Source organism: Thioclava sp. GXIMD2076 (assembly GCF_037949795.1).
Taxonomy (GTDB): domain Bacteria; phylum Pseudomonadota; class Alphaproteobacteria; order Rhodobacterales; family Rhodobacteraceae; genus Thioclava; species Thioclava kandeliae.
The window spans coordinates 2036357-2091604 of record NZ_CP149932.1 but is presented as its reverse complement, the minus strand read 5'-3'; the positions used below and the strand labels follow the sequence as shown (position 1 = coordinate 2091604).

59 protein-coding genes and 1 tRNA gene (2 of these 60 only partly in view) are annotated in these 55248 nt (G+C 62.1%); 11 read left to right on the top strand and 49 right to left on the bottom strand.

The window, feature by feature from the left end:
- The 23 genes from WDB91_RS10315 to fabD all read right to left on the bottom strand — a co-directional run.
- Nucleotides 1-35: the beginning of an NlpC/P60 family protein gene (locus tag WDB91_RS10315; protein WP_339112477.1), read on the bottom strand. The gene continues 406 nt to the left of window position 1, outside the view; only the first 35 of its 441 coding nucleotides appear in the window; the start codon lies at nt 33-35; its stop codon lies beyond the left edge, outside the window.
- The gene (locus WDB91_RS10310) at nt 32-922 is read right to left on the bottom strand and encodes a DUF2163 domain-containing protein (protein ID WP_339112476.1); all 891 of its coding nucleotides are present in this window, start codon (nt 920-922) and stop codon (nt 32-34) included. The genes WDB91_RS10315 and WDB91_RS10310 overlap by 4 nt, the downstream gene beginning before the upstream one ends.
- Nucleotides 919-1551: a DUF2460 domain-containing protein gene (locus WDB91_RS10305; protein ID WP_339112475.1), complete on the bottom strand. Its 633-nt coding sequence runs from the start codon at nt 1549-1551 to the stop codon at nt 919-921. The genes WDB91_RS10310 and WDB91_RS10305 overlap by 4 nt, the downstream gene beginning before the upstream one ends.
- Before the next feature lie 30 nt (nt 1552-1581).
- Complete coding sequence (locus tag WDB91_RS10300) at nt 1582-2238, bottom strand: phage tail tape measure protein (protein WP_339112474.1); 657 nt, start codon at nt 2236-2238, stop codon at nt 1582-1584.
- Nucleotides 2231-2446: a rcc01693 family protein gene (locus WDB91_RS10295; protein WP_339112473.1), complete on the bottom strand. Its 216-nt coding sequence runs from the start codon at nt 2444-2446 to the stop codon at nt 2231-2233. Before WDB91_RS10295 ends, WDB91_RS10300 begins: the two co-directional genes overlap by 8 nt.
- The gene (locus tag WDB91_RS10290; RefSeq protein ID WP_339112472.1) at nt 2443-2769 is read right to left on the bottom strand and encodes a gene transfer agent family protein; all 327 of its coding nucleotides are present in this window, start codon (nt 2767-2769) and stop codon (nt 2443-2445) included. The genes WDB91_RS10295 and WDB91_RS10290 overlap by 4 nt, the downstream gene beginning before the upstream one ends.
- Nucleotide 2770: 1 nt before the next feature.
- Nucleotides 2771-3193 carry a phage major tail protein, TP901-1 family gene (locus WDB91_RS10285; RefSeq protein WP_339112471.1) on the bottom strand — a complete coding sequence of 141 codons (423 nt, stop codon included), beginning with the start codon at nt 3191-3193 and terminating at the stop codon, nt 2771-2773.
- 48 nt (nt 3194-3241) lie between these two features.
- Nucleotides 3242-3652, bottom strand: coding sequence for a DUF3168 domain-containing protein (locus tag WDB91_RS10280; RefSeq protein WP_339112470.1), 411 nt, complete (start codon nt 3650-3652; stop codon nt 3242-3244).
- A complete protein-coding gene (locus WDB91_RS10275; RefSeq protein WP_339112469.1) occupies nt 3649-3981 on the bottom strand; it encodes a head-tail adaptor protein in 333 nt (110 codons plus the stop codon). Before WDB91_RS10275 ends, WDB91_RS10280 begins: the two co-directional genes overlap by 4 nt.
- Nucleotides 3978-4577, bottom strand: coding sequence for a head-tail connector protein (locus WDB91_RS10270; protein WP_339112468.1), 600 nt, complete (start codon nt 4575-4577; stop codon nt 3978-3980). Before WDB91_RS10270 ends, WDB91_RS10275 begins: the two co-directional genes overlap by 4 nt.
- Before the next feature lie 187 nt (nt 4578-4764).
- Nucleotides 4765-5964: a phage major capsid protein gene (locus WDB91_RS10265; protein ID WP_339112467.1), complete on the bottom strand. Its 1200-nt coding sequence runs from the start codon at nt 5962-5964 to the stop codon at nt 4765-4767.
- 40 nt (nt 5965-6004) lie between these two features.
- Nucleotides 6005-6562: an HK97 family phage prohead protease gene (locus WDB91_RS10260; protein ID WP_339112466.1), complete on the bottom strand. Its 558-nt coding sequence runs from the start codon at nt 6560-6562 to the stop codon at nt 6005-6007.
- Nucleotides 6563-6571: 9 nt separating this feature from the next.
- On the bottom strand, nt 6572-6805 hold the full coding sequence (locus WDB91_RS10255) for a hypothetical protein (RefSeq protein ID WP_339112465.1): 234 nt from the start codon (nt 6803-6805) through the stop codon (nt 6572-6574).
- 3 nt (nt 6806-6808) lie between these two features.
- A complete protein-coding gene (locus WDB91_RS10250) occupies nt 6809-7993 on the bottom strand; it encodes a phage portal protein (RefSeq protein WP_339112464.1) in 1185 nt (394 codons plus the stop codon).
- A gap of 78 nt (nt 7994-8071) precedes the next feature.
- A complete protein-coding gene (locus WDB91_RS10245; RefSeq protein ID WP_339112463.1) occupies nt 8072-9430 on the bottom strand; it encodes a terminase family protein in 1359 nt (452 codons plus the stop codon).
- Nucleotides 9369-9695 carry a hypothetical protein gene (locus tag WDB91_RS10240; RefSeq protein WP_339112462.1) on the bottom strand — a complete coding sequence of 109 codons (327 nt, stop codon included), beginning with the start codon at nt 9693-9695 and terminating at the stop codon, nt 9369-9371. The genes WDB91_RS10245 and WDB91_RS10240 overlap by 62 nt, the downstream gene beginning before the upstream one ends.
- A gap of 228 nt (nt 9696-9923) precedes the next feature.
- Complete coding sequence (gene mltG, locus WDB91_RS10235; RefSeq protein WP_339112461.1) at nt 9924-11093, bottom strand: endolytic transglycosylase MltG; 1170 nt, start codon at nt 11091-11093, stop codon at nt 9924-9926.
- Entirely contained in the window at nt 11093-12352 is a 1260-nt protein-coding gene (gene fabF / locus WDB91_RS10230; protein ID WP_339112460.1) for a beta-ketoacyl-ACP synthase II, read from the bottom strand. Before fabF ends, mltG begins: the two co-directional genes overlap by 1 nt.
- A gap of 154 nt (nt 12353-12506) precedes the next feature.
- On the bottom strand, nt 12507-14042 hold the full coding sequence (locus WDB91_RS10225) for a GGDEF domain-containing protein (RefSeq protein ID WP_339112459.1): 1536 nt from the start codon (nt 14040-14042) through the stop codon (nt 12507-12509).
- Nucleotides 14043-14132: 90 nt separating this feature from the next.
- Nucleotides 14133-15542 (bottom strand): diguanylate cyclase, encoded by a 1410-nt coding sequence (locus tag WDB91_RS10220; RefSeq protein WP_339112458.1) that lies wholly within the window; start codon nt 15540-15542, stop codon nt 14133-14135.
- A gap of 275 nt (nt 15543-15817) precedes the next feature.
- Nucleotides 15818-16051 carry an acyl carrier protein gene (locus tag WDB91_RS10215; protein WP_066009325.1) on the bottom strand — a complete coding sequence of 78 codons (234 nt, stop codon included), beginning with the start codon at nt 16049-16051 and terminating at the stop codon, nt 15818-15820.
- 227 nt (nt 16052-16278) lie between these two features.
- A complete protein-coding gene (gene fabG, locus WDB91_RS10210; RefSeq protein WP_339112457.1) occupies nt 16279-17016 on the bottom strand; it encodes a 3-oxoacyl-[acyl-carrier-protein] reductase in 738 nt (245 codons plus the stop codon).
- Nucleotides 17017-17150: 134 nt separating this feature from the next.
- Nucleotides 17151-18083 (bottom strand): ACP S-malonyltransferase, encoded by a 933-nt coding sequence (fabD, locus tag WDB91_RS10205; protein WP_339112456.1) that lies wholly within the window; start codon nt 18081-18083, stop codon nt 17151-17153.
- A 180-nt stretch (nt 18084-18263) separates the two neighbouring features.
- Here fabD and WDB91_RS10200 point away from each other — a divergent pair, with 180 nt between their 5' ends.
- Together WDB91_RS10200 and WDB91_RS10195 are read left to right on the top strand one after the other, a co-directional pair.
- Nucleotides 18264-19472, top strand: coding sequence for a cytochrome b/b6 domain-containing protein (locus WDB91_RS10200; protein WP_339112455.1), 1209 nt, complete (start codon nt 18264-18266; stop codon nt 19470-19472).
- A gap of 108 nt (nt 19473-19580) precedes the next feature.
- Complete coding sequence (locus WDB91_RS10195) at nt 19581-20204, top strand: DNA-3-methyladenine glycosylase I (protein ID WP_339112454.1); 624 nt, start codon at nt 19581-19583, stop codon at nt 20202-20204.
- Between the two features lie 82 nt (nt 20205-20286).
- Here WDB91_RS10195 and WDB91_RS10190 read toward each other — a convergent pair whose 3' ends face one another.
- The 4 genes from WDB91_RS10190 to WDB91_RS10175 form a co-directional block, all read right to left on the bottom strand.
- A complete protein-coding gene (locus WDB91_RS10190; protein ID WP_339112453.1) occupies nt 20287-20868 on the bottom strand; it encodes a YceI family protein in 582 nt (193 codons plus the stop codon).
- Between the two features lie 115 nt (nt 20869-20983).
- Nucleotides 20984-22678, bottom strand: coding sequence for a ferrous iron transporter B (locus tag WDB91_RS10185; protein ID WP_339112452.1), 1695 nt, complete (start codon nt 22676-22678; stop codon nt 20984-20986).
- Nucleotides 22678-22860, bottom strand: a complete 183-nt coding sequence (locus WDB91_RS10180) for a FeoB small GTPase domain-containing protein (RefSeq protein ID WP_339112451.1) — start codon at nt 22858-22860, stop codon at nt 22678-22680. Before WDB91_RS10180 ends, WDB91_RS10185 begins: the two co-directional genes overlap by 1 nt.
- A 21-nt stretch (nt 22861-22881) precedes the next feature.
- Nucleotides 22882-23163: a FeoA family protein gene (locus WDB91_RS10175; RefSeq protein ID WP_339112450.1), complete on the bottom strand. Its 282-nt coding sequence runs from the start codon at nt 23161-23163 to the stop codon at nt 22882-22884.
- Between the two features lie 370 nt (nt 23164-23533).
- On the opposite strand from WDB91_RS10175, the gene WDB91_RS10170 reads away from it, so the two are divergent.
- The gene (locus WDB91_RS10170; protein ID WP_339114503.1) at nt 23534-24901 is read left to right on the top strand and encodes an NCS1 family nucleobase:cation symporter-1; all 1368 of its coding nucleotides are present in this window, start codon (nt 23534-23536) and stop codon (nt 24899-24901) included.
- 39 nt (nt 24902-24940) lie between these two features.
- On the opposite strand, the gene WDB91_RS10165 is transcribed toward WDB91_RS10170, so the two are convergent.
- The 3 genes from WDB91_RS10165 to WDB91_RS10155 form a co-directional block, all read right to left on the bottom strand.
- Complete coding sequence (locus WDB91_RS10165; protein WP_339112449.1) at nt 24941-25708, bottom strand: DeoR family transcriptional regulator; 768 nt, start codon at nt 25706-25708, stop codon at nt 24941-24943.
- A 198-nt stretch (nt 25709-25906) separates the two neighbouring features.
- Nucleotides 25907-27520 (bottom strand): FAD-dependent oxidoreductase, encoded by a 1614-nt coding sequence (locus WDB91_RS10160; RefSeq protein ID WP_339112448.1) that lies wholly within the window; start codon nt 27518-27520, stop codon nt 25907-25909.
- A gap of 176 nt (nt 27521-27696) precedes the next feature.
- Complete coding sequence (locus WDB91_RS10155) at nt 27697-27846, bottom strand: hypothetical protein (RefSeq protein WP_339112447.1); 150 nt, start codon at nt 27844-27846, stop codon at nt 27697-27699.
- Between the two features lie 208 nt (nt 27847-28054).
- On the opposite strand from WDB91_RS10155, the gene WDB91_RS10150 reads away from it, so the two are divergent.
- Both WDB91_RS10150 and glpK read left to right on the top strand, forming a co-directional pair.
- Nucleotides 28055-28774: an MIP/aquaporin family protein gene (locus tag WDB91_RS10150; protein WP_339112446.1), complete on the top strand. Its 720-nt coding sequence runs from the start codon at nt 28055-28057 to the stop codon at nt 28772-28774.
- Between the two features lie 61 nt (nt 28775-28835).
- A complete protein-coding gene (glpK, locus tag WDB91_RS10145) occupies nt 28836-30329 on the top strand; it encodes a glycerol kinase GlpK (RefSeq protein WP_339112445.1) in 1494 nt (497 codons plus the stop codon).
- A 241-nt stretch (nt 30330-30570) separates the two neighbouring features.
- On the opposite strand, the gene glnA is transcribed toward glpK, so the two are convergent.
- Complete coding sequence (gene glnA / locus WDB91_RS10140; protein ID WP_339112444.1) at nt 30571-31980, bottom strand: type I glutamate--ammonia ligase; 1410 nt, start codon at nt 31978-31980, stop codon at nt 30571-30573.
- A 71-nt stretch (nt 31981-32051) separates the two neighbouring features.
- Nucleotides 32052-32390, bottom strand: coding sequence for a P-II family nitrogen regulator (locus WDB91_RS10135; RefSeq protein ID WP_339112443.1), 339 nt, complete (start codon nt 32388-32390; stop codon nt 32052-32054).
- A gap of 255 nt (nt 32391-32645) precedes the next feature.
- Between WDB91_RS10135 and WDB91_RS10130 the strand changes: the two genes are divergently transcribed.
- Complete coding sequence (locus tag WDB91_RS10130) at nt 32646-34241, top strand: NAD(P)H-hydrate dehydratase (protein ID WP_339112442.1); 1596 nt, start codon at nt 32646-32648, stop codon at nt 34239-34241.
- Between the two features lie 67 nt (nt 34242-34308).
- Here WDB91_RS10130 and WDB91_RS10125 read toward each other — a convergent pair whose 3' ends face one another.
- A complete protein-coding gene (locus tag WDB91_RS10125; RefSeq protein ID WP_339112441.1) occupies nt 34309-34752 on the bottom strand; it encodes a Hint domain-containing protein in 444 nt (147 codons plus the stop codon).
- A gap of 219 nt (nt 34753-34971) precedes the next feature.
- Between WDB91_RS10125 and WDB91_RS10120 the strand changes: the two genes are divergently transcribed.
- The 3 genes from WDB91_RS10120 to WDB91_RS10110 all read left to right on the top strand — a co-directional run bounded on the left by WDB91_RS10120 (nt 34972) and on the right by WDB91_RS10110 (nt 37513).
- Nucleotides 34972-35056 (top strand) — tRNA-Leu (locus tag WDB91_RS10120).
- Between the two features lie 258 nt (nt 35057-35314).
- Entirely contained in the window at nt 35315-36649 is a 1335-nt protein-coding gene (gene tig, locus WDB91_RS10115; RefSeq protein WP_339112440.1) for a trigger factor, read from the top strand.
- 156 nt (nt 36650-36805) lie between these two features.
- Nucleotides 36806-37513: a heparan-alpha-glucosaminide N-acetyltransferase gene (locus WDB91_RS10110; RefSeq protein ID WP_339112439.1), complete on the top strand. Its 708-nt coding sequence runs from the start codon at nt 36806-36808 to the stop codon at nt 37511-37513.
- On the opposite strand, the gene WDB91_RS10105 is transcribed toward WDB91_RS10110, so the two are convergent.
- The 16 genes from WDB91_RS10105 to WDB91_RS10030 form a co-directional block, all read right to left on the bottom strand.
- Nucleotides 37510-37821, bottom strand: a complete 312-nt coding sequence (locus WDB91_RS10105) for a hypothetical protein (protein ID WP_339112438.1) — start codon at nt 37819-37821, stop codon at nt 37510-37512. The genes WDB91_RS10110 and WDB91_RS10105 overlap by 4 nt on opposite strands.
- Before the next feature lie 147 nt (nt 37822-37968).
- Complete coding sequence (locus WDB91_RS10100; RefSeq protein ID WP_339112437.1) at nt 37969-39126, bottom strand: YihY/virulence factor BrkB family protein; 1158 nt, start codon at nt 39124-39126, stop codon at nt 37969-37971.
- 134 nt (nt 39127-39260) lie between these two features.
- Nucleotides 39261-39866: a 50S ribosomal protein L9 gene (gene rplI / locus WDB91_RS10095; protein WP_339112436.1), complete on the bottom strand. Its 606-nt coding sequence runs from the start codon at nt 39864-39866 to the stop codon at nt 39261-39263.
- 13 nt (nt 39867-39879) lie between these two features.
- Nucleotides 39880-40104, bottom strand: coding sequence for a 30S ribosomal protein S18 (gene rpsR / locus WDB91_RS10090; RefSeq protein WP_038073027.1), 225 nt, complete (start codon nt 40102-40104; stop codon nt 39880-39882).
- 21 nt (nt 40105-40125) lie between these two features.
- Complete coding sequence (rpsF, locus tag WDB91_RS10085) at nt 40126-40479, bottom strand: 30S ribosomal protein S6 (RefSeq protein ID WP_339112435.1); 354 nt, start codon at nt 40477-40479, stop codon at nt 40126-40128.
- A 267-nt stretch (nt 40480-40746) separates the two neighbouring features.
- Nucleotides 40747-41742, bottom strand: a complete 996-nt coding sequence (locus WDB91_RS10080) for an LLM class flavin-dependent oxidoreductase (RefSeq protein WP_339112434.1) — start codon at nt 41740-41742, stop codon at nt 40747-40749.
- Nucleotides 41743-41846: 104 nt separating this feature from the next.
- Entirely contained in the window at nt 41847-43175 is a 1329-nt protein-coding gene (locus tag WDB91_RS10075; RefSeq protein ID WP_339112433.1) for a hypothetical protein, read from the bottom strand.
- A 154-nt stretch (nt 43176-43329) separates the two neighbouring features.
- Complete coding sequence (locus WDB91_RS10070; protein WP_339112432.1) at nt 43330-44247, bottom strand: DMT family transporter; 918 nt, start codon at nt 44245-44247, stop codon at nt 43330-43332.
- Between the two features lie 102 nt (nt 44248-44349).
- Nucleotides 44350-44946 carry a GNAT family N-acetyltransferase gene (locus WDB91_RS10065; RefSeq protein WP_339112431.1) on the bottom strand — a complete coding sequence of 199 codons (597 nt, stop codon included), beginning with the start codon at nt 44944-44946 and terminating at the stop codon, nt 44350-44352.
- A gap of 1 nt (nt 44947) precedes the next feature.
- Nucleotides 44948-45790, bottom strand: a complete 843-nt coding sequence (locus WDB91_RS10060) for a fumarylacetoacetate hydrolase family protein (protein ID WP_339112430.1) — start codon at nt 45788-45790, stop codon at nt 44948-44950.
- A gap of 128 nt (nt 45791-45918) precedes the next feature.
- A complete protein-coding gene (locus tag WDB91_RS10055) occupies nt 45919-46452 on the bottom strand; it encodes an SMI1/KNR4 family protein (protein ID WP_339112429.1) in 534 nt (177 codons plus the stop codon).
- A gap of 97 nt (nt 46453-46549) precedes the next feature.
- The gene (locus WDB91_RS10050; RefSeq protein WP_339112428.1) at nt 46550-47242 is read right to left on the bottom strand and encodes a GntR family transcriptional regulator; all 693 of its coding nucleotides are present in this window, start codon (nt 47240-47242) and stop codon (nt 46550-46552) included.
- 138 nt (nt 47243-47380) lie between these two features.
- A complete protein-coding gene (locus WDB91_RS10045; protein ID WP_339112427.1) occupies nt 47381-48136 on the bottom strand; it encodes an ATP-binding cassette domain-containing protein in 756 nt (251 codons plus the stop codon).
- A complete protein-coding gene (locus WDB91_RS10040; protein ID WP_339112426.1) occupies nt 48133-49140 on the bottom strand; it encodes an iron chelate uptake ABC transporter family permease subunit in 1008 nt (335 codons plus the stop codon). The genes WDB91_RS10045 and WDB91_RS10040 overlap by 4 nt, the downstream gene beginning before the upstream one ends.
- A complete protein-coding gene (locus WDB91_RS10035; RefSeq protein WP_339112425.1) occupies nt 49133-50104 on the bottom strand; it encodes an iron chelate uptake ABC transporter family permease subunit in 972 nt (323 codons plus the stop codon). Before WDB91_RS10035 ends, WDB91_RS10040 begins: the two co-directional genes overlap by 8 nt.
- A gap of 16 nt (nt 50105-50120) precedes the next feature.
- On the bottom strand, nt 50121-51038 hold the full coding sequence (locus tag WDB91_RS10030; RefSeq protein WP_339112424.1) for a siderophore ABC transporter substrate-binding protein: 918 nt from the start codon (nt 51036-51038) through the stop codon (nt 50121-50123).
- Nucleotides 51039-51420: 382 nt separating this feature from the next.
- Here WDB91_RS10030 and WDB91_RS10025 point away from each other — a divergent pair, with 382 nt between their 5' ends.
- A complete protein-coding gene (locus WDB91_RS10025) occupies nt 51421-52653 on the top strand; it encodes an efflux RND transporter periplasmic adaptor subunit (protein WP_339112423.1) in 1233 nt (410 codons plus the stop codon).
- Nucleotides 52654-52659: 6 nt separating this feature from the next.
- Nucleotides 52660-55248, top strand: the 5' portion of a protein-coding gene (locus WDB91_RS10020) for an efflux RND transporter permease subunit (RefSeq protein WP_339112422.1). It continues 519 nt past the right edge of the window; the window shows 2589 of its 3108 coding nt (coding positions 1-2589); the start codon lies at nt 52660-52662; its stop codon lies off the right edge, out of view.

The following is a 55248-nucleotide window of genomic DNA, read 5'->3' as shown; positions in this document are numbered from 1 at the left end:
CGCGCAAGCAGGACCACCTCTTCGCGCTCCGTCATTTGAAAAGGCTCCCGCCATCGTAATTGCCTCCTGTAACGGGATAGGACACCAGCCAGTCGTCACCCGGGATATGCGGGAAGCCTCGAAAATTAACGAAATTATTGAATTTCAAACGGCAGGTCTCGGCGCGCCGGTCGCAGCCTGCAGTGATGCGCACGGTATCGCCGCGCGCGACCTCGGCGCGCAGCGATTGCCACAACTCTACCACACGCGATCCATCAGCCGCGAACCTATCGAACTTGACGGCGCCGGAGAGCCCCTGCGCTGCGCCGTCCAAGACGCTCAACACTCCGCGCTCGAACCAGCGATCCTCGAACCCGGCAAGTGACGCCCATGTAAACCTCGTGGCTTCCTCGCAGATCTCGACCGTGGTCTCGACGACATACCCGATCTGGGCGGTATCAAACCGGCACTGGGCATCGCCCAGCACCGCCGCGCAAGCCGGATGGTAGACACGCCCGATCTGGTTGTTCAACCGGTCCGACAGCCCTCGCAGTTCAGCCTGAAACGCGCCCTCGCTTCGCGTCAGTTCGCCCAGATGGCCACGAAAGATCAGCGCGTTCTCGGCAGGCTCGGCCCAGTTGACGAGCCAGCTGCGTAGCTCGGCCCCGTCAAACCGGCCCGCGCGGATATCGGCCTCGGCGATCGCATCGGAGCGCAGCGCCGCAACGACATCGAAGTTATCGACCGAAAGCCCCGAGGTTTGCGCAAGTGCACTGGCCTCCATCCCCGTCTCGGGCTGAAAGGTGAGACCGCCAAATGTCAGTGGCCGGTCATGGTCGGTAAAGCCCAGCTCCACCCCGTCACGGCGGGTCAGCGCCCATGCGCGCGCGATGGTGGTGGCCTTGGTCTCCAGATGGGACTGGAACGCGGTGGAATAGCTCATAGCCGCACCTCCACCACCGGCACCTGCGGCACCTCGCCCGCCTGGAAAGACTGCACCGAGACCTGGATACGGTCGGTGTCGAACCGGACCGGCACATCGAACTCGAACCCCGCCGTCACCCGCGCGCCCTTGGCAGGCGGTTGGGCAAACGTGACCACGCCAGTTGCACTATCCACCGACCAGTCGATACTTTCGGATTGATAGCCGCCCTGCACGCCCACCATAACAGTCCCGCCGACAGGTTTGGTGATCGGGCGGGAATAAGTGATCTCGCCCGAGCGATAGGTCTTGGCCAGCGGGAATGTCGTGGTCGCGCCATCGCCCAGACCGATCAGCTGATCCTCGTAGCTCAGCGCGCGGCTTGCAGGCGCCGACCGGTAATCCGCCCAATCCTTCCAGCGGAACCCGTGCAACTGTCCCGCGCGTGCCTCGAAAAATGCGAGCAACGCCTCGACATCATCAAGCGAGCGCAGCCCGACGCCCGCATCATAATGGCGCCGAGAATGCGCCCAAGGTGAATTGCGCTCCTCATAGCCGCTGGCAAGGGTAACGATCTCGGTGCGACGCTCCGGCCCGCCGACCGAGCCAAAGCTCAGACTGGCGGGAAAGCGGATCTCGTGAAAGGCCATGCTATCCTCCGTAAACTGCCTCGAAACGGCTCACATCGTTCTCGATCCGCGCGAGAGCGCGCGGCTCATCTGTGCGGCCATCTGCGCACGCGAGCGGCTGAAGCCCGACACGTCGGGAGTGGTCACATTCATCGTGACATTCACCGCCCGCCCGCCCTGCGCCTGTACGCCAAGCCGGCCATCGGCCCCGCGGGTCAGCGGCATGATCGCCTCCGGCCCCGCCTCGCCCATCAGCCCCAAGCCGCCCCGCATGGCAAACCCCGTCGTCTCGGACACAACCCCGCCCTTGGCGAAAGCCCGCACCTTGCCCGAGGAAAACGCCCCGCCATTGGCAAAGGGCATCAGCCCGCCCGCCAGATTGGCCACGCCGCTCGCCAGAGTGCTGCCCAGCGTGTCGCTCACCGGTTTGACGGCCGCCGAATAGACCGCATCCGACATGCTCTCCGCGACCGAGCGCAACGCGCTCGACAGGCTCGCGCCATCAAGGATCACATCCTCGAAAGCGCTACTGATGCTCGTGGAGAATTTCCGCGACAGCGTCCCCATCTCGCGGGTCGTCAGGCCCATACTCTCGCGCAGTCCGGTCAGCTCGCTCGTAAAGACGCCAGTCAGGCTGCCGACATTGCCCAGCACCGTCTCGAGCGTCTCGGCGCTCTCGCTCAGCGCATCGAAATCCGTCTCATCCATTGGTCTCTCCTTTATCCGGCCTGTGGTCGGGGAAGGCGCGTGCCAGCTCCTCGAGCCGCGACCGCGTCAACGGGCGCATGCTCGGCACATCCCCCAGCATCAAAGCCAGTTCTGCCGGCGTCAGGGCCCAGAACTCCTGCGGGCGCAAACCGAGCCCCTTGATCCCTGCCCGCATCAGCCCCGGCCAATCCAGCTGCCTGTCTGTCATGCGCTTTGGTCTTCGGGGCTGCCGAAGGCACGCGCAAGTAGCCGCGCGGCCAGCTGGGCGGCTTCCACCGGCCCCGACCCGATCTCGACCGCACGCAGATCCTCGGCACGGCCCCGCCAGCCGCCGCCGCGCAATCCCGCCACCACAAGCGCCAGCACATCGCGGCTCGAGAAGCGGCCCGCCTCGAACCGCGTCACCAGATCGAGCATCGTCTCGGCGCCCATCTGCGCCTCGAGTTCCGCCAATACCCCAAGCGTCAGCTTGGCCACATGCGGCACTCCGTCGAGCGTGATCTCGACCTCACCGGCCCAAGGATTTGCCATGTCATTCATCGCTCAGCTCGACAAAGCTCAACGCCCCCGCCGAGGCCATCGCCATCTCGTAGGTCGCCTCGCCATCATGCGCACCGGCATATTCGATCGACGAGATCAGGAACGGCCCCTGCACGATCCCGAAACTCGGGATAATCACCTGAAATTCGGGAATCTCGCCGTCGAAGAAAATCTGCCGCGCCCGCGCATCGGTATCGGCATCGCGGAACACGCCCGACCCCGAAATCGCAGCCGAGCGCACGCCCGCTCCGCCCAAGAGTTCACGCCAGCGCCCCTCGCTTTCAAGCGATGTCACATCGACCGTTTCCGCGTTGAAGCTGATCCGCGTGGCGCGCAGGCCCGCGATGGTCTGGAACTGCCCGTCTCCGCTGAGATCGAGTTTCACCAGAAGGTCTTTCCCGTTCTGAACTGCCATTTTTCACTCCTAGAAATGTATGAAGGGCCCTGCAAAGAGCCGATGAGGTCACTCGGATGCCAGATGGGCGCGGAAGGTCAGATCGATCCGGCGGGTGGCATTGGTGCCGACGCGCCGCGCCTTGGCCTTGCGGAACCACAGCCCCGAAACACGCCCTGTCTCCAGTGTCAGGCCGGTGCCGGTCAGACAGGCTGTCACCGCCTCCGCCAGACGCTTCGCGGCCTGAAATCCTGCCGCATCGGTCACGACCGAAACGATGAAATCATGGCGCGCAATGGCCCCGCTCCGATCCGAGATATCGAGCACATCCTCCGGGCCGAGGCTCACATAGGTGCCCTCTGCCACGCCCACAGGCTGTGCATCATAGATCACGCCACCGCTCAGCTGCGCCACCAGCTCATCGGTCGCCAGCGCCTGATAAAGGGCCATCTGCAACGAGGACGCCATAAGATAGCTCATGTCACGACCTCCTCGCGGCTGAAGCAGCGCAGATAGCCCGGCTGGTCATCCGCAACCGCCAGAATACGGAACACTCTGGCCCCCAACCGGAAGCGCTGATTGGCCACCGGCCTGCGCGGCGAGGTTGGGAGGGCCGAACGCACCGTAATGCTGACCGAAACGGCGGCGATCACGCGCAACTGGTCGGCCCGTTCGGTGCCCGTGCCGAAATCGAGCGCGGCCCAGATCTCGCCCAGCTCGACCCATGTCTCGATCAGACCACCCGCACCATCGGGCACGCTCCGGGGCTCTTCCAGCACCAGACAGGTAGACAGGTTCGGCACGCTCATGACCTGCGCCCCTTCCCGCCAAAGAGGCGCACCACGCGCCATGGCTCGATCAAGCTGCTGATACCAAAGGGCAAGGCTCCGCTCTGCTCGCTCTCGTGGCGATGCTCGAAATAATGCGCCGCAAGCAGCATCACCGCCTGACGCAGATCGGGCGGCACCTCGGCCCATGACACGCCGAAGCCCGCCTCGACGGTGATCTCGATCATCCCGCCATGCTCGACCTGCGGAAACGCCGCCCCCAGCGCCAGAAGCACCGGACGCACGCCATCGGGCATCAGCCGGTAGGACGCTTCCTCCAGCACCGTCAGCCCGTCATCCACCCCGCGCAAGGCCACCTGCGTGACCGAGGAAAGCGGTGCCAAAGGCAAAGGCTGCGCCTCGGGATTGGCCCAATGGCGCAGATGGAACAGGAAAGCGCGCGACAACAAAGCCTTGGAGATCCGCTGCTCGATCAATGCGATCGCCGCGCGCAAATAGGCCTCGAGCGCCACATCCTCGGCACCTACATCGGAAAACCCGCGCCCCAGCCGCAGATGATCGCGCAACTCCGTAATGGGAAGCCGGTCGCTGGCGACCGGCGCAACTTCAGTCAACATCAAAGCACCTCCGGAAATCTGGTGGATGACGCCCGCATCCGCGCGGGCGCCATCTCGGACAGACGCCGCATTCCACCATCCGCTCGGACGGAGGGAGCAGCTAGGCGGACGGCAGAACACCGCGCCTGCCCTTACCCGGACCGAAATCCGGATCGGGAAAGCGCCGCCTCAGCGCCGCCTATGCGCCTCAGGAAACCGCAAATTTCAGAAGCTTGATGGCCGCGAAATCGCTGACATCGCCGCCCACACGCTTGGAGGCGTAGAACAGCACATGCGGTTTGGCCGAGAAGGGATCACGCAGCACGCGCAGATCGGGGCGCTCGGCGATGGTATAGCCCTGATTGAAATCCCCGAAGGCAATCGCATAGGCATCCGCCGCGATATCGGGCATATCCTCGGCGATCAGCACCGGATAGCCCATCAGACGCGCAGGCTCGCCCGCCGCCAGACCGTCGGACCACAGGAAGCGCCCATCGGCATCCTTCATCTTGCGCACAGCGCCTGCGGTCTTCGAATTCATCACGAAGCTGCCATTGGCGCGGTATTCCGCCTCGAGCGCATAGACCAGATCGACCACCGCATCCGCCGCAGCCGTTGCCGAGAAATCGCCCACCACGCCGGTCGCAATATAGCCAAGGCTCCCCCAGGCCCAGTCGTCATTGGCGATCGCCGGATGCGCAAGGAAACCCTTGGGCTTGTCCGCCCCGTCGCCATTCACGAAGGCCGCAGCCTCCGCGCGGGCGAACCGGTCAGCGATCCGGCCCGCAAGCCAGCCCTCGATATCGAACGCCGCATCGTCGAGCAGGCGCTGGCTGGCCTTGGGCATGGCCGAGAGCTCGTAGAGCGGGATCGAGATCCGGTCGATCTGCGGCGTGGTCGTCTCGGTAAGGTTCGCGGTCTCCGACGCCCAGCCCGAGCCCATCTCACCATGATCGACCAGCACGTCGAAACTCGTGGCCTCGACCTGCACCACATTGGCGATCATCCGGATCGAGGCGGTCGAGCGCAGGATCGAGCGGATGGTCTCGCTTGTCTGCGGATCAACCAAATAGCCGCCCTCGGCCGCCACAGCGGTGTTCAGGCCCTTGGTCTCGATGACCAGACCGCGCAGCCCGTCATCATCACCCGAGCGCAGATAGGCATCAAACGCCTTCTGATGGGGGGCGGTCTCTTGCGCTGCATGTGACAGGGCCGGACGGAGAGTGGTGGATTTCGTTTGCAACATGGTCAGACGCTCTTCCTGTTTTTGAATGCGTGAAGTCATTTCGTTCTGGAAGCCCTTTGCTTCCTTGACGAATTCGTTAAGGGCCGAGTGCACCTCGGCCACGATCGGGGCCCCGTCGGACATGGCTGTCCGCTCCCCAAAGACGTTTTTGTCGGGGGTCATTGTCTCTCCTCAATTTTTCACGAAGATCGAAAGCGCGGGGTCAGTGTCCCGCCAGTTGCGACGCGGCCGCACGCAGCGCCCGTGCCAGATGTGAAAGCTCCGCCCCGAGGGGCATGGCCTTGGCGGCGACCCGCGCCTCCTTCAACATCGGGAAGGTCACCAGCGACACTTCCCAAAGATCGAGTTCTGTGAGTATGCGCTGGCCCTGCGCATCACGATGCGCGCGCACCACGCGATAGCCGATGGACAGCCCGTCCATCGCCCCCGCCTCCAGAAGCGCGCGCGCCTCACGCGCACGAGCCACATCCTCCAGAAGATAGCCGCGCACAAAGAGGCCCGTGCCATCCTCGAAGATCTCTTCCCAGACACCGATCGGCTGGGTCTGGTCATGCTGCCAGAGCATTGCCACACGGCGCCCCTCCTGCGCGAGCCGCGCAAGACAATCGGTATAGGCGCCGGGGCTGACGACATCGCCGCCCTGATCGGGCAGGCCGTAGAGGCTGGCATAGCCCTCGATCCGACCCTCGCTTATCCGTAGCCGCGCGGGCGCCTCGCCCATCAGCGATTTGAACTCCAACCCCATGATCCTTTGCTCCATCCGGCCCTCCTATTGCGGCACCATATCCAGAAGCCCGTAGACCGCCTGCGACAGCACCACGGCGACCACGCCATAGACCGCCATCCACAGCCGCCGCTCGAGCCCCTCGATCATTGCTTCGATGCGCTGCAACCGGCGTTCGACCTGATCGAATTGCAGCTCCATGATCTTCTCCGTCGCGTTGAACCGTTCCTCATGCAGATCGAACGGCTCCTTCAGATAGCGCGAGCCTCCTGTCGGCATGGCTTACTCCTCCGGCATCGGCGGCAGGCCCAACAGAACCCGTTTCTCGCTATCGGTCAGGAAGGTCGCCTCACCCACACGCGTCCATTGCGCGTCGCGCTCCGAAGCCAGCGCCGGCACCTGATCGAGATCGGGGCGCAGCTCGATCCGTGCGCCCAGAAACCCCGAGAGCCACCATGCCAGAGCCGCCGTCACCCGCGTGGCCAGAGGCAGCACGGTCAGCCGGAAGAAGGCCCGATTGGCCTCGGCATAATTGGCATAGGTCGCATCCCCCGGAATGCCCAGAAGCATTGGCGGCACCCCGAAGGCCACGGCAATCTCGCGTGCGGCAGCGATCTTGGTCTCGTGGAACTCCATATCCGAGGGGGAGAACCCCATCGGCTTCCAGTCGAGCCCACCCTCCAGAAGCATCGGACGCCCCGCATTGCGCGCGCCCTGATGATGCGTCTCCAGCTCAAATGTCAGCCGGTCATACTGATCGGGGCTCAGCACCCCCTGACCATCCGCGCCCTTGTAGATGATCGCCCCCGAGGGCCGCGCGGCATTGTCCAGAAGCGCCTTCGACCAGTGGCTCGCGCTATTATGGACATCCACCGCCACCGCCGCCGCCTGCATCGGCGAGAGCCCGTAATGGTCATCCTGCGGATGGAAGGTGCGGATATGGCAGATCGGATCGGGATGGCCCGTGAGATCGAACCGGTGCTTGCGACCGCCGACCGTATAATCATAAGCCACAGGCCAGCCATCCGCCCCCGGCACCACGCTCATCCGGTCGGCGCGCAGCACATGCAGCTCCATCGGCACATCAATGCCCTCACCCACCGCCTCGACATAGGTATCACCCGTCAGCAGCATCTGCCCGAAGAGCGCTTCGAGAAACTCGGCCTGTCCCTGTGCCCCGTTCGGGCGGCGCAGCAGATCGATCACCGGATGGGTCTCGTAGCGGCGCTCCCTGTCCTGACAGATCAGCGGCAGGGCGCTTGCTGCCTCGGCAATCAGTTTCACACAGCGAAACCCGATGGGATTTCCGACAAAACCCTGCCGCGTCATCGATGTGCTGTCGCGCGGGCTCCAGACCACCCGTCCCGCCGATCCCGACAGGGAGACAGGGCGCCCGCGCACCGCCTTCGTCTCGGGCGCGGCACCTTGTGCGGATGTCGCGGTTTTCCGAAAGATATTCAGCCCCATGCAGATCTCCTCATGTCCTTCTCCACCCGCAATCGCGGGCCAAAAGCAAAGGGGCCGGAACCCCGACCCCTTCTCGCATCACAACCGTCTCACCTGTGGCCTGCGCCAATGCGCGGCAGGTTCGATCATCACCTCCGTCAGCGCCCAGACCAGCGCATCCAGCCGGTCAGGCGAGCCCTTGGCCTGATAGCCCTGCACCGTCATCTGGCACATCTGGTCCTCGAGCTTGCCGAGCGTCGCCGAACGCGCATGATAGACACGGCCCTGCTCATACAAAGCCGCGACCGGCTCCGCCCGCAGCCCCTTGCCGCGGCCTGCCCGCAATGCACGAAACGGGACCATCGGATCGACCTGCCGCAAAACACCCTCGATCAGATCGCCGCCCTGATTGACCTCCGCCACGAGCCGCTCGGCCCCGAACCGCTCCATTGCGGCAATCGCGGCCTTCGCCCAGTCGGTGGGCTTGCCGCCAATACTCAGATCGGCCAGCACATAGGCACGCCAGTCCTGCGGCGGACCGCGGGTGACAGCGCCCGCAACGATGATCCCGCATTCATCCGATCCAGCCCCACCCGTCACCGCCGGATCGAGCGCGACCACGATCCGGTCGAGATCAGGCACCTTGTCCACCCGTAACGCCTCGAGCATCCTCGTCGACCAGAGCGCCCCTTCCATGTCCTCCAGCAAAACACCCTCCAGCTCCTGACGCCCGAGCCGCGTGCCGGCATAGCGCGCCTGCACCTCGGCCAGAAAGCTCTCGGCCAAATAGGCGCGATTGGCCTCGGTCGGCGCATGGGTCACCACGGTCGAGGGGTTCTTCATGATCGCCCGCAACACCGCTACATCGCGCGGCGTCGTGGTAACCACCTGCTGCGGATGCCGCCCCAGACGCAGGGAGAATTGCAGCATGTCCCATGTCTCCTCGGCGCGCTTCCACTTGGCCAGTTCATCCACCCAGGCCGCATCGAATTGCGGCCCCCGCAGCGCCTCCGGATCATGCGCCGAAAAGGCCATCGCCACCGCACCATTGGGCCAGACCAGCCTGCGCCGCGAGGCCTCCCATGTCGGGCGCCGGTCGGGCGGCGAGCAGGCGATGATGCCGCTATCGCCCAGCACCATCACATCGCGCACCTGATCATAGGTCTCCCCCACCAATGCCACCCGCGAGGCTTTGCCCGCATCGAGCGGCGTCGAGGATTCAACCTGCGAGCGCACCCATTCGGCACCGGCGCGGGTTTTCCCCGCACCGCGCCCCCCCATGATCACCCAGCTCTTCCAGTCGCCCATCGGTGGCAACTGGTGTGGCAGGGCCCAGAACTCGAACAACCACGGCAGGGCCAGAAGAGAATTCTCATCCAGCCCGTCCAGAAACGCATCAACGTCCCGCGGCGTCGCGGAGGCAAGCCAAGCGGCGCCCGATCTCAGTTCTGGCTGCATCAAAGTCGAGGTGCTGTCCTTCGACGACCCCGGCAGCCTCTCTGCGGAGTTTCTCAACGCGATTCCTTTCCTCAAGCAAAAGTTGCAACGCCGCGCGCAGATCGCGCACGGCGGCCCGTGCTGTCTTGGCCTCGGCAAGCTCCCCCTGCCGCAACCCCTCCATCGCTACGGCCAGCTCCTCGGCCACATCGCGATACATCGCTCCGGCCATCTCCAGCGCCTCGACCGAAGATGCCCCTTCCAAATCAACGGAAGTCACTTTCATTCCTGTAATCCGCCTCTCATGTGGTGACTCCGCACGAGCAAAATGAAAAAGACGCCAAACGGGTCATCCCGCGGCGTCTTGCCCACTTCTCCTAGCATGCCATAAGTGATGCCATGCAACGCCCTGACTGTCAAAGGAAATCGCGCTCAGGTTGCACGAACCCTACGCACGTTGCGCAAAGAAAAACCGGGCACAAGGCCCGGTTTTCTCAATTTCTCTTGGGTGGATTTAGTTACCGCCCGCATCCTTCGCCTGTTGCGCCTCGATCTCGCGCCACTTGGCAACATTGGCGTTATGCTCTTCCAGAGTGGTTGCAAATGCATGCCCACCGGAGCCATCGGCCACGAAATAGAGGTAATCGGTGGAATCAGGGTTCAGCGCGGCCTCGATGGCAGCCTTACCCGGATTTGCGATCGGTGTCGGCGGCAGCCCTTCGATGACATAGGTGTTGTAGGGATTGTTCGCACGCAGCTCGGACTGACGAAGCCCACGGCCCAGCGAGCCCTTGCCATCGGTCACCCCGTAGATCACCGTCGGGTCCGTCTGCAGGCGCATGCCTTTTTCCAGCCGGTTGACGAAGACACTTGCAACTTCCGGACGCTCGGAAGCCACACCGGTCTCCTTCTCGACGATGGAGGCCATGGTCAGCGCCTCTTCCGGCGTTTTATAGGGAAGTCCCTCGGCACGGTTGGCCCATGCCTCGTTGAGGATCGCCGTTTGCGCATCCTGCATCTGGCCGATCAGCGTCTCCCGGGTCTCGCCCTTGCTCACCACATAGCTCTGCGGTGCAAGGCTGCCTTCGGCCGGGATATCCTTCACATCGCCCGACAGGAAATCATAGGATTTCAGTGCCTGCACGATATGCCAGCTGGTAGCGCCTTCGGCGAGGATTACCCGGTGGTTGGTGATGTTCTTCTCTTCGACCAGCTCCTTGAACCCGTCGGGCTCGGGATCGGCCACGGGATCGTATTTGGCCAGTTCCTCATACATGCCGGTCGCCGGATCCAGCTCGCGCAGCGCCAGCGTTTGTGCATTCACGCCCACACGGTAAACCAGTTCAGAGCCGCAGGTCGACGGACCACCACGGGTGATCTGGTCCACAATCTGTTCCATCGTCGCGCCCGGCTCGATCAGATAGGAACCGAATTTCAGCTTGCCGCCCTTTTCTGTATAATCCGCGCCGGTCCGGAAGATATAGCCGGAGGAGATCGCGCCCTTTGACTTCAGATCGGCCGAGACCTTGACGAAGCTGTCGCCCTGATCGACCCGCAGACACATCGCCTGTGTCAGCGGACCGGTCACCGTATATTCCCGCTTGGCCCATGCCACCATCCCCGCGACAAGCACGAGGATGACGATCATGGCAGTCAGGAAATTGGACGTGATGTTACGCCACATCAGTCCACCACCCTGCGCAGCACGAGGCTGGCATTTGTGCCGCCGAAGCCGAAGCTATTGGACAGCGCCACGTTGATCTCGCGCTTGACCGGCGCGTTGGGCGCGAGATCGAGCGGTGTCTCGACCGCCGGATTATCGAGGTTCAACGTCGGCGGCGCGATCTGGTCGCGGATCGCGAGGATACAGAAGATCGCTTCCACCGAACCGGCCGCGCCAAGAAGGTGACCGATCGAGGATTTGGTCGAGGACATGGTGGCTTTAGAAGCCGCATCGCCCATCAGACGCTCCACCGCTTTCAGCTCGATCGTATCGGCCATGGTCGAAGTTCCATGCGCGTTGATATAATCGATCTCTGAAGCCTCGATACCTGCGCGTTTCAGCGCCATGCTCATCGAACGGAAGCCACCATCGCCATCCTCGGAGGGCGCGGTGATGTGGTAGGCATCGCCCGACAGACCATAGCCGATCACTTCGGCATAGATCTTCGCACCGCGCGCCTTGGCATGTTCGTATTCTTCCAGAACCACGACACCGGCCCCCTCGCCCATCACGAACCCGTCGCGATCGGCATCATAGGGGCGCGAGGCCTTGGTCGGATCCTCGGCCTTGGTCGAGAGCGCCTTGCAGGCGTTGAAGCCCGCGATCCCGATCTCGCAGATCGGGCTTTCGGCACCACCGGCCACCATCACATCCGCATCGCCCCACTGGATCAGACGTGCGGCATCGCCGATGGCATGTGCACCGGTCGAGCAGGCGGTCACGACCGCGTGGTTCGGCCCCTTGAAACCGTGCTTGATCGAGACCTGACCGGAGACGAGGTTGATCAGCGCCGAGGGAATGAAGAAGGGCGAGACACGCTTGGGGCCGCGCTCCTTGATCAGGATGGCCGTATCGGCAATCGCCTTCAGACCGCCGATACCTGCGCCGATCATTACACCGGTGCGCTCGCGCTCCTCGTCTGTCTCGGGCGCCCAGCCGGAATCCTTGACCGCCTGATCAGCCGCTGCCATCCCGTAAAGGATGAACTCGTCGACCTTGCGGGCCTCTTTCGGCGCCATCCAGTCATCGGGGTTGAACGTGCCGTTGGTGCCATCACCGCGCGGGATCTCGCAGGCATATTTCGTTACGACGTCCGAGGCATCAAAGCGCGTAATCGGGCCGGCGCCCGATTGGCCCTCCAGCAAACGCGACCAAGTTTCCTCGACACCGCAAGCCAGCGGAGAAACCATTCCAAGACCTGTGACGACGACCCGACGCATATGCCATACCTCTTGTGGCTAATTAACCTTCGGGCATCACATACACGCGCATTCCCTCGCGCGCAATTCAAAGCAACAGCCAAATACAGGCTTTCCCGACGCAAAGACGGCAGTTTTACGCCAGATCACGCGCAGAGCGTCGCTGGAATGCAGCCTACTCGCCAGGCTTCGCACTGGCCAGACGGACCTGTGAAAGATCGGAGAACTCGGGCAGCTGCCACTGGTCGAGCGTGCTCTTGCCCTGCTCGGGCATTGGCGCGCCATCTTCCGCTCCGCTTCCCGGGCTTGGGGTCACCGGCGTCCATCCCGCAACCGGTGCGTCCTCCACGGTGCGCCAGACGGCATTTGTCCCGTCAGGACCCGGGGCAACGCATGCCTGATCGCCCCCACGGATACGGGCGACCTCCAACGCGGCGAGTGCACGTTCATAGAGCTGTTTGGAGGTCTCTGAAAAATGCCAGCGCGCAACCCCCGCCGAGGCAGTCAACGGACCGTCTTCCGTCTGGTGTCCCAACATCCGGACCGCCTTGCATAGCCGTCGGGCAATCACGGCAACCTCGGCTGCCCGTAACCCCGGCAAGAAAATCAGGAATTCGTCAGCATGCGCCCGCCCGATAAAATCGTCATCGCGCATCAAAGGCAGTATCGCCTGCGCCACATCGCGCAAGACCTTGTCGCCATGTTCGAATCCCGACAGGGCATTCACACGGTCGAACCCGTCAAGATCGAGCACCACGATACTGAGCGCGGCACGGGTCTCGCGCGCCTCATCGGCCATTTCCGAAAATCTCTGGCGCAAGGCGCCACGATTGTAGAGCCCCGTGACCTCGTCGGTCACGATATCCCAGAGCCTCTGCTCCTCCAGCTCGCGTCTGCGCCGCTCGATCGCGGAAGACCGGTGCATTCCCACGATCTGGATCAGCACATTCAACGCCACCGTATGCGCGATGACCACCGCAACAATCTGCCGATAGGGGCCATATCCCATGAAATATACCAGCCCGAGCCCCACGAAGACCGGTGCGATCACGCCAAGCGCCAGATCGACGCGGAACATATCCATCAGAAATAACGAGGCCACGAGTCCCGTTGTCGCGCGGCGGCACAAAAGCCCCAGAATAAGCCCGCCCGCCATCAATGCCGTGGCAAGCGACATATAGCCATACAGCCCGTCATCGCCGAAAATATAGCCGATTAGGGCAGGAAACAAGATCACCGGCGCGGTAAAGGTCGCGAATTGACCGAGGCTGGGGCGCTCCCCCTCGAGCCCGATCCGCGCAAGCGACAGGATCAAGAAGACCATAGCCGAGTTATAGCCGGTTTTCACATTATGCTGGGATAGTTCGTAGACCGACGACAACTGTGGCACAAACCGCCCCGCCGCCAGCAGAAGGCAGAGCCCTGCCAGCAAACGGGCAACATGACCCGTCCAGCGCCCCTCCAATGGCAGCAACAGCGAGACCGACAGGAGAATCGCCATGATCGAAGTCATGGGATGCGTGCCTTTGACCAACGGAATAGCGGAGAAAATGCCCGATTGCGGGAGCCAATGCCCGAAGAGGGGGACCATCGCCAGCAGCAACACCGCCAATGCCGGAAAGATCGAGACCACGAAAAACCAGTCCGCCATGGAGGTCCGCTCCGAATTGATCGAACGGCTCGACGCGCGTGTCTGCTCGTCAGAAAGCATGATCCCCTCCATGACATATCGCAGCTCCGCCGCGGCACCCAGAAGGAAAGCCTGTTTAGTCTAACGCTACGTTAAACGCAGATCGGAAATTCACTTAAAAGTTGCACGAGCCAGCTGCAACATCGCCACATTACGCTCGGCATCAGAGGCCGGCACATCAGTGACCTCCATCGTATCGAGCGGGTCATAGCTGATCGGTGCGATCCCCACACGGTTACGCCCCTGCGCCTTGGCCTGATACAGCGCGGCATCGGCACGGGCATAGCACTGGTCGAAACTCTCGTCCGCCATCCATTGCGCGACGCCGATGGAGGTCGTCAGATACTGCCAGCGCCCGTTGCGCATGCGCACCTGAAGGGCCGCAATCGCCTGCCGGAACTGCTCGGCGCGCAACTCGGCCTGCACCAGATCGGTATTGCGCAAGATGACCGCAAATTCCTCGCCCCCCAGCCGCGCGGCGGTATCCTCGCGCTCCAGACAGTCCGAGATCACATGCGCCACCCGCACCAAAGCCTGGTCGCCGATCTCATGCCCGCCCATATCATTGATCTTTTTGAAGTAATCTAGATCGAAAATCAGCATGCAGAAGAATTCGTGATCCGTTTGGGCGCGCTGCACCGCCCGCTCGAACCGGCGGCGCAACATCACACGGTTGAAAAGCCCCGTCAGGCTGTCGCGCAACGCCTGACGCGCAAGGCTGCGCTCGACACGGCGACGGCTAATATCGCTGCGCTCGGAATAGACCGCGTTCAGCACGATCACGACCATATTGAACGCAATCATATTGGAGACGATCAGCCCGCCATAGATCTGCACCACCGGCACATTCACCGCCCCGACCGTCAGCATTCCCACAAGTGCAGGCCCCGCGACCCCGAGACAGAGCTGCAGCCGCGCCACACCGCTGGCGCGATGGGATGCCAGAAAGATCCGCACCGCCCCGCGATGGGGTTGATAGAGCAGCACCGACAGCGTCAGCATCAGTCCCGCCAACAGGAATTGCGGATCGGCCAGACCGAGAAACGCCTCCGAGCGGTCGAGATTGCCGGAAACCGCGCTCAGCAGGAAGGCGATCCCAACCAGCACCAACAACTGTCCCGAGATGTAATAGCGCATCGCCTGTAACACCAGCGAGGCCGCAAGCAGGACAAACAGGATCTCGCCGCTCAGGAATAACTGCAACGGCACCCAGCCCACCGTCTCGAAGCTAACCGCCATATCCCTGAGGCTGAGTGCAACCGTTGCGCAGACCGCAAGAATGACCGCCCCACCGATCCCGGTCTGGATCCGGCGTCCTGCAGCATTCCGCGGCAGGAACGTCATCAGCGAGATCAGAAGACCGATGATGGAGAAAAATGCGCGCGGCGTCAGCGGCGCCATCATAACGGACGGAATGACCGGCATCGGCATGATCTCGGCCACGAGCACCACAACAGACACGAGCGCCGCGATGACAGCCGCCCCCCGTCTGATCCAATGTGCCGCTCGGATAGTCGTCATTGCCTTGGTCCCGACTCCACTAGTGATCCCAACTTCCAAATTGGCCTTAAACATACAAGCGGGATCGGTCTAATACATAATCACAAAAGCTTCTGTCTGCGGGGGAAAGCCCCCGCGACCCATCACAATCTCTAATTGGTTCTGGCAGATTCTCGCAAGCTTCCAGATTTCCGCTACGGCAATCTTCCGCCTGCCGCAAGCAGAACATAGATGCAAAAATAAAAACGGCGCCCTTCTTGCAAAGAGCGCCGTCTATATAAGCTATCGCCGAAGGATTAGGAGGCTTCGGTGATGAATTTGACCGCGTCGCCGAAGGTCTGGATGGTTTCGGCTGCGTCATCGGGGATCTCGATGCCGAACTCTTCTTCGAAAGCCATCACGAGCTCGACGGTGTCAAGCGAGTCTGCGCCCAGATCGTCGATGAAGGAAGCATTCTCGGTGACCTTGTCTTCTTCGACACCCAGGTGCTCAACGACGATTTTCTTAACGCGATCTGCGATATCGCTCATAACTGTTTCTCCAGTTTCGTGGGCTGCGCCCATCTGAATTGCTCAAAAGAGCGGCTTCAAGACTCCGTCCGCCTCATGACCAAACGAAGCGGCCGATCGCATTCCTGCCACCGACCCGACTGCACGCTGAATAGCCAGTGTGAAAGCCTATGGCAAGCGGTTAAACGCACCCGCCCAAAATCGGCCGGAAATTCGCCCCGAGTTCAACAAAACAAGGGGCAAACCGGTCAGATCATGGCCATGCCACCGTTGACATGCAGCGTAGCGCCCGTGACGTAACCGGCCTCCGGTGCCGCCAGATACAGCACGGCTGCCGCGATTTCCTCGGGGCTGCCCATACGGGCTGCGGGAATCTGTGCGAGGATCTTGGCCTTCTGCTCGTCATTGAGTTTGTCGGTCATCGCGGTCTGGATGAAGCCCGGTGCCACACAGTTCACGGTGATCCCGCGCGAGGCAACCTCGTAGGCCAGCGATTTCGACGCGCCCACAAGCCCCGCCTTGGCCGCCGCATAATTCACCTGCCCCGGATTGCCGGTGGCCCCCACGATGGAGGTGATGTTGATGATCCGGCCCCAGCGTGCCTTCATCATCCCCCGCATGGAACCGCGCATCAGGCGCATGGCCGAGGTCAGGTTCACGTCCAGAACCGAATTCCACTCGTCATCCGACATGCGCATGAAGAGATTGTCACGGGTGATGCCCGCGTTATTGACCAGAATATCGAGCGAGCCCATCGCCTCGACCGCCGCCTTCGGCAGCGCCTCGACAGAGGCCGCATCACCCAGATTCGCAGGGCAGACAAACGCGCCCTCGCCCAGCTCCTCGGCCAGCTCTTTCAGCGGCGCCTCGCGTGTGCCAGACAGCGCGACTTTCGCGCCCGCCTTATGCAGCGCGCGGGCGATCTCGCCACCGATGCCACCCGATGCGCCGGTCACCAGCGCCGACTTGCCCGTCAGATCGAACATGCCTCTTCCTTCCTCTCGATGCCCGCGCAAGCGGGTCGTGTTACAGTGCGAAAGCGGCTCCACGGCCCCTTCCAGCGTCTCTAAATATCCCGGGGTGAATGGAGCCCCGAAGGGCTCCAGAGGGGCAGCGCCCCTTACGCCTCTTTCAACTTGGCGATATCGGCAGGGGTGCCGAAGGCCTGCGTGTCCATGCCCTTGACGATCCGTTTGACCATCCCCGACAGCGCCTTGCCCGCACCGATCTCCCAGAAGCTGTCCACGCCCTGCGCGGCCATCCACTCGACACTCTCGCGCCAGCGGACAGAGCCCGTCACCTGCTCGACAAGAAGCGCGCGGATCAATTCGGGATCGGTCACGGCCTCGGCGCGCACATTGGCCACCAGCGGCACTTTGGGCGCGCGGATCGCAACGCTTGCCAGAGCCTCGGCCATCGCATCGGCGGCAGGCTGCATCAGCGCACAGTGGAACGGTGCGGAGACCGGCAGCAACAGCGCGCGCTTGGCACCCTTGACCTTGGCGATCTCGCAGGCACGTTCCACGGCGGCCTTCGCCCCCGACACCACGACCTGGCTCGGATCGTTATCATTGGCCGCCTGACAGACCTCGCCTTGCGCGGCCTCCTCGGCCACGGCCTGAACTGCGGCCAGATCCAGCCCCAGAATGGCGGCCATCGCGCCTTGCCCCACCGGCACGGCCGATTGCATTGCCGCACCACGCTTGCGCAAGAGCACGGCCGCATCGGCCACCGACAGGCTGCCCGCCGCACACAGGGCCGAATATTCGCCAAGGCTGTGGCCTGCCACAAAAGCGGCATCCGTAACCGCAACGCCTTCCGCCTCGAGCGCGCGCAGAGCGGCAATCGAGGTCGCCATCAGCGCGGGTTGCGCATTGGCGGTCAGGGTCAGGGTCTCGATATCGCCCTCCCAGATCAGGGCCGAGAGGTTCTCGCCCAGAGCCGCATCGACCTCGTCGAAGACGGCCCGGGCGTCAGGATAGGCCTCGGCCAGATCCCGCCCCATACCAATGGTCTGCGCGCCCTGGCCCGGAAATACGAATGCTTTGCTCATGCGTCCTTGTCCTTTTCAGACTATCCTTTGCTGGCCCTCCCTTAACGCGGCTTTGCCTTTCAGGCAAGCAACTGGCGTATTTCGGGGCCTTGCACAGGCGCTGTGCGCAGATCCCGCTGGTCCGGCGACGATTTCCCCGTATCAAGGGAACTGACAGGTGACACCCAGCCGGAGAAACAGATGCTGACCAACACCCCGCTAAGCTATGGCATGATCGCGCGGAGCCTGCATTGGGCAATCGCCCTTCTGATCCTGAGCGCGATCGGGCTCGGGCTCTATGGCGAGAGCCTGCCGCGCAATGCCGAGACGACAGCCACGCTGCAAACGGTCTACAGCGCGCATAAGACGATCGGGGTCGCGACCTTCTTCCTCGCCATTCTGCGGGTAATCTGGGCGATGACCCAGACCCGCCCCGCGCCGCTCCATCCCGAACGGCGGCTGGAGACATGGGCCGCCGAGGTCGTGCATTTCGCGCTTTACGGCGCGATGTTCGCAATGCCGCTTTCGGGCTGGATCACCCATGCCGCCGAACAGGGCTTCGCACCGATCTGGTGGCCCTTCGGCCAGAGCCTGCCCTTCGTGCCAAAATCCGAAAGCCTCGCCCATGTGGCCGAGCATGTGCACAAGACCGCAGTCTGGGTGCTCTATGTCTCGCTGGCGCTCCATATCCTCGGTGTGCTCAAACATGTGGTGATCGACCGCGATGGCACGCTGGCGCGGATGACGCATGGCCGCTGGTCGGGGCGCGAGGACGCGGCCAAAGCCCATGGCTGTGCCGCTCTCGCCGCGCTGGTAATCTGGGTCGCCGTGATCCTCTTCGCGCTTCTGGGCGCGGCAGAGCGCATGGCGCAAGCGCCCAGGGACGCGCCTGCCGAACAACAAGCCACGCAAGCTCCCGCGCAACCTGCGGCGGGCAACTGGACCGTGACGCAGGGCAGCCTCGGCTTCAGCGTCGTACAGATGGGCAGCCCCGTGGAGGGCCATTTCGGGACCTGGACCGCCGATATCGATTATGACGAGAGCACCGGCACCGGCCATGTGAAGGTGATGATCGACACAACCAGCCTCGATCTGGGCTCGGTCACCGATCAGGCCAAAGGCACGGAATTCTTCGATACCTCGAAATTCAGCACCGCCACCTATGAGGCCGATATCACGCGCGAGGGCGCAGGCCCCGCCCATACCGCCAAAGGGACACTCACGCTGATCGGCAATACTGCCCCGCTCGAGCTGCCCTTCACCCTGAGCATCGATGGCGACACAGCCACGATGAAGGCTCAGATCCAGATCGACCGGCGCGACTGGAAAATGGGGGCGGCCTATCCTGACGAGGGCACGGTTGGCTTCCCCGTCACGATCAATGTGGACCTGACCGCGCAGAAATCCTGAGCGAACAGAACCGGGACAATGGTGTAAAGGGGGCGCTCGCGCCCCCTCTTTTTGCTTGCGCAAAAATTCAACCCCGAGGATATTTCAAGACAATGGAAGGGGTAAATCATGAACATGCTGGAGACAGGACCGGACGGGCTCTGCCGTTGTGGCTGGTGTATGCCGGATGCGCCGGAATTTTACCGCCGCTATCACGACGAGGAATGGGGCTTTCCGGTAGGCTGCGACACACGGCTTTTCGAGAAGATCTGCCTCGAGGGGTTCCAGAGCGGATTGAGCTGGCGCACCATTCTGGCCAAGCGCAAGAATTTCCGCGCGGCATTTGCGGGGTTCGACATCGACACGGTCGCGCGTTTTGACACGCACGATGTGGAGCGGCTGGTGCAGGATGCGGGTATCATCCGCCATCGCGGCAAGATCGAGGCGGCAATCAACAATGCCGGACGCGCGCTCGAGATGCGGGCGGAGTTCGGGTCACTGGCGGCGTTCTTCTGGTCTTACGAGCCACGCGAGGAGGAGCTGATGGAGCTGATGGTCGCGCCCAGTTCGCCCGTCTCGGTGCGGCTTTCGAAAGATCTCCGCAAGCGGGGCTGGAAATTCGTGGGACCGACCACGGCCTATGCGTTCATGCAGGCAATGGGGCTGATCAACGATCATGCGCAGGGCTGCATCACCCGCGAGGCAGTGGCGCGGGCACGGGCGGAGTTCGTGCGTCCCTCGCGAGTGGCATGAGACGGAAAATGCCCGCCGCGGGGTCCGCAGCGGGCATCCGAGTGGTGGAGCAGGCCGAAACGGGCCTGTGCCAAAACGGATCTTATTCGGCAGCCGCTTTCATCGCTTCGATCGAGATGCGGACCTGAACGTCATCCGAAACGTAGGGCGCATACATGCCCATGTCGAAATCCGAACGTTTGATCACGGTGGTTCCGTCGAAACCGACCCACGGTTTCTTTTCCATCGGATGCTCGCCCATCTGGGTCATGGTCGCGTCGATGGTGATGGGCTTGGTCACGCCATTCAGCGTCAGGTCGCCGGTGATCTTGCCGGTTTTCTCGCCAGTCACTTCGATCGAGGTCGATTTGAACGAGATTTCCGGATTGGCTTCGGCATCGAAGAAATCGGCGGTCAGGAAGTGCTTGGTGCGCGCATCCCAGCCGGTGATCAGGCTATCTGCCGGGAATTCGATCGAGACGGAGGATTTCGAGGGATCCTGCGCGTCGAACTCGATGGTGCCCTCGAACCCCGAGAACATGCCGGTGGTGGTCGAGAAACCGAGGTGGTTGTAGTCGAACACGATCTGGCTGTGGCTTGCGTCCAGTGTGTATTCTTCGGTGGCAGCATGGGCGATCGTGGTCATACCAAGCGCGAGGCCAGCGGCGAGGATCAAGGATTTCATCGGTATCTCCGAGGGTTGGACGATAAGGTCTGATCCGAAGATACCGCAGATTTGACTTCGCACAATTCCACAGATGCAAACAAAATATGTGCGATTTTGCACCACCCTTAGGCGATCATCCGCCCAGTGCCCGCACCAGATGATAGGCGATGAAGCTGAACACATAGGCCAGCCCGAACATATAGACCACCGTGACCCACATCCACCGCGCCGTGCCCGTCTCGCGCTTGATCACCGCCAGCGTCGACAGGCATTGTGGCGCGAAGATATACCATACCAGCAGCGACACGCCGGTCGCCAGCGGCCAATGCGCGGCCAGTGTCGACCCCAGCGCCGCCTCGCCACCCGAGACGGCATAGACCGTCGAGAGCCCCGCCACGGCGACCTCGCGTGCGGCCATCCCCGGCACCAGCGCAACACAAATCTGCCATGTGAAGCCGATGGGCGACAGGATCGGCTCGAGCAGATGCCCGATCATTGCGGCAAAACTGTAATTGATGGCGGGTTCGGAGGCACCTTCGGGCGGGAACGGGAAGGTCGAGAGCACCCAGACCACCACCGAGGCATAGAAGATGATGGTGCCCGCACGGCGCAGGAAGGCCCGCGCCCGCTGCCAGAGCCCCAGCACTACCCCGCGCAGCTGCGGGATCTTGTAATCGGGCAGATCCAGCATCAGGGGGGCGGCGATCTCGTTGCGACGCAACAGCAACCGGCTGACAAAAGCCACCAGCAGCGCCGAGATCACCCCGGCGGCAAAGAGGCCGAACATCACGAGCCCCTGCAACCCGATCCCGGGACCTATGCTGCGCGCGGGCACAAAGGCCCCGATCAGCAGCGTATAGACCGGGATGCGCGCCGAACAGGTCATCAGCGGCGCGATGAGGATCGTGGTCAGCCGGTCGCGCCGGTCATCGATGACCCGGGCCGACATGATCCCTGGCACGGCGCAGGCAAAACTCGACAGGAGCGGAATGAAAGCCCGCCCGTGCAGCCCCGCATGGCCCATGATCCGGTCCATCAGGAAGGCCGCACGTGCCATATAGCCCAGATCCTCGAGGATCAGGATGAAGGCGAAGAGGATCACGATCTGCGGCAGGAAGATGATCACCGAGCCGACACCTGCAATCGCACCATCAACAATCAATCCGCGCAAGAGCCCCTCGGGCAGAGCCGCCGAGACCGTGGCCGAGACCCAGTCGACGAAAACGGTGATCGCATCCATCAGAGGGGCCGCCCCCGCGAAAACGGCCTGGAACATCGCGAACATCAGCACCAGTAGGAAGACCGGTCCGAAAAAGGGGTTGAGCAGGACCGTATCGATTTTCTCGGTCAGGCTTCTGGGCGCAACGGGCTTGTGAACGGTGCGGGCAATCAGGCCGTCGGCCTGACGCAGGGCCAAGCGCAGCTGGGCCGCGGTGGGTTCCTGCCACGTCATCGCGCTCCGCTCGGGCAGACCCTGTCCCAGCATCGCGTCGATCCGGGCCCAGAGCGTCTCCATCCCGCCACGGCGCACGGCCGTAGAGGTCACCACAGGCAGGCCCAGCTCCCGCTCCAGACGTTCGGCGTCGATCGTGATCCCGCGATGGCGCGCGATATCGATCATGTTCAGAACCACGAGTATCGGGATCCCGCACGCCCGAAGCTCCTGCGCCAGCCGCAGTCCGGGCCGCAAATGGGTGGCATCGGCCACCACCAGCAGCAGATCGATCTGACCTACATCCTTGCGCCGCCCCAGCACGACATCGCGCGTCACAACCTCATCGGGACTGCGGGCGCGCAGTGAATAGGTTCCGGGAAGGTCGATGACCATCAGCGCCTCCCGGCGGGCGTCACCGTCCGCCCGATCTTGCGCTCCACCGTCACACCGGAATAGTTCCCGACCCGCTGGTTGGCCCCCGTAAGGGCGTTGAAAAGAGATGTCTTGCCGCAATTGGGAGCGCCGATCAGCGCCAACCGCAAGGGACCATCCGCTCTGGCATCAGGCTCGAGCATAAATATACTCCGTCGGGAAACCTACTCCGTCAGGATCGCCATAGCATCGCGGCGGCGCAGCGCAACCGTTGCCTCGCCCACACGCACCGCAATCGGGTCACGCCCGAACGGGGCTTCATGGATGACCGAGATCTCGACGCCTTCGATGAAGCCCATCTCGATCAGACGCCGTTCCATTTCTTCGGGCGCCAGACGCCCGCTACCGGGGACCGGCAGGATACAGGCAACTCGGCCACGATAGCCCTTGCGCGCCTCTCCGAGAGCGAATGTCCGGTCGAGCGCATCGATCTGTCCGAGTTCCATGAGCGAATCCTTAACAGGTTACTTCCTGATAGATTGACTCGGATAAGCACCGCAACATTGCGATGGATCAAATCCCGAGAAAGTGAGCAAAAATATCAGGAATGGCCGCAGGCGCCGCCACCGACCGCCCGCGCCCCGATAACTGCCCATAAAACAGGCAGAATTGCGGATTTTGCAAGCATGCTTGGGGTTGGCGCGAGTCCGGAATCGAATTTCTCGGTGACTGCTGTTTAGCCTGACCCTGTCCGCAGAGACATTTCATAAAAATGCGCAAGCCGCACGGGGACCCTATATGACCGATACCAGTTTCGATCCAGACCACACCTATCTGCCCTCCTCGCCGCATGACAGCGACCCGCTGGCACCGACCATGCCGCATGAAAAAACATGGGGTTGGTTCGCCATCTTCAACATCTGGGCGAATGATATCCAGTCGCTCTTCGGCTATTCGCTGGTGGCCTCGCTCTTCATCTCCTATGGCGTCAGCGGCTGGACGGCCTTTGCGGCGCTGATTGTTGCGGGTCTGCTGGTAATGGCACTGGTCAATCTCTCGGGCGTGGCCGGACAGCGTTACGGCATCCCCTATCCGGTGCTCGCGCGCGCAAGCCAGGGCCTGCAGGGCGCGAAACTCCCCGCCATCCTGCGCGCGATCGTGGCCGTCTTCTGGTATGGCGTTCAGGTCTATTTCGCCTCCACCGCGCTGGCGCTCCTGATCCGCTCGGTCACGGGCATCACCTCGGGCGGCACCTTCCTCGGGCTCGGCACGATCGACTGGATCAGCTTCGTGCTTGTCTGGGCCTTCCATATCGTCATTTTCTGGCGTGGAATGAACTGGGTAGAGACCTTCCTTAACATCGCGGGTCCGTTCATCTATGCGGTGATGGTCGGGCTTCTGATCGTGCTCTGGGTGAAATCCGACGGCCAGCTCTGGTCGCAGGCCCAGACCATCTTCGCCAATCCCGACGGGACGGTCTGGACCGAGATCTCGGGCTTTATCGCCATTGTCGGCACGATGGTGTCCTATTTCGCGGCGGTGCTGATCAACTTCTCCGATTTCTCGCGCTATGCGAAATCGAAACGCGCGATGGTCCTCGGCAATCTCGCGGGGCTGCCGCTGAATATGGTGATCTTCTCGGCACTTGCCCTCCTGACCACCGCAGGCGCCGCTGTCGTCTATGGCGAGGAAATCATCAACCCCACCGCTATCGTGGAACGCACCGATAGCGTGATCCTCGGCATCATCGCCGCGATCACCTTTTTTGCCGCGACCGTGGGCATCAATCTGGTAGCCAATTTTATTCCGGCGGTGAACGGCATTGCAAGTCTGGCCCCGCGCCATATCAGCTTCCGCATGGCGGGCGCGATCACCTCGGGCTTTGCGCTGGTGATCGGCGGGCTCTGGGTGAGCTTCATCGCCGATGTCGGAATCTCTGGCTTTGTCAATACGTTGGGCGCCACTCTTGCACCGCTTTACGGGATCATGATTGCCGATTACTTCCTGCTGCGAAAGGGTCATCTCGACAAGAAAGACCTCTATGCGCGCTCGGGCGGACGCTACCACTACAAGAACGGCTGGAATGACGCGGCCCTGATCGCCTTCATCATCGCGGCCATCTTCTCGGTCGCGACCGTCTGGGTGCCTGTGCTGGCTGTGCTCTCGGGCTATGCGTGGATCTTCGGCGCACTCTTGGGCGGGATCATCTACCGCGTGCTCGCCCCCTCGCGCGTGATTATCTGACGCGCCACATCAACAAAACCCGCCAAGCCATTGATAGACTTATGGCTTGGCGACATGCACCGAAACATTCGACGCCTTGAGGACATCCGTATAAGGCGCACCGGGCAATGCATCGATGAAGAGACCATCAAGGTCATCGAGATGGCCGAGCTTCACCATCGCCCGACGCCCGAATTTCGTATGATCGGTGGCAAGGAAGGTCGTGCGCGAATTGGCAATGATCGCTTGCGCCACCTGCACCTCGCGATAGTCGAAATCAAGAAGCGTGCCATCCTCGTCGATCCCCGAAATCCCGATGATCCCGAAATCGACCTTGAACTGGTTGATGAAGCCGATGGTCGCCTCGCCCACCACCGCCAGATCGCGCTTGCGCACCTGACCACCAGCGATGGTGATGTCGAAATCCTCGCGTTGCGACAGCAGCGTGACCACATTGATATTATTGGTCACCACATGCAGCTCTTTCTTGCCCAGCAATGCCTGCGCGATGGCCTCGGTCGTGGTGCCGATATTAAGAAAGATCGAGGCGCCATCAGGAATATGGGCAGCCACCATCTCGCCGATCCGTGCCTTCTCATGCGCCATTTCCTCGCGGCGGCGCGCATGATCGCGGTTACGGGTATTGGTCATCAGGCTCGCCCCCCCATGATAGCGGTGCAAGATCCCCATATCACAGAGCAGTTTGATATCGCGCCGGATGGTCTGTGGCGTCACGTCCAGACGCACGGCAATATCCTCGATCCCGACAAAACCCTCCGAACGGGCAATTTCGGTAATCTGGTTCTGGCGTTGGGTGAGCGTGGACATCGCAACCTTGCTCCGCTGGGGCACTGACTGCCCCTAATTGGCGAGGCGAAGCCAAATCTGTCAAGAGCTTACGGGCGGCTTTCCACCACCGAGGCGCTTTGGCTCGCGAGACCGGACTGGCCCATTTCGTCCGGTCCCACGAGCCCCACGTCCTCCGCATGACAGATGATCAGTGCATGCGGGAACGGTTTTTACGGCTCAGAGCGCGACGGTTGTGCGCTCCTCGGCCAAAGCCACTTCGGCGTCACGGCGTGCGCTGTCCCATCCGGCCTCCGCCGTCATCAGATCGGCCACACGGGAGATTGCGGCATTGGCCGCACGGCTATCGACATGCGTCAGCGTCATCCGGCGGCACAGCACATCGGCCACGCGCTGCGCGGATTCGTGGCGCATCGTATAAAGCACCTCGGCCTCGATATAGGGATGCGCCTCGGCCAGACGGGTCGCCAGACCTTCCTCGCGCGCCATCTCCGCCACAACAGGTGCACGGTCGCCATAGGAATGATGCAGATGCTCGGCCACATCCAGCGGCAACCCGAAATCGCGCGCCAGATCGCCCGCGCCTCCGGCCACATAGCCCTCGGCCCCCAGAAGTTTCATGTCATGGGTCAGACAGGGCTTCAGCCCTGCGAACTCACCCCCGGCAATCACCTTGTCCACGGCCTCCTCGGCCATGTAGCGATAGGTCGTCCATTTACCGCCCGAGATGGTGATAAGACCCGAATTATCCTCGATAATCACATGATCTCGCGCCAGCTCAGCAGTGTCTTTAGCCTCGGGATTAAAGACCAGCGGGCGGATACCGGACCAAGCCGATTTCACATCCGCACGGGTCACGTTGATGTCGAAATAGCGTTTCACATAGTCCAGAAGGTAAGCGATATCCTCTTCGGATACGGTCGGATGGTCCACCACCTCGCAGGAGGTATCGGTGGTGCCCACCAGCGCCTGCCCCTGCCACGGCAGGATGAAGACCACACGCCCGTCATCGGTTTGCGGGATCAGGAGCCCTTCATCGGGCGGCACGAAGGAGCTGTCGAGCAGGATATGGATGCCCGAGGAGCCCTTCAGGATCGGCTTCGCATCGGCATGGTCCATCTGGCGGATCGCATCGGCAAAGGGACCAGTCGCATTGACGACCTTCTTGGCGCGGATCGAGAAGCTCTCGCCGGTCAGCGCATCCTCGACATTGGCACCGGTGATCTTGCCCGCCTCATGGGTCAGGCCGGTAACGGCGATATGGTTGGCCATCACAGCGCCTGCGCGCTCGGCGGTCATCGCCAGCGTCACACACATCCGGCAATCGACAAACTGGCCATCATAATATTGCACCACGGCCTTGAGCCCCTTGGAGCGCAGCATCGGGAACCGCGCCTTGGCCTTCTTGGCGCTGATCACCTTGGAATGGCCGATATTCATCTTGCCCGACAGGAGGTCGTAGAGCTTCAGCCCGGCATAGAGATAGGGCACCTGCAGCCAGCTATAGACCGGCGTAATGAGCGGCAGCGGGCGCGACAGGTGCGGCGCGTTGCGCAACAACGCGCCACGCTCGTGCAACGCATGGCGCACCAGATCATACTGCCCCTTGTCGAGTTTTTTCATCGCCGCTTCGAGATAGCGCACGCCGCCATGCACCAGCTTGGTCGAGCGACTGGAGGTGCCTTCGGCAAAGTCGTAACGTTCGACAAGCGCGACCTTGAGCCCACGCGTCGCCGCATCCACCGCAATGCCGCACCCGGTCGCGCCACCGCCGATGATCAAGAGATCGTAGGTCTCGTTGCTTTGCAGTTTGGCAAGTGTCTCAGCGCGCATCAGTCAGCCTCGTGCGGGAAATGGAAATATGGCGGAGATCCCCGCTCAGTCACTCAGATAGCCTTATGTTCGGTTTTTTTCAAGTGAAAGCATTATGACATAGCGTCGCGACGAAAAAATCGGAGATTCATGCAATTTCCCATACAATCACGGGCTTTCTCTAATCATGATTAGAATCAGCGGCGATAATTTGTTCTTTCAGAACCCAGACGAACATTGGATATTTTTCCAACATACAGCCATATCGCCAGCGCAATACCAAAATCTTCGATTCGGCTGCGCGTCTGCCCATCAGTTTCAATTGCCGCAATGTCATCCGCTAACATTCAAAAACCATATTGACGAGATGTTCGTTTGCGCAGATTTTCAGTTCATAATTTTCGATTCCGAACATTTTGCCCTTGCTCGGATGGAGAATCGAAATTACGCGTGGCCTCGTAGCTATGGAGGAGACCGGGCGGCATAAGAGGAATATGCCAAACGGGAGACGGTCACAGCGAACTGTTTTGAGGGCCTATTGAGGGGGGAGGAAGCATGGACTTCTTTCTGAGCGAACTTGTCGGGACGGCTGTCCTGACACTTTTCGGCTGCGGTGTCGTGGCCAACGTGCTTTTGGCAAAATCCAAAGGGTTCAACGGCGGATGGATTGTCATCGCCTTCGGGTGGGGTTTGGCCGTGACCTTCGGCGTCTACGTCGCGGGTAAATATTCCGGCGCACATCTGAACCCCGCTTTGACCATCGCCTTTGCCATGACCGGCCAGCTGCCTTGGGCTGATGTGCCTGTCTATATCGCGGGCCAGATGCTCGGCGGTATCCTTGGCGGTATCCTGACCTATCTGATGTATCTGCCCCACTGGGCCGAAACCGAGGATGCGGATCTGAAGCTTGCGGTCTTCTGCACGCAGCCCGCGATCAAGAACACACCCGCCAACTTTCTCTCGGAATTCCTGGGAACGGCCGTGTTGATGTTCGGGCTGAGCTGCATCGGGGCGAATACATTCGCCGATGGTCTCAATCCGCTGATCGTCGGCTTCTTCATTCTGGCCATCGGCCTTTCGCTGGGCGGTCCGACCGGCTATGCGATCAACCCTGCCCGTGATCTTGGCCCGCGCATCGCGCATGCGCTGATGCCGATCAGAGGAAAACGCGATAGCGACTGGGGCTATGCATGGCTGCCCGTTATCGCCCCGATCTGTGGCGCCATCACCGGCGCTTACCTGTATGCAGCACTCGTCACCCCCGTGGCGGGCTGAACCAAAGAGGAACGGGATGTGACCGCCCATACGGCGCATCTCTTTAGGGAAGGAACATGACATGACCAAGAAATACGTTCTTGCCATCGATCAGGGCACGACCAGCTCGCGTGCCATCCTGTTCGACAAAGCCGGCCATATCGTCCACACGACCCAGAAGGAATTCGAGCAGATCTTCCCCAAACCGGGTTGGGTCGAACATAACGCGATGGAGATCTGGTCCTCGGTGCAGTCGGTCGTGGCGGAGCTTCTGTCGAATGCCGAAGTCTCCTCGGACGAGATCGCCTCGATCGGGATCACCAACCAGCGTGAAACCGCTGTGGTTTGGGACAAAAAAACCGGTCGTCCGGTCTATAACGCGATCGTGTGGCAGTCACGTCAGACGCTCGATGTCTGCAAGGAGTTGAAGGCCAAGGGCCTCGACGAGACTTTCCGCGACAAGACGGGCCTGCTGATCGACGCCTATTTCTCCGGCACCAAGGTGAAATGGATCCTCGATAATGTGCCGGGCGCGCGCGAGAAGGCCGATGCCGGCGATCTTCTCTTCGGGACGATCGACACATGGCTCGTGTGGAAGCTGACCGGTGGCGAGGTCCATGTGACCGATTACACCAATGCCTCGCGCACGCTGATGTATAATATCTTCGACCTGAAATGGGACGAGGAGCTCTTGGAGCACCTGACCGTTCCGGCTTCGATGCTGCCCGAGGTGCGCCCCTCCTCCGAAGTCTATGGCACCACCCATCGCGATGCGTTCCAGGGCATCCAGCTGCCCATCGCGGGTATGGCGGGGGACCAGCAGGCTGCCCAATTCGGCCAGCTCTGCTTCGAGAAAGGCATGGCAAAGAACACCTATGGCACCGGCTGTTTCATGCTGATGACCACGGGCGAGCGTCCGGTGAAATCCGAAAACGGCCTTCTAACGACCATCGCCTGGGGTGTGGACGGTCGTGTCGAATATGCGCTCGAAGGCTCGATCTTTGTCGCGGGCTCGGCCATCCAGTGGCTGCGCGACGGGCTGCGGATGTTCCGCAATGCCAAGGAATCCGAGGTCTATGCAGGCCGTGTCGGCGATAGTGATGGCGTCTATGTCGTGCCCGCCTTCGTGGGCCTCGGGGCGCCCTACTGGGATTCGGAAGTGCGGGGCGCGGTGTTCGGCCTGACCCGTGGCACCTCCAAGGAGCACTTCATTCGCGCGACGCTGGAATCGCTGTGCTACCAGACCAAGGATGTCCTTTCGGCGATGGAAGCCGATAGCGGCATCGAACTGGCGAAGCTGCGTGTCGATGGCGGTGCCGTAGCCAATGACCTCCTTCTCCAGATCCAGTCCGACATCCTCGGCAAGGAGGTCGAGCGTCCGACCGTGATCGAGACCACGGCGCTCGGCGCGGCCTATCTGGCCGGTCTGGCCGTGGGCTTCTGGGCCTCCAAGGACGAGCTGGTCGAGATGGCCTCGGTGGACCGCTCCTTCGAGCCCAAGATGGAACAGGCCGAATCCGACCGCCTCTATGCGGGCTGGCAGAAAGCCGTGAAAGCCACGATGGCCTTCAAGTAACTCCCTGCGTCCGGTCGTATCCTCCCTTACACCGGACCCGTAAAGGCCGCCCTTCGGGGCGGCCTTTTGCGTGGAGCAATCGCGCATAGGCCCGTGATCCTGACCCCAGGACAGCATCTCACACACAACCTTAAGTTTATATCGCAACCGCTTTGCGCATATAGAAAAAGCGCCACCATTTCTGGTGACGCTTTCGATCTGTCCCGTGTTCCGGCCAGAATGTCTGGCCGGAGCGGACCGATTAGCAGCTGTAATACATCTGGTATTCGATCGGGTGCGGGGTGTGCTCGTAGGCGTAGACTTCTTCCCACTTGAGCGCGATGTAGCCTTCCAGCATGTCCTTGGTGAACACGTCACCTGCGGTCAGGAAGTCCATATCGGCTTCGAGCGATTCCAGAGCTTCACGCAGCGAGCCGCAAACGGTCGGGATTGCTGCGAGTTCTTCGGCCGGAAGATCATAGAGATCCTTGTCCGATGCCGGGCCCGGATCGATCTTGTTCTTGATGCCGTCGAGGCCGGCCATCATCAGTGCTGCGAAGCACAGATAGGGGTTTGCCGACGGATCGGGGAAGCGGGCTTCGACGCGCTTGGCTTTCGGCGAGTTGGTCCACGGAATACGGACGCAGCCCGAACGGTTGCTTGCCGAATACGCACGCAGAACCGGAGCCTCGAAGCCCGGGATCAGACGCTTGTAGGAGTTGGTCGACGGGTTGGTCAGCGCGTTCAGAGCTTTCGCGTGCTTGAGGATACCACCAATGAAGTAGAGGGCCTCTTGCGACAGGTCTGCGTATTTGTCGCCAGCGAAGAGCGGCTTGCCGTCTTTCCAGATCGACATGTTGACGTGCATACCCGAGCCGTTATCGCCTTTCATCGGCTTCGGCATGAAGGTTGCCGATTTGCCATAGGCGTGCGCCACGTTGTGGATGACGTATTTGTATTTCTGGATGTTATCGGCTTGCTCGGTGAGCTGGCCGAAGATCATGCCCAGTTCGTGCTGGCAGGTCGCCACTTCGTGGTGGTGCTTGTCGACCTTGATGCCCATACGCTTCATGGTCGAGAGCATCTCGCCACGCAGGTCTTGGGCTTCGTCGACAGGGTTCACCGGGAAGTAGCCGCCCTTGTGGCCGGCGCGGTGACCGAGGTTGCCCATTTCCGACGGGGTGTCGGTGTTCCATGCCGCCGCTTCCGCGTCGATCTGGAAGGACACTTTTGCCGGCGTGACCGAGTAGCGCACGTCGTCAAAGAGGAAGAATTCGGCTTCGGGGCCGAAGAAGGCCGCATCGCCGATACCCGAGGATTTCAGATAGGCTTCTGCTTTGGCCGCAACCTGACGCGGGCAACGCTCATAGGCTTCGTTGGTGTCGGGCTCGACAACCGCGCAGTGCACGCAGAGGGTTTTCTCGGCGTAGAAGGGGTCGATATAGACCGAAGACGCGTCGGGGATCAGTTTCATATCCGACTTGTCGATCGACTTCCAACCGGCGATCGAAGAACCGTCGAACATGAAGCCTTCTTCGAAGAAGTCTTCGTCAACCAGATCAGCGACCAGAGTCACGTGCTGAAGTTTACCGCGCGGATCGGTGAAGCGAACATCAACGTATTCGACTTCTTCGTCCTTCATCAGCTTGAGGGCGTCCTTAACAGAGCTCATTCGTAGCAACCCTTTCGTTGAGCAATAAGGCGCCGGACATTACGTCCGACATAGGTTGAGGCGAGAGGCGATCAGATCGCGTCGTCGCCGGTTTCGCCGGTCCGGATGCGGATCGCTTCCTCGACAGGCGAGATGAATATCTTGCCGTCACCGATTTTCTCGGTGCGCGCAGCAGATGTGATCGCGTCGACAGCGGCTTCCACCATGTCGTCCGAAATCACCATCTCGATTTTCACCTTGGGAAGGAAATCTACAACATACTCGGCTCCACGATAGAGCTCGGTATGCCCCTTCTGGCGACCGAAGCCTTTGACTTCGATGACAGACAGGCCTTGGATACCAGCCTCTTGGAGAGCTTCTTTCACTTCATCCAGTTTGAACGGTTTGATGATCGCTTCGATCTTTTTCATTCCGTCGACTCCTCCGTCTTGGCCTTCACGGCACTCTCAACACTTTCCAACGCCCCCCGCAATCGACTAGGCTCATCTTATCCAAGCGAGACTTAGGATTCCGGTTATCACGCCCATTTATGCATCACGATGCACATTTATAGGGCTGTTTGTAAACAGCAAGGCCACGAATTGAGCGAAATTCTTACAACTGCCCAAATGCGCGCCGCAGAACAAAGCGCTTTGTCGAAGAAACTGACAGATGAAGATCGGCTGATGGCGCTCGCAGGCGCCGGTGTCGTGGCAGCGATGGTGAAATATTGGCCGCAGCTGATCGAGCTGGAAGAGAGTGCCGATCCTCCATCTGCGGTTATTCTCTGTGGTCCGGGAAATAATGGCGGGGATGGCTATGTTGTCGCCCAGCATCTGGCCCTGCGCGGCTGGGAGGTCGAGATCCTGCGCGATCCGAGCAAGCTGCCGCAAGGTGCCGCCGGAACGGCCATGCGCTCCCTGCCCGACACGGTCACGGTGCAGGATTTCGCGATGGCCGCGACCGGCCACCGGCCCGATATACTGGTTGATGCGCTTTTCGGCATCGGCTGCACACGCCCGCTCTCGCCCGAGCATCTGGCCCTGTTCACCCAAACAGCGGCCCGCCCGCCCCGTCGCGGCCTCGCCCGCTGGCGCCATGTCATGAAACTTGTCGCGGTCGATTGCCCCTCGGGGCTCGATCTCGATCGTGGGGTTTTCCTCGCCCCCGATCCCGTATCCCCCAAGGATACCGATGCGTTCGAGCAATGGAGCGCCGCCGAGTCGCACCGCCAGATCGCCGCTGATCTTTGCGTCACCTTCCACCAGCCAAAGCCCGGCCATGTCATGTCCGCGATTGCGGGTCGCAGGCTGGAGGTGGTTGATATAGGGCTGCCCGACGGGCCCAGTCAGGATGCGGCCTCCCTCATCGACCGGCCCAAAACGGCGGGCGCACTCCGGCTCGTGGATCCTGTGCGCGGCAATCGTACCAACACGTTCCGTCGATGGTATCAGAGCATCACCCGCCTCGATCAGGCCGCCCATAAATACCAGCGCGGCCATGCGATGGTTCTCTCGGGCGGGCTGGCTCAGGGCGGAGCGGCACGGATGGCGGCACGGGCAGCATTGCGTATCGGCGCTGGCGCGGTGACCATTGCCGCGCCGCAATCCGCCATTCCGGAAACCGCAGCCCAGATCAATGCACTGATGCTGCGCGCCCTGCCCGACAGCTATACGCTGCGCGGCTGGATGGCCGACGAGCGGCTGCGCGCGCTCTGCCTGGGCCCCGGGCTCGGACATAAACGCGCGCAGGAAATGGTGCCCGCCGTCCTTTGGGGCAAACGTGCCACGGTTCTTGATGCCGATGCCCTGTCCTGCTTCTCCGAGGATCCATCCGTCCTCTTCAACCACCTGCATCCGAACTGCATCCTGACCCCGCATGAAGGAGAGTTCCGCACGCTGTTCCCCGATCTTGCCGCAGGGCTCGGTCAGGGCAAGGACCGGATCGAGATCACCCGACGGGCGGCCGAACGCGCAGGCGCGGTGGTTCTCCTCAAGGGCGCTGTGACGGTCATCGCGCGTCCTGATGGCTGTGCTTCTGTCCATCCCGCCATCCGCGAACGCGCGGTGCCATGGCTTGCAACGGCGGGCGCGGGCGATGTGCTTGCGGGGATGATCACCGGCCTTCTGGCGACCCAACCGCCCGAAGCGGTCGATCTTCTGGGCGCGGCGGAGCTGGCGGTCTGGATGCATGTCGAGGCGGCGCGGCAGTTCGGACCGGGGTTGATTGCCGAGGATCTGCCTGACGAGTTGCCCGCCCTCATGCGCTCGCTTTTTCTGTGAGCGCTGCAGGAAACACTGAAGCCGGGCGAGATGCCCGGCTTTTCACCTGATCCGACCGGATTGCGGCTCAGGCGCGCTCGGCAGGCTGGTCCACGGTTGCAGCCGCAACCTCGACGCCTTCCGCAAAAACCGTCTCGGGCGCGTCGAAATGCAACATATAAAGATAGATAGACCGCCCCGATACGGCCTGCACCAGCGTGCCATCGCACAGGCGCGCCGCTTCGATCTCGGCCTCGGCTGCGCCGTAAAGGGCCTCGGCGCGCCAGCCACTCACCCGCAGACGGGTGCGCGCGCCAACATAGAGCGGGCCCTGCGGACGCCCGTGCCCTATCGAACCTGCAGTCACGCACAACACATCGCGATCGGCCTGCTGGACCGAGACCGCGCGCAGCACGCGCATCCCCGAGCGGGTCACGATCCTGTCGCCAGGACCAAGATATTCAATCGGCAGATCCCCCTCGAGGGTCCGGATCTGGGCCCCTTGCGCGATTCCCGCCACCGCAGAAACCATCTCTGCCGATCGGACACCCTGCGCTCCGCCCGCAGTATCGAGGCCGTAAACTATTGTAGCTGCCTGCTTTTCCATACTGTGCCTGCTCGTTGGTAAATTCGCGATTGGCCGCGTTATCTATTTCTTTACCAACCTTACGTGAATTTTCGCCTGCGATAACAGAAAAGTGCAAAAAGCCTCTTGCATGTCCGAAAGGCGTTGCTAAAAGGCGACGCAGATGCGGGTGTGGCGAAATTGGTAGACGCACCAGATTTAGGTTCTGGCGCCTAACGGCGTGGGGGTTCAAGTCCCTCCACCCGCACCACTCCACCGAAAAGACATACACCACGCGGCGTCTGAACCGTTCCCGAATGACGCGGCTCGCGCTTTTGCGGCCCCTATATCGGAGCAAAGGCGCGATTCACGCCCGGTCCGGCCCCGAACGCACTCTTTTATGACGATCCGGCCCTTCGAACGCCGAGTTTCACCTTGCTTCCATGAGTGCCGCCCCATAGAACGACGCGTGAAAAATGAGCTTGCCTGCCGCGCATTGACTCGCGGCATTCACAGAGAAGGAAATCACATGCAGGTCACCGAGACCCTCAACGAAGGCCTCAGCCGCGGCTACGAAATCACCATCACCGGCGCCGAGCTCGAAGAGAAAGTCACGGCCAAGCTCAAGGAAGCCCAGCCCGAGATCGAGCTGAAAGGCTTCCGCAAGGGCAAGGTCCCGATGCCGATGCTGAAAAAGCAGTTCGGTGCGCGTATCATGGGCGAGACCATGCAGGAATCGATCGACGGCGCGATGAACGAGCATTTCGAGAAATCGGGTGACCGTCCGGCGATGCAGCCGAAAGTCGAGATGAAAGACGGCGAGAACTGGAAAGAGGGCGACGACGTTGTGGTCACCGTTTCCTATGAAGCGCTGCCCGAGATCCCCGAGTTCGACGCCTCCGACATCAAACTCGAGCGCCTCGTTGTGACCCCCGCCGACGAAGCCGTGACCGAAGCGCTCGAAGGTCTGGCCAAGAACGCACAGAACTTCGAAAAGCGCCGCAAGGGCACCAAGTCGAAAGAAGGCGATCAGGTTGTGATCGACTTCGAGGGCTTCGTGGATGACGTGGCCTTCGAAGGCGGCAAAGGCGAGGACTATCCGCTGGTGCTCGGCTCCAACTCCTTCATCCCGGGCTTCGAAGACCAACTGGTCGGCGCCAAGGAAGAGGAAGAAGTCGAAGTCAAAGTGACCTTCCCCGAGGCCTATCAGGCCGAGCATCTGGCAGGCAAAGAAGCCCTGTTCAAATGCACCGTCAAAGAAGTCCGCGGCCCGAAAGAAGCCGAGATCGATGACGAGCTGGCGAAGAAATTCGGCGCAGAAGACCTCGAAGCTCTGAAAGCACAGATCAAAGAGCGTCTGGGCGAAGAGTATAAGGGTGCCTCGCGCCAGATCCTGAAGCGTGGCCTTCTGGATGCGCTCGACGGGAAAGTGTCGTTCGACCTGCCGCCGACGCTGGTTGACGCGGAAGCCAACCAGATCGCACACCAGCTCTACCACGAAGAGCATCCCGATGATCACGGCCATGACCATGGCGCGATCGAACCGACCGACGAGCACAAGAAGCTCGCCGAGCGCCGCGTGCGTCTGGGCCTCCTGCTCGCCGAAATCGGCCGCAAGCAAGAGATCGAAGTGACCGATGCGGAAATGACCCAAGCGGTCATGATGCAAGCGCGTCAGTATCCGGGTCAGGAACGTCAGTTCTTCGAGTTCATCCAGCAGAACCCGCAGATGCAACAGCAGCTGCGCGCGCCGATCTTCGAAGACAAGGTTGTCGACTTCATCGTTGAGAAAGCGGAAGTCACCGACAAGGACGTCACCAAGGAAGAACTGCAAAAAGCAATCGAAGCTCTGGACGAACTCTGAGCTTTCCGATCTGCAGATTGGAGGAAACGGGCGGGTCGCAGGACCTGCCCGTTTTCTTTTGCCACCGCTCATGGCTCAGGCGGGATCGTGATCGGACGGCGCTTGACTTCGCCCCGTGAAAACCGATCTTGCCCCCTGAGCAATTGCAGAGGTCCCATGCCCAATTCTTCCCGCCTGATCTGGCCCGACCTGCTGCGCAGCCTGTCGCTTCTGGCGATGGCCAGCTTCCATTTCGGCTATGACCTCGAGGCCTTGGGCTTCAACCCGCCCCTGCCCCTGTGGTGGCCCGATTATGCCCGCGTGATTGCGGCAACCTTCCTGATACTGGTCGGGGTCAGCCTCTGGCTCGCCCATGGGCGCGGGCGCCGGTGGCGGGGCTTCTGGACACGCGAGGCAGCGATTGTGGCAGGCGCCATCGCGGTCACCGTGGTCACCTATATCGCGATGCCGGGCTTCTATGTCTATTTCGGTATCCTGCATTCCATCGCGGTCTGCTCGCTTCTGGCGATGGCCTGCCTCAGGCTGCCTGCGATAGTAACAATCCTGCTGGGGCTTCTCGCGCTGGCCATGCCCTATCTCTTTGCCATGCCGCAAATGAACGCCCCGTGGCTATGGTGGATCGGCCTTTCGACGCGCTGGGGGGCGGCGATGGATTTCGTGCCGGTCTTTCCGTGGCTGGGCTGGGTCCTCGTGGGGCTGGGTAGCGCAAAGCTCGCCGATGCGACAGGCGTGTTACGGCGTGACCTGCCCCATACTGGCGCCCTGCAGCGGATGACCTTTATCGGCCGTCACAGCCTCGCCTTCTACCTGATCCACCAGCCGGTGATCTATGGCAGCCTCGCGCTGATCGCGTGGATGCGTTAACGCGTCCAGATCCCGCCATCAACCCGCAGCGCCACCGGCTGTATCTCGGCGGGGCTTTGCACGGTCTCGCGCGGCAGAATGATCGGCGTGTCATGGAGGTTCGAGACCTGATGAAGCGCGGGGGCGGAAGTGTCGCGGCGGATCACCGACCAGAACGGCCGCTCCAGCGGGCGTGGCGAGGCGGTCAGGCGGCTATGGGCCGGCAGTACCCCCACCGCCGAGGCGGACTGGTCATGGATCATCACCAGGGCCAATGTCAGCGCCGCTGTCGGCAGCACGACCGAAGACAGGATGCGGGTGATCGCCATGAGCAAAGCCTCCGTTAGCGGCAGCAATCGGATCTGCCGCCGTCCAGAAGAAACTCTAATGAATAACTAAGGCGAGATTTGGCCGCAAAACCGCCAACAGCATGAAGTTACACGGGAATGGCGATGACCCTACGGAACTGGGCCGGATCAGGGGCGGGTCTCGGCGAGACTGTCGGCGGCCTGCGCCTGACGGTTGCCCAGATCGCGCGCGGGCCCGACGGTGCTGTCGCGCGCGGTCTGGCGCTCGGCCTCGGAATTCAGCTCGGCCCCCAGCATCACCGCAATCGTGGCGATCCAGATCCACATCATCAGCACGACAACGGCCCCGATCGAGCCATAGGTGGCCGAGTAATTGCCGAAATTCGAGGTATAGAACGAAAAGCCCCAGCTGGAGAGCAGAAGCAGGATCGAGCCCACAAGAGCGCCGGGCAGCACCCAGATAAAACGCGGCGATGTGCGGTTGGGCGCCATGCGATAGAGCATAGAGAGCGCCAGCACCAGCACCCCCGCCATGATCGGCCAGCGGATAACAAGCACCAAGAGCCCCCAGCCCGGAATATGCGGCAGGAAGGCCAGAACGGCGGGCAGAACGGCGGCGGCAAGGATCAGCACACAGACAAAGATGATCGCGCCGATCGTCATGCCGAGCCCAACGAGATTCATCCAGAGGAAATTGCGGCTCTCACGCTGGTTATAGGCGACATTGAGCGCCTCGATCAGCGCCTTCATTCCGCCATTGGCGGTCCAGAGCGCCAGCCCGATCCCGATCACCGAAGTCCAGCCAAGCGCCGTCTGGTCTGTGCCGATAAGGCCCTCGAGCTGAGAACGGATCAGCGAAAGCGCCTCGGGGGGGACGAAGCGTGCCACCTCGTCGAGCATCGAGAGGACCTCGTTGCGATCGGCGAAGAAGCCGAAGATCGATACCAGCGCGGTCAGCGCGGGGAAGAGCGCAAGGATCGAGTAGAAGGTCACGCCGGCGGCAACAGCCAGAACACGGTCCTCGGTAATCTGCGCCTTGGTGCGCATCAGAACGGCGCTCCATGCGCGCAGCCCCATCGAGAACGGCCCCGTGGCCTGTCGCCCTACGGCACGATCCTCGGGGTTGTCATAACGGGACGCGGGCTCGGGCGGGGCTTGCGCCACACGCCCCTCGAGCAGCGGGGCCTCGAGAAGCGGGGCGCGGTCTTGTGTTTCGGGCATAGGGGGGGCCTCCTTGGGGGGGCTGACCTTGGCAAGGACCTGCCGTAACGCAAGGGCGCCCACGAGGAGCTGCGCGAGGACACGTTTGGGGCGATGGTCAGTCATGAGGGTCTTGTTCCGTTATCCGAAGGCTCAACCCGATCAGGCGATGCGGGTTCCCTCTAACTGCTAACAACCTCCATATAAAGAAAAACCGCGCCCCGAGAGGCGCGGTTTTCCAGATGACACGAAGAAAGAGATTACTTCTCTTCTGCTTCTGCAGCAGGTGCTTCGTCTTCGTCGTCGCGGCCAGCAGCACCGAGATCGTCGAACAGGTTCGAGATTTCGAAATCTGCGGCGGCTTCTTCTTCCGCTGCCAGTTCCTGGATCGATTTGCCCGAGGCTTGCAGTTCTGCTTCTTCAGCCGAACGTGCAACGTTGATCGAGATCACTGCATGCACTTCGGGGTGCAGATGGACTTCAACCTCGTGCAGACCAAGAACCTTGATCGGCAGACGGATGATGACCTGCTTGCGGTCGACCGAGAAGCCTTCTTCGGTTGCAACGGTCGCGATGTCACGGGTGGTGACCGAACCGTAGAGGTTGCCGCCGTCCGAAGCCGAACGAATCACGACAAACTGCTGACCGTCGAGCTTGGCCGAAAGGGCTTCCGCCTCTTTCTTGGTCTCGAGGTTGCGGGCTTCCAGTTGGGCTTTCTGGGCTTCGAAGGACTTGATGTTCGCTTCGGAAGCGCGCAGCGCCTTGCCTTGCGGCAGGAGGTAGTTGCGGCCGTAGCCCGGCTTCACGGTGACAACGTCACCCATTTGGCCCAGCTTTGCGACGCGCTCGAGAAGGATAACTTCCATAGTGATGTTCTCCTTACTTCACAGCGTAGGGCAGCAGAGCGAGGAAGCGGGCGCGCTTGATGGCGCGGGCCAGTTCACGCTGCTTCTTTGCCGACACTGCGGTGATGCGTGCCGGAACGATTTTGCCGCGCTCAGAGATGTAGCGCTGCAGCAGACGGGTGTCTTTGTAGTCGATTTTCGGTGCGTTCTCGCCGGAGAACGGGCACACTTTACGACGACGGAAAAACGGTTTTGCCATGGTTTTCAGTCCCCTAATCTATCAACGACGCTCACGACGACCTTCACGGTCATCACGTTTTTGCATCTGAACCGACGGGCCTTCCTCGTGCTCGTCGACCTTGATGGTCAGCACGCGCATGACATCGTCATGCAGGCGGCACAGGCGTTCCATTTCCTGAACGGCAGCCGAGGGGGCATCCGTTTTCAGGAAGGCGTAGTGGCCTTTGCGGTTCTTGTTGATCTTGTAGGCCATGGTCTTCACGCCCCAATATTCGGATTCAACGACTTTGCCGCCGTTATCCGAAAGGACCGTGGAGAAATGTTCGACAAGGCCTTCGGCCTGCGCGTTGGACAGATCCTGACGCGCGATGAGGACATGCTCGTAAAGGGGCATGGCTTCTCCTGTTTCATAAGGCGGCTTCATAGGCAGGCGACACTATCCGCATCCTGCCACGAGAGGCTACGCCGGTTCAATTGAACTGCGGAAGTCCGCCTCCCTTAGCGGAGAGAGGGGGGGAAAGCAAGAGGTTTGGGCCGCGCAGGCCAGACCACGGGGGCGACCACGGGGGCGGCCCCGATGGGGAGCGCGGTCCTTGCGCGGCATCGAGCCCCGCTGCGGACCGGTCGGGGCGAGATGCCCCTCCGGTCTGCATGGGGACCGTCAGGCCGCGACCTTCGCGAGGTTCTGCATGGCCTGCGCACCGATCTCGAAGCTCCTGAGCCGCGCGGCATGGTCGTGGATCTGGCCGTTGAGGATCACCTCGTCGGGGCGGTAGCGCTCGATATACATCGCAAGCTGGCGTTCGACCGTCTCCGGGCGGCCCACCGCCGACATCGACAGCTGGTGGGAGGCCTGACGCAGTTCCGGCTCGCTGGCCACGGTGGAGAGATCGGCGACCGGCGCGGGCAACGGCCCCGCCTGCCCTCGGCGCAGGTTGACGAAACCCTGCATCATCGACGAACGCAGAAGCTGCGCCTCCTCGTCGGTATCGGCGGCAAAGAGGTTGAGCGCCAGCATGAAATGCGGCTTGGCCGTCATGCCGGGCTGGAAGCGGTCGCGGTAGATCTCGATCGCCTGTTCGAGCGCATCGGGCGCGAAATGGCTGGCAAAGGCATAGGGCAACCCCAGATGCGCGGCCAGTTGCGCCCCGTAGAGTGACGAGCCAAGGATCCAGACCGGAATATTGGACCCCGCCCCCGGCACGGCCCGCACCGGCTGGCCCTCCTGCATCGGCCCAAGGAAGCCGATCAGCTCGACCACATCCTCGGGGAAGCGGTCCACCGACATCCCGCGGCGCAGCGCCTGCATGGTGCGCTGGTCAGTGCCCGGCGCACGCCCGACACCCAGATCGATCCGGTCGCCATAGAGTGCATGGAGCGTGCCGAAGGCTTCGGCCACCATCAGCGGCGCGTGATTGGGCAGCATGATCCCCCCCGAGCCTACACGCAAAGTCTTGGTTTGCGCGGCCACATGGCCGATCACGAGGGCTGTCGCGGCAGAGGCGATGCCGGTTGAATTATGATGCTCGGCCAACCAGTAACGGGTATAGCCCAAGCGCTCGGCATGCGCGCCCAGCTCGCCCGAATGGCGCAGCGCGTCGGCGGCGGTCTGACCCTCTGCGATAGGCGAAAGATCGAGAACGGAATAAGGGACCATCAGTCATCTCCTGCTTTGGCCCATAATCTGTGCAGCCGACCCGCCCGCGAAAACCGTGCAAATCGCGCGGATCCCGCAGAATATGCGCGCAGATGCACAGTCACTCAGGGCGTCCAGCGGCAGGGCGCAGCCAGAACAGGCAGATGCCCGGCAAGCCCCGCCAGATCAAAACGCGCCTCCAGCGGGCCACCTGCGACATTGGCCGTGCGCAGGGTCAGCTGCTTTGCCGCCTGCAGGCTGCGCAGCAGATCGCCCGGAAAGCCCGGCGCATAGGTGGCGTCCTGCGTGGGCCAGAGCTCCCAGATCTGGCTTTCGGGACGGGCATCATCGATCTGCAGGATCACGTCACGTTCGGTCAGGAAACCGGCGCGTGCATCGCCGGAAAACCCCTTGGGCCAGACCGCGAACAGGGCCGTCTGGTTGCCCATGCAGCGCGCCACCAGCTTTGCCTGCTCGCCATTGCCCCCAAGTGTCTCGCTTGCCTCAAGCACCAGCGCGACCTGCGGCAGGTCACGCGCATCACGGGCCTCGATCACGCGCCATGCGCCTTTGGAGGCGGGCGTCTGCGCAACCGGTTCGGGCGCGGGGCCGCCATCCGGCCCCGGCGCGGCATCGGGCAACGTAGCGGTCGCGGCGCCCGGCCGCATGGCCAGCGCGGCAAGGCGCTCCTCGGAGGACGCAGCCTGCTTAGTGACAGCATCGGAGATGGCAGGTTCAGCGGCCGGCTCCGGTTCTCTTGCGGAAGAGAGTTTGGGACGATACGGGTCCAGCTCGGCCAGCAGCCCGTGCGATAGCTGCCCCGCCATCAGCGCAGGATCGGGGGCCGCACTGCCGATCTCCTCGACCATATCGGTCTCCACCATATTGGCCACCGGAGTGAGCCTATCCATAGTCGAGACCATCGCTATATCCACCGGATCAGGCTCGGCCCGAGCCGGATCGGGCGGCAGCGGCGTATTCAGCGTGACGCGCGCGCAAAGCCCCTCACCGCGCGCCATGGCCAACCGCGGGCGCGCCTCGAACACGAAGCCGCTCAGCGCGGTGCTCCCCTTGTCGCGGCGTAGCGCCAGAAACGCCGCAGGGCCATCGGCACAGCGCCCGAAGCCCGCTGGAAGATCGCCCTCGACCGCGTAAAGCGCCGTAGGTTGCAAGGGCCCGTCAGGCCCGGACAGCACCCCGACCCGTGCCAGACCGGTCTGCACTCCGCCCGCAAGGATCGCCCGCTCGGATAGCTGGATGGGCTCGCCCTGCCCCTCAAAGGTCACAGACAGGATGCGCCCGTCCAACGGACCGGGGATCCGCAGCATGGCCTCTTGCGCCCCCCCGGACCGGGGAACCCCCGACACAGCGATGGCCATGCACAGAAACACGGAGAGGCGATGCCATACCGAGAACCGGCGGCGATCGGGGGCGTTGAACGCAACGAAGGGCATCTTGGGCTCCTGCGACAGACGGGCAAGACCAGCGGCACTCTTTAAGGTTGATTTAAGCATAAGCCCAACACGCAGGATCAGGCAAGCGCTCCGCATGGCGCGGGCGGGTATGCAGCCCTTGGCCTGTGGCACAAAGGCCGCGCGCGCCAGCGGCTCAGCCGCGGGCCGCCCTTCCCGCACGGGCGGCCAGAATGATCCCACCGAGGATCAGCACGAAGCCTGCCAGATGGTAGGGATGCAGATGTTCGCCCAGAAACAACGAAGACAGGATCACCCCGTAAAGCGGGATGAGATGGATCGATTGCGAGGCCCGCCCGGAGCCTGCAAGCCGCACCGCCTGCATATAGAGAAGGAAGGCGCCGAGCGATGGCACGATCCCGACAAAGGCCACCGCCCATGCGGCCTGCGGCACCATCACCGGCAGATGGCCCTGCGCCAGATCCCAGACCCAGAACGGCGTGAGAATGGCAAGGCCGATCACGATCTGCACTGCCAGAAGCCCGATGCGGCTGATCTCGGCGGGAATGCGGGTCAGCCAGAGCGTATAGAGGGCCCATGCGACCATTGCTCCGAAGATCATCAGATCGCCCTTGTTGAAGGCGAGGTCTGCGAGCCGCGCGATTTCTCCGCCAAGGATCACGATGGATACCCCGAGCAGCGACAGGATCAGCCCGACCCCCTGCCACAGCCGCAACCGCTGACCGAAGGCCAGCGCGCCGATCAGCATCACCAGCACGGGGATCGTCGAATTGAGCAGCATCCCGTTGGTGGCCTGCGTATAATGCAACCCCCAATAGATCAGCGTGTTGAAGGCCACGACCGAGGTCGCGCTGGTGCCAAGCACCAGCCACGGATGTCGCAGATAGCCCGCATAGTCGCGCTTGACATGATGCCATGCAAACGGCGCCAGCACCACCAGCGCAATCAGCCAGCGACCATAGACAAGCGATAGGGGCGGCACCAGATCGCGCGCCGCCCGTGCTACGATGAAATTGCCCGCCCAGAAGAGCGGCGGCAAAGCCAGCACCGCGATCAACTGCCATCTCTGGATCTGTCTTGGCTCCGCGCTCATGCTGTCTCCCCCCGAATGCCCTCATGCACGCGCAAAGAAACAGTAAACTCCTCCGGGAGCAAGAGGCGGAGCAAGAGGCGGGGGCAAGCCCGCGTCCTGCCCTCAGCCGCCAGCAGCCGTCAGCGCCTCCAGATCGCGCCAGCCATAGGCGCGGTCCTGAAGCGTGGCCTCGGGGCGTAGCTCGATGCGGGTATCGCAGATCTCCGCCCCCATCGCCGCGTAAAAGGCGCAGGCAGGCGCATTGGCCTCGAGCACCCAGAGCGCTGCCGCGCCAAATCCCGCAGCCTGCAACCGCGTGCCCGCATGCCCCAGCAGCGCCCTGCCCAGCCCGCGCCCCTGGGCGTTGCGCTGCACATAAAGCGCCTCGATCTCGCCATCATAGCCCTTCAGCGCCAGATCGGCGTCGCGCTGCGGACCATAGGAGACAAACCCCAGAAGATCGCCGCCCGCCCGCGCCAACACTACGCCAGTCCCCGAGCGCCCTGCCTTATGGGTGATCGCGTTATGCCACTGGGTCATCCGCTGGCGCAGATCGAGCTGGTCGAGCATGGCTTGCGGCAAAAGGCCGGTATAGGTGTCGCGCCATGCCTGCACATGCAGCTGCGCCAGCTCCTCCACATCCTCGAGACCCGCATCGCAGAACCGGACCGCCAGCTCCTTGCGCGAAGGCGGGCGCATCGACCCGCCGCTCTGCGCCATCCTAGAGCGCCACCACCTCGTGTCGCTGTGTCCCGAGCCCGTCGATCCCCAGCTCCACGATATCGCCCGCCTTCAGATAGCGCGGCGGCTTCATCCCCGCGCCCACACCCGGAGGGGTGCCGGTCAGGATCACATCGCCCGGCTCCAGAGTGACGAACTGGCTCAGGTAATCCACAAGGAAGGCGACCTTGTGGATCATGGTGGAGGTATTGCCCTTCTGGCGGCTCTCGCCATTCACTCGCAGATACATGTCCAGATCCTGCGGATCGGCAACCTCGTCACGGGTCACCAGCCAGGGCCCGAGCGGGCAGAATGTATCATGGCTCTTGCCCTTCACGAACTGGCCTGCCCGATCCTTCTGCCATTCGCGCTCGGAATAGTCATTGGCCAGAACATAGCCCGCAATATGATCAGGCCCCGTGCCCGCAGGGATCGCCTTGGCCCGCGTGCCGATGACAAAGCCCAGCTCGACCTCCCAATCGAGATGGGTGGACGAGGCAGGCAGCTCTGTCGGATCATCGGGCCCGCAGATGGATGTGATGGCTTTGGAAAACAGCATCGGCTCCTTTGGTGGCACGGCACCGGTCTCGGCGGCATGGTCGGCATAGTTGAGCCCGATGGCCAGCACCTTGCGGATGCCTGCAACCGGCACACCCAGACGCGGGGCTCCCTCGACAACTGGCAGCGCCTCGACATCAAGATCGGCCAGCTTGGCCAGCGCCTCGGCACCGAGCTGATCGGGCGTCAGATCCTTGATCACCCCCGACAGGTCACGGATCAGCCCGCCCTCATCCAGAAGACCCGGCTTCTCTTGTCCCTCAGCACCAAAACGCAGAAATTTCATAGTCTCTTCCCCAATCACCAGTCGGTTCCGCAAAGGCCCCGCTCAATCGCGCTCACGAAAGCGGTTAGCGGGCGGAATGACAAGGGGCTGGCCCCGCGCAAAACGTGCATCCTTGCGCATATTTCCGCCTAGCGTGCGGATAAACAGAGAGATCCCGCCGGCACTTCATGCAGATGCGCCAGCGCGGGGCAGTGGCTTCCGGCCCATGCCCCGAGCCAGCCGCGCAGATCCTCGGCCAATGGCGTAATCGCGGATTGCGGCGGCTGCGAGCGGTCCCAGCCCTCGGGCGACCACAGATGCAGGCTCTCGTCGAAACAATCCACGCAGATATAGCTGCCCTGCCCGTCCTCGCAGATGGGCAGGAGCCCGACGGGCCAGTCACGCGCGGGATTGCCATCATCGGGATCGGCGTAAAGCTGATGCAACCGGTCGGCGGTGTAGCCCGCCCGATCGGTGGCGCCGCCGCCCAGCCCCATCAGACCGCGCATCGGCCCGAACCCGCCATTCGAGATGGCGCGGTAGAGCTTGAGAAGCAGCATTGGCGGCACGACACCGATCCGCGCCTCAGCCTCGGCCAGCTGCGCCTCGCCCAGAATTCCGATCTCCGCCCGACCCAAACCTGCCTTCTCGGCAAGCGTCATGATAAACTCGTCATCCGTCATGGCATCCCCTCCGGTTGCCAACGCATCCCACAAAAACATCCTGCCATAGATTTCGGGATTGCCCTACGTCTTTTCACATAGCACTTGCACTAGGATTTCATTCGGCCGCCTGTGCGAAAAGCGCCAGCATCATGCGCTCCGCCTCCTGCAGATGCTCGGTCAGCGCCTGCGCAGCGCCTTCGGGATCGGCGGCGATCACCTGCGTCAGGATCTGTTCATGCGAGGCCGCGATCCGGCGCGGCCCGTCCTGCTCGCGCCCCGTCTGGTTGATGCACAGCTTCACCTCCGCGGCGATCTGGTCGAACACATCCGCCAGCCGCGGATTGCCCGACAGCACGCAGATCAGACGGTGGAAGCCCAGATCGGCATCCACATAGGAGGTGCGCGTCACCCCTGTCCCCGACAGCCCGTAAAGCAGATCGAGCTGCGCCCGCAGCTGATCGGCCAACTCGGGCTCCTCGCGGGCCACCAGCCTGCGGATCGCGGCCGTCTCGATGACCACGCGCAGATCGTAAAGCGCCTCGATCTCTGCCGGGTCCATCTGCCGCACCACGAAGCCGCGATTGGCGCGATAGGCCACAAGACGCGAGCGCTCGAGGAGACGCAGCGCCTCGCGCACCGGTGCGCGCGAGAGTTGCATCCGCCGCGCAATGGCCGACTCCGCCAGCCTCTCACCCGGCTTCAGCGTGCCCGACAGGATAGAGGCGCTCAGTTCGCGGGCGATCTTCTCGACCAGATGATCCCCCTCCGTCGTATCGGACGGCGTGATCTCGGGGTTGGGCTGCGTCATTATGGCTAACTCTTCGGGAGGGCGGCCCCGTCGCGGGCCGTTCCCCAACCCTAGGTCAAAGCGGGGCACTGCCAAGACGCATTGCACAGGTTTCACCAAAGCTTGTCGGCTCTGCCACAATAACAGGCGGAAAATCCCTCAGATGTGATGCAGAACCAGCGGCCGGTCGGCATAGCGCAGCACCTGCACATCGGTCTCGTAGAGACCCGCCAGCGTCTGCGGCGTGATAACTTCGTCAGCATCGCCTTCGGCCACGATACGGCCATTCTTCATAGCGATCAGATGATCGGCCCACGCAGCGGCATGGTTGAGATCATGCAGCACGATCACCACCGAGCGCCCCGCATCGCGCAGATCCGACAGCCGCTTCATCAACGCGCGCGAATGCGCCATATCCAGATTGTTCAGTGGCTCGTCGAGAAGCATCCACGGCGTATCCTGCGCGAAAGTCATGGCCAGATGCGCGCGCTGCGCCTGCCCGCCGGACAGCTCGTCCAGGAAGCGGTCCGCCAGTGTCAGAAGATCGAACTGGCGCAGGGCCTTCTCGCAGATCTCGATATCTTTCGGCCCCGGACGGCCATGGCAATGCGGCCAGCGCCCGAAGGCCACCAGCTCGCGCACCCGCAGGCGTGAAGCCACGGCCAGATTCTGGCTCATGAAAGACATCTCGCGCGCAAGCGTGCCAGAGCGGGTCTGGGCCAGATCGAGGTCATTGATCTGCACACGGCCCGACTGTAGCGGCTCGATCCGGCCCAAAAGTTTGAGAAGGCTCGATTTCCCCGCACCATTGGGGCCGATCAGCGCCGTCACCTGCCCGGCGGGAATGGTGCAGTTTATATCGCTCAGGATCGCGTTTCCGTCGATCTGGTAGGAGAGGTTTTCCACACGGATCATCGGATTTTGCCTTTCAGCAGAAGATAGAGGAAGAAGATGCCCCCCACAAACTCGACCACGACCGAGAGCGTGGCCTGCGAGCCGATCACCCGCTCGAACAGGGTCTGGCCGACCACGAGAATGGTCATCGCGACCAGCATCGAGACAGGGATCAGATAGCGGTGTTTCGCTCCACCGGCTTTGCGTTGGGCGATGGCATGGGTAAGCCCCGCGACGATCAGGCCGAAGAAGGCCACAGGCCCTACCAGCGCCGTCGAAACAGAGACGAGCACGGCAATCAGCACGAGCGCCCCGATCACCACCCGCCCGTGACCCAGCCCTAGCGCGATCGCGCGATCGCGCCCGAGACCCAGCACATCAAGCCGCGGCCCCAGCCACCACGCGATCGCGCAGGCCAGCGCCGTGATCAACGCCGCAAGCGTCAGCACATCGGTCTGCGCGCGGGAGAAATTGGCGAAGGTGACCGATTGGACGGTCGCGTAGGCATTGGGGTCCAGAAGCCGGCCCACCAGCCCCGCGCCCGCGCGGAACAACGTGCCGAGGATCACGCCCGTCAGGATCATCCGCGCGATATCACGCGCGCCCTGCCGCAGCAGCGTGCCGAAAAGCAGCAGCGCCAGCACGGTCATGATGACCGTCTCGGCCACAAATTTGGGCGTCGCCCCGATGGTTGCGAAACCGGTGACGCCCAACCCTGCGACAAGCAGAACCTGTATCAGCGCATAGAGGCTGTCAAAGCCCATGATCGCCGGTGTCAGGATGCGGTTGGCGGAGACGGTCTGGAAGAGGATAGTCGAGACGGCCACCGCGGCACCAACCGCAAGGAGCGCACCCATTTTCTTAAGACGCAACATCAGGATAAACTGATAGTTTCCTGATAATCCTTGGAAAAGCCAGATCGCCATTGCAGCAACCAGCAACAGGGACAGCCACAGGATGGGGCTCTTGAGCCAGGCATGTCGTCCGGCTGATCTGGTGGGTGCGGGCATGGTCAGATCAGACATTGGCGCTCTCCGGCAGAGGTTTGCGCTTCTTCGGACGCTGCGGCTTCCACAGCAGCCAGAGGAAGATCAGCGCACCGGTCACACCAAGAATGGTGCCCGCAGGGATCTCGTAAGGCGCAATGATCAACCGGCCGATAATGTCACAGGCGAGCACCAGACCAGCGCCGCCCAAAGCAACCATCGGCAAGGATTTCCGCAGGTTATCACCCAGTATTCGCGCAGCGATGTTAGGCACTACCAACCCAACAAAGGGGATCATACCGACCGAGACCACCACCATCGCGGTCACCACCGCTACCACCACCAGCCCAAGGCGCATCACTGCGCGCGGGCTGAGGCCCAGAGCCGTGGCAGCCTCCGGTCCGAGGCCAAGGATGGCAAAGCGGTCGGCTGCGAAAAACGCCACGACCGCGGCGAGACCGGCAATCCACAACAGCTCGTAACGGCCTGCAATCACGCCAGAAAACTCTCCCGTCATCAACCAGGTGGCGATATATTGCATCATGTCGGTTTCCCAGCCGATCCAGGTGACCGCCGCGCCGATGACCCCCGACAGGACGATGCCCGCAAGCGGCACCAGAAGCACCTCGCGTGGCGGAAGTTTGCGGATCATCTTCACAAAGATCCAGGTGCCGATGAGTGCGGCCAGGGCCGCCGCCAGCATCTTGGCCCAGATCGGGCTGTCGGGCCAGAAAATCGACATCAGCAAGAGCCCCAGCGCCGCGCTCTCGGCGGTGCCTGCCGTGCCCGGCTCCACAAAGCGGTTGCGAACGATCTGCTGCATAACGACACCGGCCACGGCCAGAGCCGAGCCGGTGAGAAGCGCGGCCAATGTGCGCGGGATGCGCGAGACGGTGAGCACCAGCATGCCGGACGGATCGCCCAGATCCATCGTGGCCGCACCGATACAGAGCGAGATCCCCGAAAGGATCACGATCACCAGAACCCCACTCGTCAGAACCATCCCGCGCGCCATGAGATCAGCCTTCTTGGGCCTCGAAGGCCTTGCCGACCTCGGTCAGCATTTCCATCATCGCCTGATAGCCACCACCAGCGATATAGGCATCGGCGGAGTTGAGATAGACGATATGGCCATTCTTGGCAGCATTGGTCTGCGCAACCAGCGGGTTATCCAGCGTGTCGGAGGCTTTCTGCTCGTCGGCGCCAATGGCCTGACCACGGTCAACCACGAAGATCCAGTCCGGATTGGTTTCGGCAATGAACTCGAAGCTGATCGCATCCCCATGCGGCGCGACCGAGAGATCCTTGGCGGCGGGTGCCATGCCCACGGCGTTGTGGATCCAGCCAAACCGCGAGCCCGGACCGAAGGCCGAGATTTTCGGACCATTGGTCATCACGACGAGTGCATCGCCCTTGCCCTTGGCCTCGTCCTGCACCTCGGCAAGCTTTGCGACCAGCGCATCATCGAGTTCCTTGGCCTTGTCTTCCTTGTCGAAGATCTTGCCATAGGCTTCCAGACGCGCACGGGCTTCGGCCACGATATCGGTGCCGATGGTCATGTCGATGACCGGACCCAGCTGGGCCACATTGTCATATTGGGTTGCCGAACGACCGCCGATGATCGTCAGATCGGGTGCCAGCCCTGCCAATGCCTCGAGATCGGGCTCGAAAAGCGTCCCCACGGGGGTGGCGCTTTCCAGCCCCGACAGACGCGAGAGATAGAGCTTGTCGGGGCGGCCCGCGGGTTTGACGCCAAGCGCATCAAGCGTATCCATCGCTGCCATATCGAACACGGCCACGGTCTTGGGCGCTTCGGGCACGCTGGCCTCGCCACGCGCGGTTTGCACGGTCACATCGGCGGCAAAGGCCTGCGCCAGAGGCGCCACCGCCAGCGGCAAGGCAAGCCCCAGCGCGGTAAGTGTCTTCGAAATCTGCATATCAGCCTCCTGATTCATCGGTCGCACCATGGCTCGCGCTCTGTCTTACGGAGAAATCCGCCGAGTCCCGAAGCGCCGGTGGCTAGGTTTCGCCTCTCAATTAAGCGAGCTTAGCATGCAGGTAAAGGATGATTGCCGATAAAAACGGTCAGCTAATTGTATTTTCCATCCCAGCCGGCGGTTATTATGAATATTCACGCTATTGTGCGCCAATCCGCAGGAACCTGTGTCAGTTTTACCCATGTAAACCGTACAGTTTAATATTGTAGGCTATCCGCAATGCCCTAGCTCATGCTGCGACGCCCTCCCATCGTCCAGCCAAACCGGCACGAGTTGGGGCCAATGACAAAAATCGCAGTTCGCGAAACGAAAGACAGGACCAGTGTCGAAAAACATTATTTTCCTCTCCCGCCCCATTACGGTTCCGATGACCGCTCTGGGTCTCGTGCTGGGGCTCGCAGTCAGTGCCCCCCTCACAGTTTTCACCTCCTCTCCCGCCAGCGCGCAACAAGCACAGCAAGGCCCGAAACAGGTTGGCGTCATTACCGTTGCGGAAAGTGACGTTCCCTATATCGTTACGCTGCCCGGCCGTGCAGTGGCCTATCAGCAGGCCGATATCCGTCCGCGCGTCGAAGGCATGATCACCGCAATCCCGTATAAACGCGGCGCGCTGGTGAAAAAGGGCACCGTGTTGTTCGAGATCGAACCCGACACCTACGAGGCGGAACTCGCGGCGGCGCAGGCGGCAGTCGATTCGGCGCAGGCCGCCGAGCAGACCGCACAATCGACCTTCAACCGCTATGACAAGATCCGCAGCGTTGGCGTGACCCAGACCGAACTGGAAGATGCACGCTCCTCGCTGGCATCGGCAAAAGCGGATGTGAAATCGGCGCAGGCCAGCCTGCAGACCGCGCAACTCAATCTGGACCGCACCCATGTGGAAAGCCCGATCGACGGTGTGGTCGAAGTGCCCGAGACCTCGGTGGGCTCGCTCGTGACAGCCAACCAGACGGATGCGCTGACCACGGTTACGCGGCTCGATCCGATCTATGTCGATGTCTCCGAAAGCTCTGCCCAGATGCAGCGCACCAAGGATATGATCGCGGCTGGAACGCTAAAGACCAGCGATGACGTAAAGGCACAGGTGACGCTGGAAACCGGTGATGTCTATCCGCGGGATGGCAAACTGGTGGCGCCCTCCGCGGTCGTGTCGGATACGACCGGCACCGTGGATTACCGCGTCCAGTTCGATAATCCCGATGCGAAAATGCTTCCCGGCCAGTTCCTGCGTGTGACGATGACACTTGGCACGACCAAGGCGATCCTGATCCCGCAAAACGCCACTACCCGCAAGAGCGACGGCACGCTGACCGCCTTCATCGCCTCGGACGAGAACAAGGCCGAGCAGGTCACCCTGAGCACAAACGGCTCGTATAACAATCAATGGATCGTCACCAGCGGCCTGAAAGATGGCGACAAGCTGATCGTCGACGGGTTGATGAACCTGCAAAATGAAGCCGAGATCGAGACAGTGCCGGTTACCATCAATGACGAAGGCGTCGTCGAGGATGCCCAGACCGACGGTTCGGATGCGTCCGGCAAGGCCAGCGAGTAAGGGCTGATGGTCAATTTCTTTATCCACCGCCCGATTTTCGCTTGGGTTATCGCGATCACGATCATGCTGGCAGGCACGCTTGGCCTGACCTCGCTGCCCGTGGCGCAATATCCCGAAATCGCGCCGACAACGGTGCGGATCTCTGCCACCTATACAGGTGCTACCGCAGAGACCGTGCAGAACTCGGTGACCTCCACGCTTGAAGATGCGCTCACCGGCCTCGATGGCCTTCTTTACATGGTGTCGAAAAGCTCGGAAGGAAAGGTCAGCATCACCCTGACCTATGACGAGTCCATCGACCCGATCGACGCCCAGAACGATGTGCAGAACAAGATCTCCCAGGTCGAAAGCCAGCTACCGGATTCGGTGGTGCAGCAGGGTGTGAGCGTTTCGCGCTCCTCCAGTTCGATCCTGCTGGTGGCAGCACTCGTATCGGAAGACAACCGCTACACCCAGATCCAGCTGGGCGACATGGTCGCCAACCAGATCGAGGATCCGGTGCAACGGGTGCAGGGTGTGGGCTCGATCAATTCCTTCGGCTCGGGCTACGCAATGCGCGTCTGGCTCGATCCGCTGAAACTGCGCCAGTATGATCTGACTGCGACAGATGTGACCGATGCGATCACCGCGCAGAACACCAACGTCTCGGTCGGCTCGCTGGGCTCGCAGCCCACGACGGCGGGGCAGACCTTCACCGCCACCATCACCGCGCAGAGCCAGCTGACCTCGGTCGAGGATTTCGAGAATATCCTTCTCAAGACCGATGCCGATGGCGGCACAGTCTTCCTGGGCGATGTGGCGCGGGTCGTGCTGGGTCAGGAAGATTACGGCACCCAGTCGCGCTTCAACGGCCAGAACGCCTCGGGCTTCGGGGTGAACCTCTCGACCGGTGCGAATGCGGTGGATACCGCGGCAGCCGTGCGGGCCAAGATCGACGAGATCGCCAAGAGCCTTCCGGCAGGTGTCGAGGTGAAATACGCCTATGATACCTCGCCCTTCGTGGAAGCCTCGATCGGCAAGGTGGAGCACACGCTCTTCGAGGCCATCGGCCTCGTGCTGATCGTGATCCTCGTCTTCTTGCAGAAATGGCGCGCGACGCTGATCCCGATCATCGCCGTGCCCGTGGTTCTGCTCGGGGCCTTCGGGATCCTGTCGGTCTTCGGCTATTCGATCAACACGCTGACGATGTTCGCCATGGTTCTGGCCATCGGCCTCCTGGTCGATGACGCCATCGTGGTGGTGGAAAACGTCGAGCGGGTGATGGAGGAAGACGACCTCACGCCACTGCAGGCGACGATCCGCTCGATGGGCCAGATCGTGGGCGCGTTGATCGGGATCGCGCTGGTCCTGTCGGCGGTGTTCCTGCCGATGGCCTTCTTCGGGGGCTCGACCGGTGTGATCTATCGCCAGTTCTCGGTGACGATCATCTCGGCCATGGTCCTGTCGGCGGTGGTGGCCATCATCATCACGCCCGCGCTTTGTGCGACGATGCTCAAACATAGCGACGGCAAGCAGCCCCCCGCGCCCGCACGCTGGTTCAACCGCAATTTCGACCGGCTGAACGACTTCTATATCGGCACCGTCACGAAACTGCTGAAAGCGCCGATCATCGCGCTGGTCATTCTGGCAGCCTCGGTGGGCGGCGTTGTCGTGCTCTACAAGAACCTTCCCAGCTCGTTCCTGCCAACGGAGGACCAGGGCGCTGTCATGGTGATGATCACATTGCAGGAAGGCGCCACACAGGCGCAGACCAAGGATGTGATGACCAAGGTGGAGGACTACCTGCTCAATGACGAGAAGGACTATGTGACCTCGACCTTCGGGGTGCTGGGCTTCTCCTTCACGGGGACCGGCCAGAACAACGCACTGCTCTTTGCCAAGCTGAAGGACTTCGACGACCGGACCGATGCGCAGGCTGCGGCTTCGGCAGTGGTCGGGCGGGCGATGGCCAAGTTCGGATCGAGCCGCAAAGGTCAAATCTACTTCCTGCTTCCGCCCGCAATTCAGGGTCTGGGCAATTCGACCGGCTTCTCGATGTATCTCGTGGATCAGGGCAATCAGGGCATCGAGAAACTGCGCGCTGCAGCCAACAAACTCGTGGCCACGGCAAATCAGGACAAGATGCTCTCTGCAGTCCGCGTGAACAATAACGAGGAGGAGGCCGCGCTGAAGATCAATGTCGACCAGCAGAAGGCGGAAAGCTTCGGGCTGACCATTTCCGAGGTCAATTCGATGCTCTCGACCATTTTCGCCTCGAGCAATGTCAACGACTACAATCAGGACGGCAACCTCAACCCCGTGATCGTTCAGGGGGATGCTCCCTACCGGATGCAGCCCGAGGATATCGGCAAGTGGTATGCGCGCAATACCGATGGCGACATGGTGCCCTTCTCGGCCTTCATGACGACCGGATGGCAGAGCGTCTCGCCCTCGCTGTCGCGGATCGGTGGCACACAGGCCATCGAGGTGCAGGGCAGCGCGGGGGATGGCTACTCCTCGGGTGATGCGATGAACGAGATGGAGAAACTGGTGGCCGATATGGATGGTGGCTATTCCGCCTCCTGGACCGGCATGTCCTATCAGGAACGCCAGTCG

Excerpts from the sequence above, each read along its gene's own strand:
- WDB91_RS10310 (WP_339112476.1), bottom strand. The coding sequence starts at position 922 with ATGAGCTATTCCACCGCGTTCCAGTCCCATCTGGAGACCAAGGCCACC.
- WDB91_RS10305 (WP_339112475.1), bottom strand. The coding sequence starts at position 1,551 with ATGGCCTTTCACGAGATCCGCTTTCCCGCCAGTCTGAGCTTTGGCTCG.
- WDB91_RS10300 (WP_339112474.1), bottom strand. The coding sequence starts at position 2,238 with ATGGATGAGACGGATTTCGATGCGCTGAGCGAGAGCGCCGAGACGCTC.
- WDB91_RS10295 (WP_339112473.1), bottom strand. The coding sequence starts at position 2,446 with ATGACAGACAGGCAGCTGGATTGGCCGGGGCTGATGCGGGCAGGGATC.
- WDB91_RS10290 (WP_339112472.1), bottom strand. The coding sequence starts at position 2,769 with ATGGCAAATCCTTGGGCCGGTGAGGTCGAGATCACGCTCGACGGAGTG.
- WDB91_RS10285 (WP_339112471.1), bottom strand. The coding sequence starts at position 3,193 with ATGGCAGTTCAGAACGGGAAAGACCTTCTGGTGAAACTCGATCTCAGC.
- WDB91_RS10280 (WP_339112470.1), bottom strand. The coding sequence starts at position 3,652 with ATGAGCTATCTTATGGCGTCCTCGTTGCAGATGGCCCTTTATCAGGCG.
- WDB91_RS10275 (WP_339112469.1), bottom strand. The coding sequence starts at position 3,981 with ATGAGCGTGCCGAACCTGTCTACCTGTCTGGTGCTGGAAGAGCCCCGG.
- WDB91_RS10270 (WP_339112468.1), bottom strand. The coding sequence starts at position 4,577 with ATGTTGACTGAAGTTGCGCCGGTCGCCAGCGACCGGCTTCCCATTACG.
- WDB91_RS10265 (WP_339112467.1), bottom strand. The coding sequence starts at position 5,964 with ATGACCCCCGACAAAAACGTCTTTGGGGAGCGGACAGCCATGTCCGAC.
- WDB91_RS10260 (WP_339112466.1), bottom strand. The coding sequence starts at position 6,562 with ATGGAGCAAAGGATCATGGGGTTGGAGTTCAAATCGCTGATGGGCGAG.
- WDB91_RS10255 (WP_339112465.1), bottom strand. The coding sequence starts at position 6,805 with ATGCCGACAGGAGGCTCGCGCTATCTGAAGGAGCCGTTCGATCTGCAT.
- WDB91_RS10250 (WP_339112464.1), bottom strand. The coding sequence starts at position 7,993 with ATGGGGCTGAATATCTTTCGGAAAACCGCGACATCCGCACAAGGTGCC.
- WDB91_RS10245 (WP_339112463.1), bottom strand. The coding sequence starts at position 9,430 with ATGCAGCCAGAACTGAGATCGGGCGCCGCTTGGCTTGCCTCCGCGACG.
- WDB91_RS10240 (WP_339112462.1), bottom strand. The coding sequence starts at position 9,695 with ATGAAAGTGACTTCCGTTGATTTGGAAGGGGCATCTTCGGTCGAGGCG.
- mltG (WP_339112461.1), bottom strand. The coding sequence starts at position 11,093 with ATGTGGCGTAACATCACGTCCAATTTCCTGACTGCCATGATCGTCATC.
- fabF (WP_339112460.1), bottom strand. The coding sequence starts at position 12,352 with ATGCGTCGGGTCGTCGTCACAGGTCTTGGAATGGTTTCTCCGCTGGCT.
- WDB91_RS10225 (WP_339112459.1), bottom strand. The coding sequence starts at position 14,042 with ATGCTTTCTGACGAGCAGACACGCGCGTCGAGCCGTTCGATCAATTCG.
- WDB91_RS10220 (WP_339112458.1), bottom strand. The coding sequence starts at position 15,542 with ATGACGACTATCCGAGCGGCACATTGGATCAGACGGGGGGCGGCTGTC.
- WDB91_RS10215 (WP_066009325.1), bottom strand. The coding sequence starts at position 16,051 with ATGAGCGATATCGCAGATCGCGTTAAGAAAATCGTCGTTGAGCACCTG.
- fabG (WP_339112457.1), bottom strand. The coding sequence starts at position 17,016 with ATGTTCGATCTGACGGGCAAGTCGGCGCTGGTGACCGGCGCATCGGGT.
- fabD (WP_339112456.1), bottom strand. The coding sequence starts at position 18,083 with ATGAGCAAAGCATTCGTATTTCCGGGCCAGGGCGCGCAGACCATTGGT.
- WDB91_RS10200 (WP_339112455.1), top strand. The coding sequence starts at position 18,264 with ATGCTGACCAACACCCCGCTAAGCTATGGCATGATCGCGCGGAGCCTG.
- WDB91_RS10195 (WP_339112454.1), top strand. The coding sequence starts at position 19,581 with ATGAACATGCTGGAGACAGGACCGGACGGGCTCTGCCGTTGTGGCTGG.
- WDB91_RS10190 (WP_339112453.1), bottom strand. The coding sequence starts at position 20,868 with ATGAAATCCTTGATCCTCGCCGCTGGCCTCGCGCTTGGTATGACCACG.
- WDB91_RS10185 (WP_339112452.1), bottom strand. The coding sequence starts at position 22,678 with ATGGTCATCGACCTTCCCGGAACCTATTCACTGCGCGCCCGCAGTCCC.
- WDB91_RS10180 (WP_339112451.1), bottom strand. The coding sequence starts at position 22,860 with ATGCTCGAGCCTGATGCCAGAGCGGATGGTCCCTTGCGGTTGGCGCTG.
- WDB91_RS10175 (WP_339112450.1), bottom strand. The coding sequence starts at position 23,163 with ATGGAACTCGGACAGATCGATGCGCTCGACCGGACATTCGCTCTCGGA.
- WDB91_RS10170 (WP_339114503.1), top strand. The coding sequence starts at position 23,534 with ATGCCGCATGAAAAAACATGGGGTTGGTTCGCCATCTTCAACATCTGG.
- WDB91_RS10165 (WP_339112449.1), bottom strand. The coding sequence starts at position 25,708 with ATGTCCACGCTCACCCAACGCCAGAACCAGATTACCGAAATTGCCCGT.
- WDB91_RS10160 (WP_339112448.1), bottom strand. The coding sequence starts at position 27,520 with ATGCGCGCTGAGACACTTGCCAAACTGCAAAGCAACGAGACCTACGAT.
- WDB91_RS10155 (WP_339112447.1), bottom strand. The coding sequence starts at position 27,846 with ATGTTAGCGGATGACATTGCGGCAATTGAAACTGATGGGCAGACGCGC.
- WDB91_RS10150 (WP_339112446.1), top strand. The coding sequence starts at position 28,055 with ATGGACTTCTTTCTGAGCGAACTTGTCGGGACGGCTGTCCTGACACTT.
- glpK (WP_339112445.1), top strand. The coding sequence starts at position 28,836 with ATGACCAAGAAATACGTTCTTGCCATCGATCAGGGCACGACCAGCTCG.
- glnA (WP_339112444.1), bottom strand. The coding sequence starts at position 31,980 with ATGAGCTCTGTTAAGGACGCCCTCAAGCTGATGAAGGACGAAGAAGTC.
- WDB91_RS10135 (WP_339112443.1), bottom strand. The coding sequence starts at position 32,390 with ATGAAAAAGATCGAAGCGATCATCAAACCGTTCAAACTGGATGAAGTG.
- WDB91_RS10130 (WP_339112442.1), top strand. The coding sequence starts at position 32,646 with ATGGCGCTCGCAGGCGCCGGTGTCGTGGCAGCGATGGTGAAATATTGG.
- WDB91_RS10125 (WP_339112441.1), bottom strand. The coding sequence starts at position 34,752 with ATGGTTTCTGCGGTGGCGGGAATCGCGCAAGGGGCCCAGATCCGGACC.
- tig (WP_339112440.1), top strand. The coding sequence starts at position 35,315 with ATGCAGGTCACCGAGACCCTCAACGAAGGCCTCAGCCGCGGCTACGAA.
- WDB91_RS10110 (WP_339112439.1), top strand. The coding sequence starts at position 36,806 with ATGCCCAATTCTTCCCGCCTGATCTGGCCCGACCTGCTGCGCAGCCTG.
- WDB91_RS10105 (WP_339112438.1), bottom strand. The coding sequence starts at position 37,821 with ATGGCGATCACCCGCATCCTGTCTTCGGTCGTGCTGCCGACAGCGGCG.
- WDB91_RS10100 (WP_339112437.1), bottom strand. The coding sequence starts at position 39,126 with ATGACTGACCATCGCCCCAAACGTGTCCTCGCGCAGCTCCTCGTGGGC.
- rplI (WP_339112436.1), bottom strand. The coding sequence starts at position 39,866 with ATGGAAGTTATCCTTCTCGAGCGCGTCGCAAAGCTGGGCCAAATGGGT.
- rpsR (WP_038073027.1), bottom strand. The coding sequence starts at position 40,104 with ATGGCAAAACCGTTTTTCCGTCGTCGTAAAGTGTGCCCGTTCTCCGGC.
- rpsF (WP_339112435.1), bottom strand. The coding sequence starts at position 40,479 with ATGCCCCTTTACGAGCATGTCCTCATCGCGCGTCAGGATCTGTCCAAC.
- WDB91_RS10080 (WP_339112434.1), bottom strand. The coding sequence starts at position 41,742 with ATGGTCCCTTATTCCGTTCTCGATCTTTCGCCTATCGCAGAGGGTCAG.
- WDB91_RS10075 (WP_339112433.1), bottom strand. The coding sequence starts at position 43,175 with ATGCCCTTCGTTGCGTTCAACGCCCCCGATCGCCGCCGGTTCTCGGTA.
- WDB91_RS10070 (WP_339112432.1), bottom strand. The coding sequence starts at position 44,247 with ATGAGCGCGGAGCCAAGACAGATCCAGAGATGGCAGTTGATCGCGGTG.
- WDB91_RS10065 (WP_339112431.1), bottom strand. The coding sequence starts at position 44,946 with ATGGCGCAGAGCGGCGGGTCGATGCGCCCGCCTTCGCGCAAGGAGCTG.
- WDB91_RS10060 (WP_339112430.1), bottom strand. The coding sequence starts at position 45,790 with ATGAAATTTCTGCGTTTTGGTGCTGAGGGACAAGAGAAGCCGGGTCTT.
- WDB91_RS10055 (WP_339112429.1), bottom strand. The coding sequence starts at position 46,452 with ATGACGGATGACGAGTTTATCATGACGCTTGCCGAGAAGGCAGGTTTG.
- WDB91_RS10050 (WP_339112428.1), bottom strand. The coding sequence starts at position 47,242 with ATGACGCAGCCCAACCCCGAGATCACGCCGTCCGATACGACGGAGGGG.
- WDB91_RS10045 (WP_339112427.1), bottom strand. The coding sequence starts at position 48,136 with ATGATCCGTGTGGAAAACCTCTCCTACCAGATCGACGGAAACGCGATC.
- WDB91_RS10040 (WP_339112426.1), bottom strand. The coding sequence starts at position 49,140 with ATGTCTGATCTGACCATGCCCGCACCCACCAGATCAGCCGGACGACAT.
- WDB91_RS10035 (WP_339112425.1), bottom strand. The coding sequence starts at position 50,104 with ATGGTTCTGACGAGTGGGGTTCTGGTGATCGTGATCCTTTCGGGGATC.
- WDB91_RS10030 (WP_339112424.1), bottom strand. The coding sequence starts at position 51,038 with ATGCAGATTTCGAAGACACTTACCGCGCTGGGGCTTGCCTTGCCGCTG.